The sequence below is a fragment of the Dryocola mayonis genome (assembly GCF_051307045.1).
GTDB lineage: Bacteria > Pseudomonadota > Gammaproteobacteria > Enterobacterales > Enterobacteriaceae > Dryocola.
This window is the reverse complement of the sequence record NZ_CP150452.1, coordinates 1151590-1209260: the sequence shown is the minus strand read 5'-3', so window position 1 is coordinate 1209260 and position 57671 is coordinate 1151590. Positions and strand designations below refer to the sequence as shown.

General features: G+C 56.8%; 40 protein-coding genes, 1 tRNA gene, 7 pseudogenes and 2 CRISPR repeat arrays (2 of these 50 only partly in view). Of the genes and pseudogenes, 22 read left to right on the top strand and 26 right to left on the bottom strand.

From position 1 onward, the window contains the following. The 7 genes from WLO32_RS05790 to WLO32_RS05760 all read right to left on the bottom strand — a co-directional run. On the bottom strand, positions 1-141 hold the 5' portion of the coding sequence (locus tag WLO32_RS05790) for a hypothetical protein (protein WP_435948253.1). 114 nt of this gene lie to the left of the window's left edge; 141 of the gene's 255 nt are visible here — the first part of the coding sequence; its start codon is at positions 139-141; its stop codon lies off the left edge, out of view. A gap of 219 nt (positions 142-360) precedes the next feature. Further along, positions 361-2007, bottom strand: coding sequence for a glycoside hydrolase family 13 protein (locus WLO32_RS05785; protein ID WP_435947548.1), 1647 nt, complete (start codon positions 2005-2007; stop codon positions 361-363). Between the two features lie 2 nt (positions 2008-2009). After that, on the bottom strand, positions 2010-3650 hold the full coding sequence (locus WLO32_RS05780; protein ID WP_435947547.1) for a glycoside hydrolase family 13 protein: 1641 nt from the start codon (positions 3648-3650) through the stop codon (positions 2010-2012). A gap of 90 nt (positions 3651-3740) precedes the next feature. Continuing rightward, the gene (locus WLO32_RS05775) at positions 3741-4829 is read right to left on the bottom strand and encodes an ABC transporter ATP-binding protein (protein ID WP_435947546.1); all 1089 of its coding nucleotides are present in this window, start codon (positions 4827-4829) and stop codon (positions 3741-3743) included. 2 nt (positions 4830-4831) lie between these two features. Next, complete coding sequence (locus WLO32_RS05770; RefSeq protein WP_435947545.1) at positions 4832-5677, bottom strand: carbohydrate ABC transporter permease; 846 nt, start codon at positions 5675-5677, stop codon at positions 4832-4834. Continuing rightward, the gene (locus WLO32_RS05765; protein ID WP_435947544.1) at positions 5677-6594 is read right to left on the bottom strand and encodes a carbohydrate ABC transporter permease; all 918 of its coding nucleotides are present in this window, start codon (positions 6592-6594) and stop codon (positions 5677-5679) included. Before WLO32_RS05765 ends, WLO32_RS05770 begins: the two co-directional genes overlap by 1 nt. Then, positions 6595-7860, bottom strand: a complete 1266-nt coding sequence (locus WLO32_RS05760) for an ABC transporter substrate-binding protein (RefSeq protein ID WP_435947543.1) — start codon at positions 7858-7860, stop codon at positions 6595-6597. Positions 7861-8128: 268 nt separating this feature from the next. Here WLO32_RS05760 and WLO32_RS05755 point away from each other — a divergent pair, with 268 nt between their 5' ends. Further along, positions 8129-8299 (top strand): hypothetical protein, encoded by a 171-nt coding sequence (locus tag WLO32_RS05755; protein WP_435947542.1) that lies wholly within the window; start codon positions 8129-8131, stop codon positions 8297-8299. A gap of 21 nt (positions 8300-8320) precedes the next feature. Here the strand turns inward: WLO32_RS05755 and WLO32_RS05750 are convergent, their stop codons facing one another. Beyond that, positions 8321-9151 (bottom strand): alpha/beta fold hydrolase, encoded by an 831-nt coding sequence (locus WLO32_RS05750; RefSeq protein ID WP_435947541.1) that lies wholly within the window; start codon positions 9149-9151, stop codon positions 8321-8323. Between the two features lie 288 nt (positions 9152-9439). Between WLO32_RS05750 and WLO32_RS05745 the strand changes: the two are divergent. The 4 genes and pseudogenes from WLO32_RS05745 (at position 9440) to WLO32_RS05730 (ending at position 13604) form a co-directional block, all read left to right on the top strand. Continuing rightward, a pseudogene (locus WLO32_RS05745) lies at positions 9440-10817 on the top strand (GntP family permease). A gap of 161 nt (positions 10818-10978) precedes the next feature. Next, a complete protein-coding gene (gene rnk, locus WLO32_RS05740) occupies positions 10979-11389 on the top strand; it encodes a nucleoside diphosphate kinase regulator (protein WP_435947540.1) in 411 nt (136 codons plus the stop codon). Positions 11390-12181: 792 nt separating this feature from the next. Further along, entirely contained in the window at positions 12182-13165 is a 984-nt protein-coding gene (locus WLO32_RS05735) for a winged helix-turn-helix domain-containing protein (RefSeq protein ID WP_435947539.1), read from the top strand. Further along, on the top strand, positions 13137-13604 hold the full coding sequence (locus WLO32_RS05730) for a hypothetical protein (protein WP_435947538.1): 468 nt from the start codon (positions 13137-13139) through the stop codon (positions 13602-13604). Before WLO32_RS05735 ends, WLO32_RS05730 begins: the two co-directional genes overlap by 29 nt. Before the next feature lie 61 nt (positions 13605-13665). Here the strand turns inward: WLO32_RS05730 and WLO32_RS05725 are convergent. The 6 genes and pseudogenes from WLO32_RS05725 to folD all read right to left on the bottom strand — a co-directional run bounded on the left by WLO32_RS05725 (position 13666) and on the right by folD (position 20467). Continuing rightward, a pseudogene (locus WLO32_RS05725) lies at positions 13666-14713 on the bottom strand (sigma-54 interaction domain-containing protein). Between the two features lie 520 nt (positions 14714-15233). Continuing rightward, positions 15234-16226: a lysozyme inhibitor LprI family protein gene (locus WLO32_RS05720; protein WP_435947537.1), complete on the bottom strand. Its 993-nt coding sequence runs from the start codon at positions 16224-16226 to the stop codon at positions 15234-15236. A 185-nt stretch (positions 16227-16411) separates the two neighbouring features. After that, complete coding sequence (gene malI / locus WLO32_RS05715; protein ID WP_435947536.1) at positions 16412-17428, bottom strand: Mal regulon transcriptional regulator MalI; 1017 nt, start codon at positions 17426-17428, stop codon at positions 16412-16414. A 199-nt stretch (positions 17429-17627) separates the two neighbouring features. Further along, the gene (locus tag WLO32_RS05710; protein WP_435947535.1) at positions 17628-19127 is read right to left on the bottom strand and encodes a PTS transporter subunit EIIC; all 1500 of its coding nucleotides are present in this window, start codon (positions 19125-19127) and stop codon (positions 17628-17630) included. 259 nt (positions 19128-19386) lie between these two features. Further along, a complete protein-coding gene (gene ybcJ / locus WLO32_RS05705; RefSeq protein ID WP_435947534.1) occupies positions 19387-19599 on the bottom strand; it encodes a ribosome-associated protein YbcJ in 213 nt (70 codons plus the stop codon). 1 nt (position 19600) lies between these two features. Then, positions 19601-20467: a bifunctional methylenetetrahydrofolate dehydrogenase/methenyltetrahydrofolate cyclohydrolase FolD gene (gene folD / locus WLO32_RS05700; RefSeq protein WP_121265613.1), complete on the bottom strand. Its 867-nt coding sequence runs from the start codon at positions 20465-20467 to the stop codon at positions 19601-19603. Positions 20468-20637: 170 nt separating this feature from the next. Between folD and WLO32_RS05695 the strand changes: the two genes are divergently transcribed. After that, positions 20638-20714: transfer RNA gene (locus WLO32_RS05695), tRNA-Arg, on the top strand. 362 nt (positions 20715-21076) lie between these two features. Further along, positions 21077-21585: a CRISPR direct-repeat array (repeat unit 28 nt; unit sequence TTTCTAAGCTGCCTGTACGGCAGTGAAC). A gap of 81 nt (positions 21586-21666) precedes the next feature. Here WLO32_RS05695 and WLO32_RS05690 read toward each other — a convergent pair. After that, positions 21667-23278 (bottom strand): annotated as a pseudogene (locus WLO32_RS05690) (FAD-NAD(P)-binding protein). 468 nt (positions 23279-23746) lie between these two features. Between WLO32_RS05690 and WLO32_RS05685 the strand changes: the two are divergent. From WLO32_RS05685 to fdnI, 6 genes and pseudogenes are all read left to right on the top strand, one after another. Next, positions 23747-32324: pseudogene (locus WLO32_RS05685) on the top strand (GH36-type glycosyl hydrolase domain-containing protein). Between the two features lie 180 nt (positions 32325-32504). Next, entirely contained in the window at positions 32505-32756 is a 252-nt protein-coding gene (locus WLO32_RS05680; RefSeq protein ID WP_435947533.1) for a DUF1158 domain-containing protein, read from the top strand. A 103-nt stretch (positions 32757-32859) separates the two neighbouring features. Beyond that, entirely contained in the window at positions 32860-33978 is a 1119-nt protein-coding gene (locus tag WLO32_RS05675; protein ID WP_435947532.1) for a YbdK family carboxylate-amine ligase, read from the top strand. Between the two features lie 176 nt (positions 33979-34154). Next, complete coding sequence (gene fdnG, locus WLO32_RS05670) at positions 34155-37205, top strand: formate dehydrogenase-N subunit alpha (RefSeq protein WP_435947531.1); 3051 nt, start codon at positions 34155-34157, stop codon at positions 37203-37205. 12 nt (positions 37206-37217) lie between these two features. Then, a pseudogene (gene fdxH, locus WLO32_RS05665) lies at positions 37218-38103 on the top strand (formate dehydrogenase subunit beta). Beyond that, positions 38096-38752 (top strand): formate dehydrogenase-N subunit gamma, encoded by a 657-nt coding sequence (gene fdnI / locus WLO32_RS05660; protein ID WP_435947530.1) that lies wholly within the window; start codon positions 38096-38098, stop codon positions 38750-38752. Before fdxH ends, fdnI begins: the two are co-directional and overlap by 8 nt. Positions 38753-38918: 166 nt before the next feature. Next, positions 38919-39187: a CRISPR direct-repeat array (repeat unit 28 nt; unit sequence TTTCTAAGCTGCCTGTACGGCAGTGAAC). 294 nt (positions 39188-39481) lie between these two features. Here the strand turns inward: fdnI and WLO32_RS05655 are convergent. After that, the gene (locus WLO32_RS05655) at positions 39482-40729 is read right to left on the bottom strand and encodes a mechanosensitive ion channel family protein (protein WP_435947529.1); all 1248 of its coding nucleotides are present in this window, start codon (positions 40727-40729) and stop codon (positions 39482-39484) included. Between the two features lie 329 nt (positions 40730-41058). Between WLO32_RS05655 and WLO32_RS05650 the strand changes: the two genes are divergently transcribed. The 7 genes and pseudogenes from WLO32_RS05650 to lldD all read left to right on the top strand — a co-directional run bounded on the left by WLO32_RS05650 (position 41059) and on the right by lldD (position 48345). After that, positions 41059-41478, top strand: a complete 420-nt coding sequence (locus WLO32_RS05650) for a (R)-mandelonitrile lyase (RefSeq protein WP_121265721.1) — start codon at positions 41059-41061, stop codon at positions 41476-41478. Continuing rightward, positions 41475-42530 (top strand): NAD(P)-dependent alcohol dehydrogenase, encoded by a 1056-nt coding sequence (locus tag WLO32_RS05645; RefSeq protein ID WP_435947528.1) that lies wholly within the window; start codon positions 41475-41477, stop codon positions 42528-42530. Before WLO32_RS05650 ends, WLO32_RS05645 begins: the two co-directional genes overlap by 4 nt. Before the next feature lie 193 nt (positions 42531-42723). Beyond that, a complete protein-coding gene (locus WLO32_RS05640) occupies positions 42724-43089 on the top strand; it encodes a DUF2946 domain-containing protein (protein ID WP_435947527.1) in 366 nt (121 codons plus the stop codon). Positions 43090-43132: 43 nt separating this feature from the next. After that, positions 43133-44482: pseudogene (locus tag WLO32_RS05635) on the top strand (PepSY-associated TM helix domain-containing protein); the annotation flags it as partial. Positions 44483-44726: 244 nt separating this feature from the next. Beyond that, positions 44727-46382: an L-lactate permease gene (lldP, locus tag WLO32_RS05630; protein ID WP_435947526.1), complete on the top strand. Its 1656-nt coding sequence runs from the start codon at positions 44727-44729 to the stop codon at positions 46380-46382. Beyond that, positions 46379-47167, top strand: a complete 789-nt coding sequence (gene lldR, locus WLO32_RS05625; protein ID WP_435947525.1) for a transcriptional regulator LldR — start codon at positions 46379-46381, stop codon at positions 47165-47167. Before lldP ends, lldR begins: the two co-directional genes overlap by 4 nt. Next, positions 47164-48345: an FMN-dependent L-lactate dehydrogenase LldD gene (gene lldD, locus WLO32_RS05620; protein WP_435947523.1), complete on the top strand. Its 1182-nt coding sequence runs from the start codon at positions 47164-47166 to the stop codon at positions 48343-48345. Before lldR ends, lldD begins: the two co-directional genes overlap by 4 nt. A gap of 46 nt (positions 48346-48391) precedes the next feature. Here the strand turns inward: lldD and WLO32_RS05615 are convergent, their stop codons facing one another. Beyond that, complete coding sequence (locus tag WLO32_RS05615; protein WP_121265562.1) at positions 48392-48820, bottom strand: OsmC family protein; 429 nt, start codon at positions 48818-48820, stop codon at positions 48392-48394. A 156-nt stretch (positions 48821-48976) separates the two neighbouring features. Here WLO32_RS05615 and WLO32_RS05610 point away from each other — a divergent pair, with 156 nt between their 5' ends. The 3 genes and pseudogenes from WLO32_RS05610 (at position 48977) to WLO32_RS05600 (ending at position 50807) form a co-directional block, all read left to right on the top strand. Then, the gene (locus WLO32_RS05610; protein WP_435947521.1) at positions 48977-49510 is read left to right on the top strand and encodes a tetratricopeptide repeat protein; all 534 of its coding nucleotides are present in this window, start codon (positions 48977-48979) and stop codon (positions 49508-49510) included. 88 nt (positions 49511-49598) lie between these two features. Beyond that, positions 49599-50049 (top strand): annotated as a pseudogene (locus tag WLO32_RS05605) (sigma-70 family RNA polymerase sigma factor). Then, positions 50046-50807: an anti-sigma factor family protein gene (locus WLO32_RS05600; RefSeq protein WP_435947519.1), complete on the top strand. Its 762-nt coding sequence runs from the start codon at positions 50046-50048 to the stop codon at positions 50805-50807. Before WLO32_RS05605 ends, WLO32_RS05600 begins: the two are co-directional and overlap by 4 nt. A gap of 30 nt (positions 50808-50837) precedes the next feature. On the opposite strand, the gene ilvN is transcribed toward WLO32_RS05600, so the two are convergent. From ilvN to dhbA, 9 genes are all read right to left on the bottom strand, one after another. Beyond that, a complete protein-coding gene (ilvN, locus tag WLO32_RS05595; protein ID WP_435947518.1) occupies positions 50838-51119 on the bottom strand; it encodes an acetolactate synthase small subunit in 282 nt (93 codons plus the stop codon). A 3-nt stretch (positions 51120-51122) separates the two neighbouring features. Next, positions 51123-52811 carry an acetolactate synthase large subunit gene (gene ilvB, locus WLO32_RS05590; RefSeq protein WP_435947517.1) on the bottom strand — a complete coding sequence of 563 codons (1689 nt, stop codon included), beginning with the start codon at positions 52809-52811 and terminating at the stop codon, positions 51123-51125. Between the two features lie 110 nt (positions 52812-52921). Further along, on the bottom strand, positions 52922-53020 hold the full coding sequence (gene ivbL, locus WLO32_RS05585; protein WP_435947515.1) for an ilvB operon leader peptide IvbL: 99 nt from the start codon (positions 53018-53020) through the stop codon (positions 52922-52924). 118 nt (positions 53021-53138) lie between these two features. Next, positions 53139-53369 (bottom strand): GTP-binding protein, encoded by a 231-nt coding sequence (locus tag WLO32_RS05580; RefSeq protein ID WP_435947514.1) that lies wholly within the window; start codon positions 53367-53369, stop codon positions 53139-53141. Continuing rightward, positions 53323-54162 carry a CobW family GTP-binding protein gene (locus WLO32_RS05575; RefSeq protein WP_435947512.1) on the bottom strand — a complete coding sequence of 280 codons (840 nt, stop codon included), beginning with the start codon at positions 54160-54162 and terminating at the stop codon, positions 53323-53325. Before WLO32_RS05575 ends, WLO32_RS05580 begins: the two co-directional genes overlap by 47 nt. A gap of 14 nt (positions 54163-54176) precedes the next feature. Beyond that, positions 54177-54374: a YbdD/YjiX family protein gene (locus WLO32_RS05570; RefSeq protein ID WP_121265546.1), complete on the bottom strand. Its 198-nt coding sequence runs from the start codon at positions 54372-54374 to the stop codon at positions 54177-54179. Between the two features lie 89 nt (positions 54375-54463). Then, the gene (gene cstA, locus WLO32_RS05565) at positions 54464-56569 is read right to left on the bottom strand and encodes a pyruvate/proton symporter CstA (protein WP_435947511.1); all 2106 of its coding nucleotides are present in this window, start codon (positions 56567-56569) and stop codon (positions 54464-54466) included. A 255-nt stretch (positions 56570-56824) separates the two neighbouring features. Next, the gene (entH, locus tag WLO32_RS05560) at positions 56825-57241 is read right to left on the bottom strand and encodes a proofreading thioesterase EntH (protein ID WP_435947510.1); all 417 of its coding nucleotides are present in this window, start codon (positions 57239-57241) and stop codon (positions 56825-56827) included. A gap of 8 nt (positions 57242-57249) precedes the next feature. Next, a protein-coding gene (dhbA, locus tag WLO32_RS05555) for a 2,3-dihydro-2,3-dihydroxybenzoate dehydrogenase (RefSeq protein WP_435947509.1) crosses the window boundary here: on the bottom strand, positions 57250-57671 show its 3' portion. The gene runs 331 nt beyond the window's last position; the window shows 422 of its 753 coding nt (coding positions 332-753); the start codon falls outside the window, past its right edge; the stop codon is at positions 57250-57252.

Genomic DNA, 57671 nt, shown 5'->3' with positions numbered 1-57671 from the left:
GCCATTACGCATGCTGTTATAGGGGCATGGACAGTTGCCGGGATAAGACTCAATCGAAGCATCAATAATTTGCTGCTTAATTTCGTCTTTGCTTTGCGCGGCATACGAAGGACTTATAGCAGCCATACAGGCATAAGCCATTAATGTCATTGCAAGTAAAGAGTTTAATTTCATAGCATTACTTCCTTGCTCGTAAGATTCAAAATTAAATTACAGGCAGAATCCTACGCTTCTCTTTATCCTTTCAATTAGTGCAACAACCCCCGATTAGTCGCTTATATTAAATTTCAATGCGGTCAAATTCCCGTGGTTATTAACGAGAAAAGAGGGTGGATAAGCTAAATGTTATCCACCCGTTCCTCAAAATCTGTAAACCCGCGTCTCCCAGGCGTGCAGCCGATAATCCTCATCTACCTGCGGATAATTACCCAGTACGCAATGCCCTCCCTGCAGCGACAGCTCCTCTTGCGCCCAGCGGGCGGCTTTAGAGGACATATTGCACAGCACTAAAAACGCGTCCCCCTCCCGCTCGCGACGGTAGGCGTAGATCTGCTCATGCTGCGGCAGCGCCAGCGCGTAGCGGCCGTAAATCAGCGTTTGCTCCTGCCTGCGCAGCTGGATCAGCGCGCGATAGAAGTTCAGCACCGAATTCGGATCCTGCTGCTGGCTGGCGACGTTTATCATCTCGTAGTTGGCGTTGACCTTAAGCCACGGCTCGGCGTCGCTAAACCCGGCGTTGGGCCAGTTATTCCACTGCATCGGCGTGCGGGAGTTATCGCGTCCGGTATTGGTGAGAAAGGCGATAATCTCCTCCTCGCTTTTGCCCTGCGCGGCCAGTTCGCGCCACATATTTTTCGCTGACACGTCATCAAAATCTTCTATTCCGCCGAAGCGGGTATTGGTCATGCCGATTTCCTGGCCCTGGTAGATAAACGGCGTGCCCTGCATCAGGAAATAGAGCGCGGCGATGCAGGTGGCGCTTTCCCGCCAGTGGTGTTCGGTATCGCCCCAGCGCGAGGTAATGCGGGTGACGTCATGGTTTTCCACATACAGCGCGTTCCAGCCCTGGCCTTCCAGCGCTTGCTGCCAGGAGGTGAAAATTTTCTTCAGCACTTTGGGCTCGGGCCGCAGGCCCTCTTCTGGCTCCCACAGGCGCACGTGTTCAAACTGAAATACCATGTTCAGCCGGCCGTGATGTTCGCCCACCCACTCCACCGCGTGTTCGGCGTTCAGGCCGTTCATCTCGCCGACCGTGACGATATCGTAGTGCTGAAACACGTTGCGGCTCATATCGTCGACGTAGTCCAGCAGGCCGTCATAGTTAAGATGGCTTTTCATCGACGGCACGTAGCGCAGCCCGTCCGGGTTTGGCACATCGGCAAGCGTGGGTTCCTTTTTCATATGGCAGATGGCGTCGATACGGAAACCGTCGATACCCTTAGCGAGCCACCAGCGCATCATGTCGTACACCGCGCTGCGTACTTCCTGGTTTTCCCAGTTCAAATCGGGCTGGCGGCGGGTAAACAGATGCAGGAAATATTGCCCGGTGAGCGGATCGAACTCCCAGGCCGAACCTTTAAAAATCCCTTCCCAGTTGTTGGGCTCCATGCCGTTTTTGCCGTCGCGCCAGATGTACCAGTCGCGCTTTGGGTTATCCCTTGAGGAGCGGGATTCAAGAAACCACGGATGTTCGTCGGAGGTGTGGTTCACCACCAAATCGATAATCAGCCGCATACCGCGCTCATGCACGCCAGCCAGCAAACGGTCAAAATCCTCCATGGTGCCGAACTCGGCCATAATCTCCTGATAGTCGCTGATATCGTAGCCGTTATCATCGTTAGGCGATTTGTACATCGGGCAGATCCAGATCAGATCGATGCCGAGGTCTTTGAGGTAGTCGAGCTTTTCGGTAATGCCGTTCAGATCGCCGATACCGTCGCCGTTGCTGTCTTTAAAGCTGCGCGGATAAATCTGGTAGGCCACCGCCTCCTTCCACCAGTTCGCCATCGTTACCTCCCGATTAATAAAGCAAAGGATTCATAAGGCTGTAGCTCAAGGCTTACCGCCAGCTGATCGCGCGGCGCGTAATTGCTGATAAGGCATTCGCCGTGCCAGGCCTGCATCTCCTGCGGAATATCGAGCGTGAGATGCTCAGCGGAGAAATTATTCACCACCAGCAGCCGCTCTTCGCCAAGCGTTCTTAGCCAGGCGAACACCTGCGGATGCTCTTTTAACACCGGCCTGAAATCGCCGTAGACCAGAATCGGATACTGCTTACGCAGCGCCACCAGCTTCTGGTAATGCCAGAGAATGGAATCCGGCTCTGCCAGCGCCGCGGCGACGTTGATTTCGCGGTAGTTAGGATTGACCGCAATCCAGGGCGTCCCGCTGGTGAAACCGGCGTTCGGGCTGTCGTCCCACTGCATTGGCGTGCGCGCATTGTCCCGCCCGTTGGCGTGTATCCCGGTCATCATCTCATCATGGCTCACTCCGCCTGCCAGCCGCTCCCGGTAGAGATTCAGGCTCTCGATATCGCGATACTCTTCGATGGTGGAGTAGCGCACGTTGGTCATGCCGATCTCTTCGCCCTGATAGATATAAGGCGTGCCCTTCAGGCAGTGCAGCGCGGTGCCCAGCATTTTGGCGGAGGCTTCGCGGAATTCGCCTTCATCGCCGAATTTCGACACGGCGCGCGGCAGATCGTGGTTGCTCCAGAACAGCGAGTTCCAGCCGCGATCGGCAAGGGCCGTCTGCCATTTTTCGATAACCGCCTTGAAGTTGGCCAGCACAAACGGCTTGCTGCGCCATTTGCCGGCGTGTTCATCCCAGAACTGTTTGATGTGGTCAAACTGAAAGACCATCGACAGCTCTTCGCGGTCGTTGGCGCTGTAGAGCAGCGCATCCTGCGGCGAGGCGCTCCAGGCTTCGCCCACCGTCACGTAATCGCCTTTGCCGAACGTAGCGCGGTTCATCTGGCGAATCAGCACGTGCAGGTTTTTACCGTTCGCCATGATCTGCTTATCCACCTCTTTACCGATCAGGTCGATAACGTCCATGCGAAAGCCGCCGATCCCTTTATCCAGCCAGCGGTTCATCATCGCGTGCACCTCTTCGTGTACGCGGGGATTTTCCCAGTTGAGATCCGGCTGCCGTCTGGAGAACTGGTGCAGATAATATTCGCCGCTGGCCTCGTCATACGCCCAGCCGCTGCCGCCGAAATAGGAACGGAAACCGTTTGGCGGGCCGCCGTCGGCTGCCGGTTTGCGCCAGATGTAGAAGTCGCGCCAGGGGTTATCCGGGGATTTCAGCGCTTCGATAAACCAGGGATGTTCGTCGGAGGTATGGTTGACGACCAGATCCATCAGAATGTGGATATCGCGCCGTTTGGCCTGGCGGATCAGCTCTTCCATCTGCGCCATGGTGCCGAACTCGGCGGCAATGTCTTCGTAGTCGGAGATGTCGTAACCGTTGTCGTCCATCGGCGAGCGGTAAACCGGCGACAGCCAGATGAGGTTAATGCCGAGCTGCTGCAGATAATCAAGTTTGCTGATGATGCCGGCCAGGTCGCCGATGCCGTCGCCGTTGCTGTCCATAAAGCTGCGCGGATAGATCTGGTACACCACCGCGTTGTGCCACCATTTTTTTTCCACCTCTTCCCCCCTTTTTTTCGGGCAGCGCAGTACTTACCCGGCTACTTATGAGTGCATTCGTAGAGCGATAAGCACAGCGCCATCCACCTTTTAAAAGCGCATAAAAGCCCGCCCTTCGCTGTCGAACAGGTAACAGTTCTCCGGCGGTAAACGCAGGCCGATGCGCTGGTCGGGTTTGATTTCGAGTCTTTCAGTATGGCGCATCACTAGCGGTTCGCTACCGTAGCCGCTGTTTACGTAAAGCAGGGTTTCGTTACCCATGTGCTCCACGAACAGCACCTCGCCTTCGACATCCGCATGGGCAAGCTCCGTCAGCTGAAGATGCTCCGGACGAATCCCCAACCGCACGGGCTGGCCGTCGCCGTGGCTGGCTATCGGCAGGCTGATTTGCTGGCGGTTTTCCAGCATCACCTCGCTGCGTTGCTCGCTCGCGTGGGCCAGCACGCCCGGTATTAAGTTCATTTTTGGCGAGCCGATAAACTGCGCGACAAAGACGTTCGCCGGGCGGTCGTAAAGGTCGAGCGGAGTGCCCACCTGTTCGATTTGTCCCTGGTTGAGCACCACGATTCTGTCGGCGAGCGTCATCGCTTCGACCTGATCGTGGGTGACGTAGAGAATGGTGGCGTTAATGCGTTTGTGCAGCGCGGCGATCTCCATGCGCATCTGCACGCGTAAAGAGGCGTCCAGGTTCGACAGCGGCTCGTCGAATAAAAACAGGCTCGGCTCCCGCACGATCGCCCGTCCGATGGCCACGCGCTGCCGCTGGCCGCCGGAAAGATCTTTAGGACGCCGGTCGAGCAGATGTTCGAGCTGCAAAATACGCGCGCTTTCACGCACCTTTTCGTCGATTTCCTTTTCCGGCAGCTTCGCCATTTCCAGCGCGAACGCCATGTTCTGATACACCGTCATGTGCGGATACAGCGCATAGGACTGGAAGACCATGCCGATGCCGCGCTCGGACGGGGAATCGTCGTTAACGCACACGCCGTCAATGCGCATCTCACCGCCGCTGATCTCCTCAAGCCCCGCCACCATGCGCAGAAGCGTGGATTTGCCGCAGCCGGAAGGCCCCACCACCACCACAAACTCGCCGTTGTTAACCACTAAATCCAGCGGCTTAATCACCTCGGACGAGGTGCCGTAGCGTTTATGAATTTTATCGAGTACCAGTTGCCCCATAGTTATCCCTTAATCGCTCCGCTGGTAAGCCCGCTGACGATACGTTTCTGGAAGATAAGCACCAGCACGATTATCGGCAGCGTCACCACCACCGAGGCCGCCATAATGCTGCCCCAGGGCAGCTCAAAGGTGGACGCGCCGCTAAACATGCTGATCGCCACCGGCACGGTGCGTTTATCGCCGGAAATAATGAACGTCAGCGCGAACATGAATTCATTCCACGCGCCGATAAACGCCAGCAGGCCGGTGGTGACCAGCGCTGGCGCAAGAATCGGGGCGAAGACGCGCCGGATGATGGTCCAGGTTTTCGCCCCGTCGACAATCGCCGCCTCCTCAAGCTCCACCGGGATCGACTTCATAAAGGTGGTCAATACCCAGACGGTAAACGGCAGCGAAAACGTGGTGTAGGAAAGCACGAGCGCGCCCAGAGAATCGTAAAGCCCCAGAAAACGCACCAGCTCGAACATGCCGGTCAGCACCGCGACCTGAGGGAACATCGACACGCACAAAATGGTGAACAACAGGAATTTCCGCCCGCGAAACTGCACGCGCGCCAGGGAGAAAGAGGCGGTGATGGACACCAGCAGACAGATGCCTACCGTGATCGTCGCCACCATCACGGAGTTCAGCAGGCTGCGGGCGATGCCGTTATCCACCAGCGCCACCACGTAGTTGTGCCAGTGATAGCCGCTGGGCAAATAGGCCGGTAAAAACAGCTCCTGCCCGGTGCGCAGCGAAGTGATAATCGCGTAATAAAACGGGAAGACGCAGAACAGCACGGCGAAAGTCGCCCCGGCATAAATCACCAGGTTTTGGGCAAACCTGCGCTGTCGACGAGTGGTTTTCATCACCGCCTCTCCTTTTCGTTTAAACGCGAGACGCGGATAAAGCAGGCGGCAATGCCCGCCACCATCATAAACACCAGCACCGAGGCCGCGGACCCCACGCCCATATCCTGATAGGAGACGATCTGCTCACGCGCGTAGCCGGAAACGGACATCGTGGCCTCGCTGTTAGAGGTGAGCACAAAGATCAGATCGAAAATGCGCATGGCGTCCATCACGCGGAAAATCAGCGCCACGATCATCGCCGGCATAATCAGCGGCAGGGTGATGCGTTTAAACCTCTGCCACGCGCTTGCGCCGTCCACCCGCGCCGCCTCGTAGAGATCGTCAGGAATCAGCTGCAGCGCCGCCAGCAGCATCAGCGCCATAAAGGGCGTGGTTTTCCAGACGTCGGCGATCACCACCGCCCACATGGAAAGCGACGGCTCGGCAATCCACGCCAGGTGCGCCTGATAGCCAAAAATCTTCGCCAGCAGATCGTTTACCACGCCGTACTGGTCGTGGAACATCCAGCCCCACATTTTGGCGCTCACGATGGTCGGGATGGCCCAGGGCACCAGAATAGCGGTGCGCACCAGCCCCTGGCCGCGAAACTTCTGGTTCATCAGCAGCGCCAGCAGCATGCCGAACAGCAGCTCAAGGCCGACCGACATAACGGTAAACCACAGCGTATTGCCTACCGCCTGCCACCAGAGCGGGTCGACCAGCACGCCGCTGCTGTCGCCGCCGTTGCTGGCGTAATAGTTTGCCAGCCCCACCATTTCATACTCGGACGGGTTATCGAGCATCGCATTGGTGAAGCTGAAAAAGAAGGTGCGCACCAGCGGCCAGCCCGCCGCCAGTGCAAGTAAGACAAGCGCGGGCGCCACCAGTATCCACGCGATACGACGGCGCCGCTGTTGATAGCCGAGATGTGCCAATTAATGCCAGTCCTTACCTTTCACGCGTTCCAGGCGTTTTTGCAGATCCGCAACGGCGGCTTTCCCGTCGCTGCCCCCGTTAAGCACTTTGAAGGTCACGTTAAAGATGGCGTTAGACACGCGCGGGTACTGGCTTTTGGTTGCCGTAGCCGGGCGCGGCACCGCGTTGGCGAAGATATCTTTAAACATCGTCAGGTGCGGCGCGGTTTCCAGCACGGCCTTGTCTTCATACAGCGCGGAACGCGTCGGGGCGAAGCCCAGGTACTTCAGCTGCATTTTTTGCGAATCGGCATCGGTGAGGATTTTCAGCAAGGCGATTGCCGCCTCTTTGTTTTTGGTATTGGCGTTAACCGACCACTGCCAGCCGCCCAGCGCGTTGGCGGATTTGCCATCCGGCCCGGCCGGCAACGGCGCTACGCCGACTTTGCCTTTCAGCGGGCTGTCGGCGCCCTGCGAGAGCAGATAGGCGTAAGGCCAGTTGCGCATAAACAGCGCGTCGCCGTTCTGGAACACGGCGCGGGACTCTTCTTCTTTATAGCCAAGCGCCCCTTTCGGCGTGATTTTGCCAATCCAGCCCGCGACCATATCCAGCGCCGCCGCGGCCTTAGGATTGTTTACGGTCACGTTCCCTTTTTCGTCGATAAAGGTGCCGCCGCCGTAGGAATCAATCCACTCCAGCGCGTTACAGGTCAGCCCCTCATAGGATTTGCCCTGGAAGATCATCCCCCAGAAGTTTTTATGCCCGGCCTTACGCTCTTCTTCCTGAATTTTGGTGGCGATGCGCGTCAGGTCTTGCCAGGTTTTCGGCGGCTGTTCGTTATATTTTTCCAGCAGATCTTTACGGTAATAAAGCACGCCGGTATCCAGATAGGCCGGGATCGCTTTCACCTTGCCGTTCACCGTGTCGTTCGCCCACGGGCCGGGGAAGAAGTCGCCTTTCATATCGGCGACCGCGTCGGTTAAATCGAGGGTTTGTTTATCAAGCAGCCCCACCCAGATGGTGTCTGACTGGAACAGATCCACCGCTTTCTCATCTTTGGCGGCGAACAGCTGCTGCAGCAGCGCCAGCTTTTCATCCGACGCCGCCGGGAATTCGATAAATTCCAGCTTGTTGTCAGTCTGCTTTTCAAAACGGTCTTTGACGTAGTTGCAGTATTCCTTACCGCCGGGTGAAATCGGGCATTCCATACGCAGGGTATCGGCTAGCGCGGCGTTGGAAACACCCGCAAGCGCTAAGGTAATAAGACTTAACGTCAGCTTTTTCATTTTGTCCTCTTCTGTTCAGACGTAACCGGAGTTGGCGTAAAAATAGCCATGGCATCCAAAACGTTAGTTAACGATCTGACCCAGCGGCAAGCTTGCAGCCTAATCTTTGTGCAAAATCCGGAGCTACTGCACGGATATCTCTTTTTTATTCTCTTTTTGAACGGAACGCGCTATACGCCGGATAAATACGGAAGTGTAAAAATCATCACTTCACTATTAGTTCAGGGTTTGTGGGATTAGGCTTGCCTTAACCAATACGGAGGTGATGATGAACGCAACCCGAGGCTATCTATCAGCGTTAAAAACCCAGTTTGAGCAGGAAGGGAAAAAGCACAAGCTGCTGGGGCTGGTCTGGCTTTCGCCGCAGCAGCGCTATGAAATTTTGCGGGAGATTATGCTGCCGGTGGCCGGTGAGGACAGCAGAGGAAATGGCGGGTAAGCCTGCGCTACCCGCCCGCTATCAGCTTTTCAAAAACGCCAGCAAGTCGGCATTTATACGATCTTTTTCGGTGGTGCAAATGCCGTGGGAGCCACCTTCATAGACCTTCAGCTGCGCGTCGGGCAGCAGGCTGGCCGTCGCTTTACCGCAGGTTTCGAACGGAACGATTTGGTCGTCGTCGCCGTGGATAACGAGCGTGGGGAGGGTCATTTTCTTCAGGTCCTCACGAAAATCGGTTTCTGAGAAGGCCTTAATACAATCGTAAAGCGCTTTGATGCCGCCCTGCATGCCCTGCGCAACGAAGCTTTCTCTTACGCCTTCGGAGATGTTTGCGCCGGGCCGGTTGTAGCCGTAAAACGCCATCGTCAGCTCTTTGAAAAAGTCTGCGCGATTGGCGCGCACGCCTTCGCGGATGCCGTCAAAAACGTCCGGCGGTACGCCGTTCGGATTAAAGTCCGTTTTGATCATAATCGGCGGCACGGCGCCGATCAGCACCGCTTTCGCCACCCGGCCGGTGCCGTGACGGCCTATGTAGCGGGCCACTTCTCCCCCGCCGGTCGAATGCCCAACGTGTACCGCATCTTGCAGATTCAGGTGCGCCGTCAGCTCCGCTAAATCGTCAGCGTACCTGTCCATATGGTTTCCCTCCCACGTCTGGGATGAGCGGCCGTGTCCGCGCCTGTCGTGGGCGATAACCCGAAAGCCGTTGCGCCCGAGGAAAAACATCTGATCTTCAAAAGCATCTGCCGTTAACGGCCAGCCGTGGCTGAAAACGACCGGCTGCCCTTCGCCCCAGTCTTTAAAATAGAGCGAGCTGCCGTCTTTTAACGTGAGTGTGTCGTAATGGCTCATGATATCTCCTGGAGAAGTGAGAAATACGGTTAACACGTAAGCAAGAGGTGCTCATAAAGGTTAATGCAAATCCGTCGCCTGGCAGGTTTATTTACGCCGGGCAATTCGCTGGATCTCATTCCGGCGGCTTTATTTCGATAGTTTGACGCTGCTCGCAAAATGTTAACAAATATGACAAGTCCCGTTCCCGAATGCGCAATGTTACCGATATCATGTTACCGGTATCAGAAACGCAGTGATTATGCTTAACAGCTTTTCACCTGAAAATTCGGCCCGAGGATAATCATTATGACCGAAATGACAGCTAGCTACGGCGCAGGCACCCTGCTTGGGATCGCGGCCTGTTCAGTTCTACTTCTGCTCTTACTTATCATGCGCTTTAAGGTGCATGCATTTTTAGCCTTAACTCTGGTAAGCGTTGCCGTGGCCCCTGGTCACCGGCGTGCCTTTCGATAAAATTGTCCCGACCATTTTAAGCGGTTTCGGCAGCACCCTTGCAGGCGTAGCCCTGCTGGTAGGCCTTGGCGCGATGATTGGTCGCCTGCTGGAGATCTCCGGCGGAGCAAAAGTGCTGGCGGATACGCTCATCGGCACCTTCGGCTCGCACCGTGCGCCGTTCGCGCTGGGCGTGGCCTCGTTACTGTTCGGTTTCCCCATCTTCTTTGACGCCGGCCTGGTGGTGATGCTGCCGATAATCTTCAGCGTGGCCAAACAGTTTGGCGGCTCTACGCTGAAATATGCGTTGCCTGCAGCCGGCGCGTTCGCCGTAATGCACGCCCTGCTGCCGCCGCATCCGGGTCCGGTCGCCGCCAGCGAGCTGCTGGGCGCGAACATCGGCCTGCTGGTGGTCGTCGGCCTGATTATCGCGCTGCCGACCTGGTATTTAGGGGCCTATCTGTTCGGCCTGTACGCGGGTAAAAAATTCGAAGTTCCGCTGCCCACCTCTTTTTTGGGCTCGGTAGAGGTCGATGAAAACCACCAGCCGCCTTCCTTTGGCATGGTGCTTTCCATTCTGCTGATGCCGCTGGTGTTAATTTTCCTTGATACCGGCCTGAATACCGCCACCGTGCTGGGCTGGGTGAGCGCGGACAGTACGCTGGTGAACTTCCTGCGCATGCTGGGCAAAACCCCAATCGCGCTGCTGATCACCGTGTTCTTCGCGCTGATAGTCTTTAGCGGCAGGCACAGCCGCCAGCATCTGGAAAAGGTGTGCGACGGCGCGCTCGGCCCGATCTGCGGCATTATTCTGGTCACCGGCGCGGGCGGCATGTTCGGCGGCGTGCTGCGTGCGAGCGGCATTGGCGATGCGCTGGCGGGCGTTCTGTCTGATACGGGTATGCCGGTTATCGTCGCCGCCTTCGTTATCTCAACCGCCCTGCGCGTGGCGCAAGGTTCCGCGACCGTTGCGCTGACAACGACCGCGGCGCTGGTTTCGCCGATGGTCGCCGCGACGGCGGGCCTGAGCCAGTTCGACCTGTGCTTTATCGTCGTCGCGATTGCCGGCGGTGCCACCGTGCTGTCCCACGTTAACGACTCCGGTTTCTGGCTGGTGGGCCGCTTCCTTGAAATGGACGAGAAGACCACGCTGAAGACCTGGACCGTCATGGAAACCCTGATCGGGACTATTGCCTTCCTGTTTGCGCTGGCAGGCAGTATCATCCTGTAATCAGCTGCTGGTACCTGTTTGTGACTCAGGTCACTTTTAACCGGGCGCCAGGCTCAGTATCATCGCTAAAGACCAGACCCTCATCGTTTACGGTGAGGGTTTTTCTTTGTACGGTTTCTATACTACGCACATGAGTGCCTGTTTTTTACACGGAGAGAATTATGTCCAGACCTGCCATCATCATTAACGACCTCGATGCCGAGCGTCTCGACCGCCTGCTGGAGCAGCCGCAGTACGCTACCCTTCCGGTGGCCCAGGCGCTGAACGCAGAGCTGGACCGTGCCGAGATGCGCAGCCCGGAAGCTATCCCTGCGGATGTGGTTACCATGAACAGCCGCGTAAAGTTCCGCGACCTGACGTCCGGAGAAGAGCATGTTCGCACGCTGGTTTATCCGGCCAACCTGACGGACAGCGATAGCCAGCTTTCCGTTATGGCGCCGGTCGGCGCCGCGCTGCTGGGCGTGCGCGTGGGGGATACCATTGACTGGACGTTGCCAAACGGTAATCAGACCCACCTTGAGGTGCTGGCGTTAGAGTTTCAGCCGGAAGCGGCCGGCGAGTTCCATCGCTAAGGCCTTTATCCTTGCTGGCGGATGTATCTTAGACGCCTGCTGATAAGCACTGCACAGGGGGAACGGTGAGTTTCCGTTCGCCCTGAACGCTATGCAGAAATTATATTATCCCTTCCGTCTTCACCCTTTACGCCAGGATAAAAAGAAAGGCCGCACAAAAAATTAATCATACGGGAAGTAAGGTTTTAGACGGTTATTTTGCGTAAGTTAAACAAGAGCCCATAAAGTTCCGCAATAAAATCATCCTGCACTCTTATTTTTAGCCTGACAAAGGGCGATATCTTTAAATATATTAATGTTCACAGCCCATCCAGCCAAAGATAAAACCGCTAAAAACAGTTTAAAATCCCTGATAATTCATGCGGCGTGATTATTACCATAAGCAAGGGTAAGACAAACGCAAATCGATCAACTTTTCAACATCCGCAATGCTTTACATTATTTTTATTACAAAAAACGATATCCATTAACCTGCGATCGTTTTTCTTAAAATATCCTCCTCTTTTTCTTGAGTTAATGTGTTGCGCGTCACTTTTTAATAGCGTAAAAATGACGCCGGGAAGCCAGGCCTCCCGCCTGCGCTTCGGCAAGCGGTGCATTTGCCGCTTTGCTGGCCAGCAAGAAACCCGCCGGGGCAAGCACGTCAGGCGCTTTAACCCCGTAATCGTGAGCCGTCGAACAACAATGAATGTTAAATGAATTTAATCATTAATTTGTGTGATGAGTTGTGCATTGCTTATGGCATAGCTAAAATAAATTATGCTTACAGGAGGGGTTTAGCGCCTTATTAAAATGAATAAATCCTATTTTTCTGTAAATAACTGGCTGATCGACTTTCCCTCCGGTTCTCTCCTTCACCTGACGACCGGTGAAAAAAAGAGGCTGGGTGAATATCAATTAAAGCTCCTCGAAGTGTTTATCCAGAATATGGGGGTAATACTCACTCGCGAAGAGCTGACCAACCTTGTCTGGGAAGGCAGGGTTATCGGCAGTAATAGCTTACCGAACGCTATCCATGCCCTACGTACGGCGCTTGAGGACGACGGCAAGCAGCAAAGGATCATCAAGACCATACCAAAAAAAGGGTATTTATTAGAGGCGATATATTGCTGCTCGATAATAAAGGATGAGGATGAAATAAAGGATAAGGATGACGCTTTCGGGCAGGAAGGCTCGCCCGTCTTCTTATCGGAACCGCAGATGGCCGGGCCCGTACTGTCAGAACAAGAAGAGCGAGCGGCGCAAATCCCCTCGCCGCGTCCGGAAATTATCGAAGGCCAGGTAATGAATGCCGTGCCGGCGTCGCCCCAGGTGTCGGTTCAGCAATATCGCCGCCTGTTTATCACGCTCGTTACGGTGATCCTGGTCGCGCTGATCGCCTGCGCGGGCATGTGGTATTACCTTGCGGGCAAACAAAATCGTCTGCTGATTGAAGAGCAGGAAACCAACGTCTACAGCAATATCCGCCTCTACGAAATTTTTCCTGCCGACACTCCGAACCGCAATCGCAATAAGGATAAGCTGTACGGCAAGCTCAAAGATACGCTCTATCAGCTTAACCAGATGCTTAAAGCGCAGTCCACCAGCATGGACGTTTACTACCAGAGCGTCGATCAAACCCTGAATTACACTTTTTCGATGCAAAGCCGCTGCGACAGCAAACAGCTGGCCATGGCTATCTACCACTGGCGTATCGACGCCCTGCAATTAAACAACCTGATCCTGCGGGAAACGAAGAGGAAGCTCAATGAAATGGCTATTTGTTCCAGTGAATAAGTGGTTAGCCGGCGGAGCGCTATTGCTGGCGATATTGATAGCGGCCGGCTTCTTTATGTGGCCGGCAAAACCACCTCTTCCGCAAAAAATTCAGGCCGTTGTGCAGATGGGATTTTACGATCTGATGTCCCAGCGTAAAGAGATATACAACTCCAGCATGAAGACCGTCGGCAATACCATCCTGACGACCATTACCAGCCCGGACGACAGCCGCTTCGTGCTGAAAGGAAAGTTCACCCGGCTTGAGCTTGAAGAGGGGAAGATGTTCTTTTCCTATACGCCTATCTACTCAAGCACCCTTCGTTCGGGCCTGATGATTGACGGCCTGGTGGATTTACTGCTGCATATGGACGTCTGGATGGAGCCGCTGCGGCTGGGGGATCAGCCTATCGTGGTCGGCCAGAGCGGGATGATCTTTCTCTACCCGCTGCATCGATAATAAAAGCGTGCCTTGCTGCCGGGGCACGCTGAAGCGGCTTTGGCTCCTCTTTCAGGTCGCGTTATGCGTAACGCTCCATATCAATACCTTCGTCGCGCATTGACGCCAGGCGATAGCGCAGTGCCCGCGGAGTGATACCTAAGAATTCCGCGGTTTTCGATTTATTGCCCTTATGGCGCTTTAGCAAATCAAGAATATACCGGTACTCCGCCATGCGGCCGTGCAGTTTGACGTTGCGGGCAGCAGAAGAGACATCGCGCAGGCCGCCGCTTTGCGTTTCCTTATAGGCGGGCATCACCTCAGCGGCAGAGACTTTGGGTAAAGGAGCGCTCCGCGTCAGACCAAAATCACGTGGGGTCATCTGCGCGCCGTTACATAAAATCAGCCCGCGCTGGATGACGTTTTCAAGTTCGCGCACGTTACCCGGCCAGTCGTAGCTCATTAAGGCATTACGCGCCTCGTCGCTAAGGCGGGTTTTTCCCTGGTGGAAAGCCTGGTATTTGTTAATAAAGCGCAAAGCCAGAGGAATGATATCCTGTTTGCGCTCACGTAACGGCAGAAGATGAATCGGCACTACGGAAATGCGATAAAAAAGATCCTGGCGGAAGCGGCCCTTCGGCAATTTCAACCTGCAAATCTTTATTTGTCGAAGCCAGCAGACGAATATCCAGCGGAATGCTGGTGTGGCTTCCGAGGCGTTCGACCTCCTGCTCCTGCAGCACGCGTAATAATTTGGCCTGCAGCGCAAGTGGCATATCACCGATTTCATCCAGCAATAATGTACCGCCGTTCGCCTGCTCAAACTTACCCGGCACGCTGGTGACGGCCCCCTCAAATGCGCCTTTCTCATAGCCGAATAAAATAGCCTCCAGCATATTCTCCGGAATAGCGGCGCAGTTCACGCCAACGTAGGGGGCATTTTTATCAGCGGCGCTTTCATGAATATATTTTGCAACGCACTCTTTACCGGTTCCCGTTTCTCCGGTAATCAACACCGGCACATTAAAACTTGCTACACGGTGGGCTAAGGCAAATACGTTTACGCTTGCAGGATCGCTGGCAATAAAACTACTTTCATTACGTGCTTTACAGTCAACAACAATATTCATAAGGCGTCACCAACTCACATTTAAAACCTGACTAACGAAGTCAACAAAGAAGCGCCGGGCGCTTTATAAGTTGAGATAGAAAAGTTAGCGTGCTGGCCGGACGGTATTTATTACCGGCTTTATAAGCCATTCGCCAGGATATTTCAGATATTCAACCGCTCTTGTCAGGTATCACGGCATTCAGTGAGGACGAGTATACCCAGCCGCTAAGAATTGTCTTGTTTTTAATGGGTATTAAAAAATTAATCTTTTAAAATCAATGTATTACAAAAAATATTAATGGTGATTAATCATACAGAAATAAGTCATAGGGCGCCTGATAACCCAGAGATCGCTGAGCAAGAAAGAGGCTGAGCGTTGTGCTTGGAAATTTTATTGCCCAACGCGCATTAAAAATATGAAAATTGCGAGCAGATAACAATATAAAACCATGCTCACCGCATGGCTTTATACAATCGCAAAAGGAAGTAAATAAAATAACCGCGCTTGCGTTGCAAGGAAAATGGCAGGCTTAGAATTCCTACTGATCTAAATAACGCAGCTTCCAGCTTACCAGGGTACGCGGCATAAACTTAGGGTCTTTGTTCTCTGAGGTGTAATAATGCAGCTCAAGCTCGCCGTTTGCCGCAGGAGAGATACGCGCCGCCCATATTTTGCCTGCCGGGGTATACATGATAATCGCCGTTCGACGGTTCGCCGCGCCGTGCACCCACATCGACAGCACCCGGGCGCCTATATTGTCTATATCTTCCTGATAGATATAGACGTTGGCGGTTTCGACAAATTTCTGATAGTCATCGCCGGTCAGCGCCCGGAACTGCAGATCTCGCGCTTCGTTGTCAAAAATCCCCATGGATAACAAGGTTGGCTTCGGGCGGGGATCGTGTTCCGCTTTTTCGTAGCGCCCGTCCAGAAAGACTCCGGAAGGCATCGACAGCCGGCAGCCCCAGTCGGCGTTGCTGTGCACCTGAAGAGAGCCATCTTTGCCGGGAATAATCAGCAGCTTGCAGTTAGTGGTGTCTTTTACTTTTTCGACTACCGCCAGGCCGTAAAATTTGCGTGCCTCCGCCGTAAAATCATCGTTATTCAGCCCGGCCCAGGCCCGTATATCGACAGTGACGCTCCATTCAGCGCTGCGGCTGAACTGGATGGTTCCGCCGCTCATATTAGGCGCGCGCATATTCCACCACTGCCCCTGCCAGTTAAAACTGCCGTCCGCATCAGAAATTTTACTGATGCCTTCGTAATAGGCGCGCTCAATACAGCTTTCCGTGGTGCAGCTTTCCAGCGACGCCTCCCAATCGAGGTAATCTTTATGCACCCTGGCGGAGTCGTTTTTGACAAGCATAGCGCGATAAATCACCGTCATGGTGCTGTCCAGCCAGTGGAGGTTATCGTCGTTGCAGATGGTATTTTCAAGCGGTGAGCTGGCTCGCTGGCAGTTTACCGCCAGCACGCTGCCGCTAAAAAAACTCAGGCAAATAAGCAGGCCAGGGACGAAGGGTTTTAACATAGCTTAAGGAAACTCTGAAGGCATATGCAAACATTCTGGTCCAAAAGTCCTGTCCTTTGCAAATGAAATGCTGCCGGCGGATAAATTAAAAATAATGAAAACGCCACGTTAAAAAATTTAACGCTGGCGTTTTATGCGCCGGTTATATATTTGATGGCAAATAATTGATAAGGAATAAAGGAATTTTATGCCGACTCGCGCAGCACCAGTTCGCCGGAAATAATGATTTTTTGCGCGGGCAGCGCGGGCGCTTTTATTTTATTGACTATAAGGGTCGCCGCCTGGCGGCCCGTCTCCTCGCTTGAGGCCGAGACGTAGCTGAACAACGGCGACGTCAGGTTGATATGCATCATATCCTCAAAGCCTATCAGCGAAACCTGCTGGGTCAGAAACACGTCTTTACCCACGGTGCGCCCTACCTGCTGAATGCCGCTCAGACAGCCGATGATAACGGGCGGGGAGTGGCAAAGAATGGCGGTGATTTTGTTACTTTGCTCAAGCAGCAGGCGGGTTGCCGTAGCCGCCGCCAGCGTATCATTATCGCAGGCCGGCGCCCACTCTTCACGAAACGGCAAATCGTACTGCGCGAGGGCGCCGCGATAGCCCAACAGCCGCTCCTGGCGTATCAGGCAGCCATGGGTACCGCCGAGATAAGCGATATTACGGTGTCCGCGTTCAATCAGATAACGTGTTGCCTGGTTCCCGGCCTGGCGGTTATCCCGCCCGATAATATCTCTGCTGCTGGTGACGGAAGATTCAGAGATAACCACCGTCGGCAACGGGCATTGCGTAATGAGATCGGGTACGGAAGAGGAGCGATGATCGGCATGCAGATAGATGACCCCCGCTACGCCCTGCTGGGTAAAAGAGGTTAAGCACTGACGCAGCTGCTGCCCCTCGTCCTGCGGCTGGCCGAGAAACACCATGAAGCCCTGTTTCTCAAGCTGTTGTACGACGCTTGCCGTCACGCTCACGGAAAACGAGTCGGAAAAGTCGCGGATAATCAGGCCTATCAGGTTCGAGGTATTGGAGCGCAGGTTGGCCGCCGCCGTGTTATGGACGTAGCCAAGCTGCCTGATGGCGGCGTTGACCTTGTCGATAGTGGCTTCGGAGATCTTACCCTTGTTACGCAGCACCAGCGACACCGTAGAGACGGAAACGCCCGCCAGCTGGGCTACATCAATGATATTGACCTTTTTCATCCTGTCTCGGTTACCACTCATCCATTTATTTCAATCCCCTGCAAACATACAGGAGGCCGAGTCCTTTGCCTATATCCCGTCAAGCATTCGAGCCGCAGGTAGGCGGCAAGGGAGCTTATCCCCAGTCACTTACTTAAGTAAGTGACTGGGGTAAGGGAGTGCAGCCAACACCCCTGCGGCTCGAAGGATTACGGGAGATTTACTTGCCAATCATCGTCGACATGGTCTGCGCGATAAACTGCGCCCGGGCGCCGAATATCACCTGAATGCCCGAGTCGCCGACAAACACCACGCCGCGCGCGCCGAGGCTGTTCAGGCCGTCTTTATCCACCTTATCGCTCTTGTCCACTTCCAGACGCAGACGCGTAATGCACGAACCGACAGAGCTGATGTTATCCGCGCCGCCCAGCAGGCCGATGATATCGCCGGCCAGTTCGGTATCGGTTTTGTCATTGGCGTTCGCCGTAACATCCGCGCGGCCCGGCGTTTTGACATCGAAGCGACGAATCACGAAGCGGAAGGTGAAGTAGTAAATCAGCGCCATCGGCACGCCGACGACCACCGCCATCAGGAAGTTCGTCTGATAGCCGTTAAACGACGGCAGGATGCCGAAGGAGATATAGTCGATCATCCCCGCCGAGAAGGACTTGGCGATATGCGCGTGCAGCAGATACATACACATATAGGACAGCCCGGCCATAATTGCATTAAACACATACAAGATTGGCGCGACGAAGATAAAGGTGAACTCAACCGGCTCGGTGATGCCCGTCAGGAAACAGGTCAGCGCCGCGGAGAACAGAATGCCGGAGGCGATTTTCTTATTTTTGGTGTTCGCTTCGTGGTACATCGCAAGACAGGCGGCGGGCAGCGCAAACAGCATCAGCGGGAATTCGCCCTGCATAAATTTGCCGGCGTTCTGGTAGCTGTCGCTGCTGAAGGATTTCGCGCCCTCTTCGAGCATCTTGAACCAGATCGTCTGGTCGCCGTGAATCACCTGGCCTGCGTGGGTGGTGTATTCACCAAACGAATACCAGAACGACGGATACCAGATATGGTGCAGGCCAAGCGGGATAAGCGCACGCTCGGTGAGGCCGAAGATAAAGGTGGATAACGCCTGGTTGTCGCCGTTCACAATCACCGACAGCGAATCAATTCCCGACTGGATGTACTGCCAGATCCACGGCAACGCCATGCCGAGCAGGAAGGAGAGGAACGCCGTAGCGATAGCAACAAAACGCTTGCCGGAGAAAAAGCCCAGGAACTCGGGAAGCTGCATGGTGTGGAACTTGTTATAGCACCACGCGGCGAGAATGCCGGAAATCAGCCCGCCGAAGACGCCCATCTGCAGCGTCGGAATGCCCACAACCATGGCATATTTTCCGCCCGCCGCCGCCATTTCCGGCGTGATGTGCAGCACGGTGCCGATGGTGACGTTAATAATAAAGACCGAGACCGCCGCCGACAGCGCGGCAATGCCCGACTCCGCCGCCAGGCCTACCGCAGAACCAATGGCGAACAGCATCGGCAGGTTATCGAAGATAACCCCGCCGGCGTTCATCATCAAAGGCAGATGGAACTTATCGCCGAAGGCCAGCAGCAGGCCCGCCGCAGGAAGCAGCGAAATAGGCAGCATTAATGCACGGCCTATCATCGACAGTTTGGACAACGATTTTGTCATGCTTGATAACACACTCATAGAAAATCCCCCGGTGTTGACGCTGCCATCGCGTTTTGTTTACGCGTTTTTATGGTAAGTAGAACGTTCTAGTAGAACGTTCTACTTATAGTGGCGAAAGGTTTTTTACGCGGCAACTAAAATCTGAGTTGTAGCCATACTGTTATCGAATATTTGAAGTTGCGCAGGTTTTGACCTGCTATTTATGTGGGAATCGGGCGGGGAATGACGCAAAACAATCCCTCTCCGCAAGGGAGAGGGATAAAGCGAAGGTAAAAACCTATTCCTGAACCGTGATGCTCAGGCTTTCGAAACTTACCGTCTGGCCGGCCACAATTTTGCAGCGCTTGCGGGTTTCCACTTCGCCGTCCACCTTCACCAGGCCTTCGGCAATCACCGCTTTCGCCTGCGCGCCGCTTTCGCACCAGCCTTCGAGCTTCAGCAGATCGCACAGTTCAACGTGGGGGTGTTTTCCTAATGAGAAGGTCGCCATTTTACTCTCCATCGACATCATGATATTCCTCGCAGGCCTGCAAGGTATTCTGGATAAGAGTGGCGACGGTCATTGGGCCAACGCCACCCGGAACCGGCGTAATATACGAGGCTTTGGCGGCGGCTTCATCATAATTAACGTCGCCGACAACCTTGCCGTTCTCCAGACGGTTGATGCCGACGTCCACGACGATGGCCCCTTCTTTGATCCACTCGCCCGGAATAAAGCCCGGTTTGCCGACGGCAACGATGACTAAATCCGCGTTCTCGACGTGGTGACGCAGGTTTTTAGTAAAGCGGTGCGTGACGGTGGTGGTGCAGCCCGCCAGCAGCAGCTCCATGCTCATTGGGCGGCCAACGATGTTCGACGCGCCGATCACCACGGCGTTCAGGCCATAGGTATCGATGTTGTAACGCTCAAGCAGCGTCACGATACCGCGCGGCGTGCAGGGGCGCAGACGCGGCGCGCGCTGGCACAGGCGGCCGACGTTATACGGGTGGAAACCGTCAACGTCTTTATCCGGATCGATACGCTCGAGCACTTTGACGTTATCAATACCGGCCGGCAGCGGAAGCTGAACCAGAATGCCGTCGATCTCTTTGTCCGCGTTGAGCGTATCAATCAGCTCCAGCAGCTCGGCTTCGGTGGTGGTGTCAGGCAGATCGTAAGAGCGGGAAATAAAGCCCACCTCTTCACAAGCTTTGCGTTTGCTGCCGACATAAATCTGCGATGCGGGGTTGTCGCCGACCAGCACAACGGCCAGGCCCGGAGCGCGTTTTCCTGCGGCAACCCGGGCTTTTACAATTTCTGCCACTTCAAGCCGTACCTGCTGCGCAATCGTTTTACCGTCAATAATCTTTGCTGCCATCAGTCAGAGAATTCCGTCTGTAATCAAAAAGGGAGGGGGTTGTTGGTATTTTGTCAGAAGCTACGCCCGCTGTCAGGCAAAGTTCAGCGTTTATGCTCAATTGTCGCGCAGGTGGTTGAAAAGCCATTGACTAGAAAGGCGCTGACCGTATAATCCCGCCTAACCACAGGGCGCCCTTAGCTCAGTTGGATAGAGCAACGGCCTTCTAAGCCGTAGGTCGCAGGTTCGAGCCCTGCAGGGCGTACCATTAAATTTTGCTGTTTGCCAACTTCCTCAGATTCTCCCAAAATTTCAATTACCCTGGCGCGCATGCTGGCAATAAAACGTGCAGACCTGCGCGTTGACCTTTGCATAATCAGATAACCCTCTTTAAATGCATTTCCTGTATTTACTGGCTCCCATAATTGAATATGGCCCGTTCAAGTTGCTGCGTGGTGAATAACAGACAATAAAAAAACCGCTCGCTGCAGGATTATTTGAAGTATTTTCCTGCGGGCGGTTTTCTCCACTCTTAAAAAACTTAGACGCCAGGATGATGCAAAGTCAACCTCTCTGGCCAGCAGCGGTATAAACATCAGGGGCGCTGCAGCTGGTGGTGGATTACAGCCATTTCTAAGCTGCCTGTACGGCAGTGAACAACCAAAAGCCGAGCGTAACGATATCGCCATCTTTCTAAGCTGCCTGTACGGCAGTGAACCCGTCTCGGTAACAAGCATTACACGATTGAGGTTTCTAAGCTGCCTGTACGGCAGTGAACGATGCTATCAGGAATATTATTGGTACATTAACTTTCTAAGCTGCCTGTACGGCAGAGCACATCAGAGAAGATGTAAACGCGGCAACCCGTCTTTTCTAAGCTGCCTGTACGGCAGTGCACCGAAGCAAATTCAGATTTGGCTCATCGAGATAGTTTCTAAGCTGCCTGTACGGCAGTGCACTTTGGTGTGGTTGCCATGTTCTGCATCTTATTTTTCTAAGCTGCCTGTACGGCAGTGCACATCCGTTACGCCGACACGTTCGAGCGCATTGCTTTCTAAGCTGCCTGTACGGCAGTGAACTTACTTTTTCGACTTCTACGTCCATGTCCATTTTTCTAAGCTGCCTGTACGGCAGTGAACACCAATTCGGGAAGTGATATAGCCGGTTTGCTTTTCTAAGCCTGTACGGCAGTGAAGCTGCTCTCACGCCCCTTGTTTGCTTTAGATATCAATAAATGGCAATTTTCTGCGCGGCCGCGGTGATGACTGTATTATTGCTTTCGCCATCGCCTCGCCTATTTCCGCACAAACGACCAGCCCCTGAACAAAAGGCTTATCGTGCATAAGGTAGGGTAAGGCGCCAAAGGCAATGCGCCCACGCACGCACGCAGGTTCCAGCAGCGTGTAATCGTCGCCGACATCCGGAATATCCTCCCCGGTCGCCTGCAGCTGTTTTCTTAACGTCGGAAACGGCAGATCTTTTGTTTTCAGCGCCTTTTGGCCACGCGCATCAATAAAAACGTCAAACTCATACCTGTTTTCATGGGCAAAAATCACGGTCTGGTTCTCTTTCACTTCCATCTCGTAATTCGTGCCCAGCTCAAGAATGCTGATAATCCCGGCTTCACGCAGCGCCAGCAGCCTGCGGATGGACTGGGAAGGAATAGCCGCATAGTTATCGATAAAGACCCGGGCGAGGCCCGAGTCGAACCTTTTCCCATCCTGCTCGTTAAGATGAGGAACGATTTCCTGCACGGCCTCATGTAAGCGCAGAATGGTGTAACGCCACGGCACGGTATGCCGGTCGCGTTTGTTACGCTCGACTTCATAAAGGTTTGCTTCCGCCCAGTGGAAGGGATCGTTTTTTTTGCGATCGGCAAACCAGGCTTGCGCAAAACTGTCGGCGTCCAGCGTATTAAGAGAGATGTATTCGCTCCATGCCGGATCCGCCAATTCAATCTCCTTCACCATGAGGCTGAACACCCGGTCGAGCAGGCCGTCTGCCCCGGCCGCAATCTCATTCTCGATAGCTTTTTCCGTCACGATGCTTAAAGGTTCATAGGGAATGGGACAGTAGAAGTCCGCTTCCGGCAGGATGCCTGAGCGGGACATGAGCACGATGCTAAGCCGCTCGCTGCCCTCATCGCGGTTAAACTGAATTCGTTCATCATCCGTCTCGACAAACTCACCATGCTGCACAACCACCGCCATCGCTGCGTCAATAGCGCTCAAAGAGGTGCCTAATATGCCAATCCTGCACGCCGCGATTTTTGCATCCATCAGCCCTGACCAGGGGCTTGGGAAGTAATTGCGGGAAGTGGCCTGCTCTTCAGGCCAGACGTGGCCCGGTGGCGATAACGGCGAGGTCAAAAAGCTTCGACGCCGCTCCGGCCTGCGTCCACAGCTTTATGCCATCGGGGGTGGCTTCCAGATCGGTCACCTGGCAGGACTCATGTATATTCACTTCAAAACCCTGCTTTTTCGCCTGTTCGACCAGCGTCAGAAACTGGTCGCGGAAATACTCGCCGAGAAGAATGCGCGGCAGAAACTGTCGCACGTGCAGCGAAGAAGACTGCACGCCATAGCGCGCCAGATGGCTTTCGCTCTGGCCGCGCAGCCAGTCGATATAGGTAGAAAAAACAGGAGGAATTTCAATGCTGGCGATGTTCGCCAGCATCATTCTGGAATTTTCTTCATTGCTGTAAGGCATGCCGACGCCGGCCTCGCTGGCCTGCTCGTAGACGGAAACTGAAAGCGGCACTTTATTTTTTAAAAGGGAATAAAAAGTATAAATGCCCGTAGGCCCCGCGCCGATAATAGCAATCTTCTTCATTACTGTTCTCCCGTCGTTATTGTTATGCCCCCCTTCCATATGCAGGGGATTTGGTTCATCCCATGCGGCCCTGTTGCGGGCTGCACAGGAAAATACCTCACTGAATAAGTGTGGATGAAAACGCTTATTGCGCCACATCGAGACATTTTAAGAGCACGGGTTGTAAACGAGGATAAGGCACGGCAATGGCCGCTTCTTTTACCTTCGCCGCGGCCCTGCGAGCGCTAAAAATAAAAGCGCTCCGGGACTTTGCGGACGGCTTGCTGACGTGCATCAAAATAAATATTTAAAAAAACAAAAAGTTATCTTATTTAAACCCACCGCCGGCTAAAAAATAATCTATACTGTTGTGGCTCCACACCAGCAGCTGTTAAATCCCTGATGTCCTTGCACACCATCCTGAGAGAACGTTTCTAATCTGATTCAACAACTGCTCCTGCGCGTCAACTTCGCACGATGAGCAAAAACATGAAAATAAATGTTAAACAATGGCTTACTACTAAATCACAGAAACCGCAGCCCGAGCGCCCCCTCTGGCAAGGCGGTGAGCCGGCCAATGACAATACGATAAGGGCCGAGCTGTTTTCGACGATTCAGATGGAGCGCTACGGGCAAAAGCTCGCCCGCTCGCACAAGCTCTCGCCCGAAAAGATGCCTTATTACTTATTAAAGCGGCTGGAAGAAAACGAAGTCATCATCACCCGCAACTGTTACCTGCTTAATGCCGGCGACAAAGCCAGCATCACGCCGGCGGGCGAGTGGCTGCTCGACAATTATTACCTTATCGAAGAGCAAATCCGCGTGGTACGCCACCATTTACCGAAGGATTTCGGTAAAGGTCTGCCCCCGCTCGCGCCTCCCCATAACTGCCCGCGCATCTACGATATCGCCTCCGAGGCTATCGCTCACGGCGACGGGCGCTGGGATGCGGCCAGCCTGACCAGCTATATCGCAGCTTATCAGCAGGTGACTCCGCTTACGCTGGGCGAGCTGTGGGCGCTGCCCGGCATGCTGCGCCTGGCGCTGATCGAAAACTTACGCCGCGTGAGTATCGAAGTGGCTGACGCGCAAAGAGAGCGCAACCTGGCGGACGTCTGGGTAACGCGCATCTTTGAATGCGCCGAAAACGCCCCGGCGGATCTGATTATGGTGATCGCCGATATGGCCCGCTCCCGTCCGCCGCTGAGCAGCGCCTTCGTGGCCGAACTGGTGCGCCGCCTGCAGGGGCGCGGCAATATGCTCTCTTTGCCGCTCACCTGGGTTGAACAGCGCCTGGCGGAGTCGGGCGTGAGCACCGATTTCCTCATCCACCGTTTTAACCAGCAGCTTGCCGCAAGCCAGCTTTCCGTCAGCAACAGCATCGCCGGGCTGCGCCTGCTCAGCGAAACCAACTGGGCGGATTTTGCCGAAGAGATGAGCCTGGTGGAACGGACCCTGCGCGAGGACCCGTCCGGCATTTATCCGGCCATGCACTTTGATACCCGCGACAACTACCGCCACGTTATCGAAAGGCTGGCCCGCCACAGCAGCTACAGCGAACCTGCGGTCGCCCGGCATATTCTGGCGCTGGCGCAGCAGGCGCGAAGCGGCACGCCCGAAAGCCACGTCGGCTATTACCTGATTGACGAAGGACGGCCGAAGCTCGAAAACGAGCTGGCGGCCAACACCTCATGGACCATCCGTCTGCGCCACAGTTTTAACCAGGTGCCTTTGCTTTCCTGGCTCGGCAGCCTGAGCCTGCTGACCACCGCTTTCACCGCCAGCATCCTGTTTCACACCTGGCGACAGGGCATGACCTGGCCGCTCTGGCTGATGGCGCTGCCGCTTGTTCTGCTCGTCAGCCAGCTCGCCAGCAATTTGCTTAGCGAGGCGACCACGCGTTTTCGCTCCCCCATGCCGCTGCCGCGCATGGATTTTTCATCCGGCATTCCCGCGCAGTTCACCACCATGGTGGTCATCCCCTGCCTGCTCGGCAGCCGCGAAGGGATAAACAAGCTGCTCAACAGCCTTGAGGTTTGCTATCTCGGCAACACCACGCCTAACCTCTATTTTGCCCTGCTGACCGACTTTAAAGATTCGCCGACGCAGTCGTCGCCGGAGAACGACGCCTTACTGCACTGGGGCCCGGGCGCAAACGCAAAATCTCAATCGTCGCTACGCGTCGGTTGAGCGCCCGCTGTTCTTCCTCCTGCACCGCGAGCCGCAGTGGAACGAGCAGCAGGGCGTCTGGATGGGCTATGAGCGTAAGCGCGGCAAGCTGTCGATGCTCAACAGCTGGCTGCGTAAGCCGGCTAAGCAGTTTTCCGAACTCCACAGCAATACCGTCACCCCGCCTGCCGGGGTGAAATATGTCATCACGCTGGACAGCGACACCGTGCTGCCGCGCGACACGGCCCACAAGCTGGTGGCGACGATGGCGCACCCGCTCAATCATCCCGTCTACGATCCGGCAAAGCAAAGAGTGGTAAAAGGCTACGGCATCCTGCAGCCGGGGCTTGCCGAAGAGATGCCCCGCAACGGACAGGGGCGCTATGCCGCCATGTGCAGCAGCATACCGGGCAACGACCCCTACTCGATGATGTCATCGGATATTTATCAGGATCTTTTCGGCGAAGGCTCGTTTGTCGGCAAGGGGATCTACGACGTTGATACCTTTACCCTCGCCAACCACAACACCTGCCCTGAGAACCTGGTGCTGAGCCACGATCTGCTTGAGGGCTGCTATGCGCGTTCGGGTCTGCTGAGCGAGGTGCTGCTTTATGAGCAGTACCCGAATAACTACCTGACCGACGTGGCGAGGCATAGCCGCTGGATACGCGGCGACTGGCAGCTGCTCAACTGGCTAAAACCGCGCGTGAGAAAAGCCGATGGTTCGCGGGATAAAAACCCGCTCAGCACGCTTTCCCGCTGGAAGTTGCTGGACAACCTGCGCCGCAGCCTGGTCGCGCCTTCATTGCTGATACTGCTGTTCTGCGCGCTGCTGCTGGTGCCTAACCCTTTATACTGGCTGGCGATGCTGGCCATCACTATCCTGCTGCCCACGGCGCTGGTCGTGGCCCAGGACGTAATCAAAAAGCCGGCCAGACGGCCTTTCCTGCAGCATCTTCGCCTGGTGTCGTCGGGGGCCATCAAACGCCTGCTGCGCATTGGGCTCGGCTTTGCCACCCTGCCCCATGAAGCGGGCTATTCCCTTTACGCCATAGCGTTAACCCTGTGGCGGCTCGGCGTCAGCCATCGCAACCTGAGCCAGTGGGCCAGCTTTGAGCAAAGCCCGGCGCGGGGGAAAATATCTCCTGTGCAGTTTTATCTGGCGATGTGGCTGAACGTCGTCGCCGGCGTAGCGCTGATCTCCCTGACGGCCAGGCAGTCGCCGATGCTGTTGATTTTTGCCCTGCCGATCGGCGTGGTGTGGTGTCTGGCGCCGCTTTTGCTCAGCTGGCTGAGCCGCGAGCCGGTGCGCCATGCTCCTTCTCTTAACGCGGCGCAAAAACGCCTGCTGCGCCAGTCAAGCCGTGAGATCTGGGCCTTCTTTGAAACCTTCGCCACCGCCAAAGAGAACTGGCTGCCGCCGGATAACTTCCAGGAAATACCCCAGCCGGTGATTGCCCATCGAACCTCGCCGACCAATATCGGGCTGTCCTTGATGGCCAACCTCACCGCCTGGGATTTCGGCTACCTGCCGCAGGGGGAAATGCTGCAGCGCATCACGCTCACCCTGGATACGCTGGATAAAATGGAGCATTACCGCGGCCATTTATATAACTGGTACGACACGCGCACCCTGCAACCGCTCAATCCTCGCTATATCTCAAGCGTCGACAGCGGCAACATGGCCGGTCACCTGCTCACGCTCTGCGAAGGCTTAACGCAAATACGTTCTCTGCCGGTGCTCGACTGCGCAAGGGTGCTGGCGGGCCTCGACGATACGCTGCAAATTCTGGAGACGGCCTGGGGCCAGCATGCGCCCACCTCATTGCGCCAGTTCCGTAAACACTGCAGCGCCGCCGCCACGCTTCATCCGGCGCAGCTCTTCCCGGAGCTGAAAAACATGCGCGCGCAGAGCAATCGCCTGCACGCGCTTTGCAGCCACGAAGATGGACGCATTCGCCGCTGGGTCGATCATCTTCAGCATCAGCTGGTGATTATCTGTCACGAATGGTCGCAGCTGCTGGGCTGGATACCGCATGACTGGAGCGATAAAGCGCTTCCCTCGCTGACCTGGATTGCGCAGGCGAAATACACCGGCGAAGGCACGCCGTCCGAGTCCGCAATCCGCCACGCCCGCACGCGGCTGGATATTATTACCGAACTCGAACAGCGCCTGGCGGAACACGCGCGCATGGACTTCACTTTCCTTTATAACGAGGTCACCAGCCTGCTTAGCGTGGGCTATAACTGCGATAACAACCGGCTTGATAACAGCCATTACGATTTGCTACCTTCGGAGATTCGTCTCACCAGCTTCCTTGCTATCGCCACCAACCAGCTGCCGCTTAAGAGCTGGTTCGCGCTGGGCCGCCTGTTTACCACCATTGATAACGAAACCGCGCTGATGTCCTGGAGCGGCTCGATGTTTGAATATCTGATGCCGAACCTGGTGATGCCGACCTATCCGGGCAGCCTGCTTGCGGAGATGAGCCAGTCGGCGGTCAACCGTCAGATTGACTGGGGCAAAGAGCGCGGCGTGCCCTGGGGCATCTCGGAGTCGGGCTACTACTCGTTTGACGCGCTGCAAAATTACCAGTACCACGCGTTCGGCGTGCCCGGCCTCGGCCTGCGCCGCGGCCTGGCGGATGACATGGTTATCGCTCCCTACGCCACGCTTATGGCCTTAACTATCGCGCCGCAAAAAGCCTGCGAGAACCTCGCGACCCTTGAAAAAAGCGGCGCCCGGGGCGAGTACGGCTTTTATGAAGCGCTGGACTACACGCCTTCTCGTCTGGCCAGCGGCCAAATGTACGCGGTAGTGCGTTCGTGGATGGCCCACCATCAGGGAATGGCTTTCCAGGCGCTCTCCCACGTGCTGCTTGACGCGCCGATGGTCGACCGATTTATGTCCAGCCCCGCCTTCCAGTCCGCGCATCTGTTATTGCAGGAGCGCGTCCCGGATGCGGTCGAGCTGTACAGCCCGCGCCGCCACTTTGAATCCCATGAAGGCGTTCTGCAGCCGGTTCAGTATGAAACACGTCAGTTCAACGACGTGGACAGCCTGATTCCCGAAATCCAGCTTCTTTCCAATACCGATTACCACCTGATGCTCACCCAGTCCGGCGGCGGATACAGCCGCTGGAAAGACCTGGCGCTTACCCGCTGGCGCAGCGACGCCACCTGCGACAACTGGGGCGCGTTTTGCTTTATCAGCGATCCTAAGAGCGGCGAAGTCTGGAGCAACACCTGGCAGCCAACGGGCGATCCGGTAAACCAGTACGACGTTATCTTCACCGACGCCGGAGCAGAGTTTAAGCTCACCGCCGGCTCGATCGGCGTAAAAACGCAGATTGTCGTTTCGCCGGAAGATGACATTGAGCTGCGCCGCGTCACGCTGCTGCACCGCGGACGCCAGCCGCGCACCATCGAACTGACCACCTACGCGGAAGTCGTGCTGGCTCCCGCCACCAGCGACCAGGCGCACCCGGCGTTCAGCAATCTGTTTGTGCAAACGGAGCTGGTGCCCGAGCAGGAGGCGATACTCTGCCATCGCCGTCCGCGCGCGCCGGACGAACGCTCTCCGTGGATGTTCCATATGGCGGTGGTTCACGGCGAAACGCAGAAAAACGCCTCCTTCGAAACCGACCGCGCTAAATTCCTTGGCCGGGGCAGAACGCCGGCCAACGCGCTTGCCGTTGAGCAAAGCGGGCCGCTGAGCAACACGGCCGGGCCGGTGCTGGACCCGATAATAGCCATCCGTCACGCCATCGTTTTGCACCCCGGCTTGCCGGTCATCGTCGATATTATTTACGGCGTCACGGAAAGCCGTCAGCAAAGCCAGGCGCTGATTGAGAAGTATCGCGACCACCCGATAGCCGACCGCGTGTTTGAGCTTGCCTGGTCGCACAGCCAGATCGTATTACGGCAGATTAACGCCAACGAAGACGACGCCACGCTGTTTAACCGGCTGGCAAGCGCGGTGCTTTTCCCCAGCCCCGAGCTGCGAGCGGCTTCCAAAACGATCTGCCGAAACAGGCGCGGGCAGTCCGGCCTGTGGGGCTGGGCGATTTCCGGCGACCTGCCGATTGTGGTGCTCAACGTCACCAGCGATGAAAGCATTCTGCTGATGACCACCATGATTCAGGCGCACCACTACTGGCGCCTGAAAGGGCTGGCGGTCGATCTGGTTATCCTTAACGACACCCAGGGCGGCTACCAGCAGGAGCTGCAAAATCAGATTACGGATTTAATCGTCGCCAGCTCCGAGGCCAGCCAGATAGATAAGCCCGGCGGTATTTTTGTGCGCAACGGCGAGCATATGTCCGCCGAGGATCGTCTGCTGCTGCTGAGCGTGGCGCAGATTGTGCTTGATGACCGCTCGGGCGGTCTGAAAGAGCAGTTGAACCAGCGCATTCAGACAACGCTTACCGCGCCGCAGGCTTTTGTTCCCCGCAGCGGGCTGCCTGAAAACCAGCACGATCCCTGGCAGCCCGACGCCAGCGCGCTGGTCTTTTTCAACGGCCGCGGAGGATTCTCCCAGGACGGCCGCGAATACCAGATCACGCTTGGCGAAAACGACCAGACGCCGGCCCCGTGGTCAAACGTGCTGGCAAACGCCGGCTTCGGCAGCGTTATCTCCGAGGCGGGCCAGGCCTATACCTGGTATGAAAACGCCCATGAGTATCGCCTCACGCCGTGGGAAAACGATCCCGTCAGCGATCGCTCCGGAGAAGCTTTCTACCTGCGCGACGAAGAGAGCGGCGCCGTCTGGTCGCCGACGACGCTGCCGGTGCGCGGCGAGGGTGCCTATCTCTCGCGCCACGGCTTTGGCTATAGCGTATTCGCCCACCGGGAGACGGGCATCGACAGCGAGCTCACTATCCTGGTGGCCGAGCACGCGCCGGTAAAAATTGCGATTCTGACGCTAAGCAACACCTCGGGGCGCACGCGCACCATTTCCGCCACCGGCTATGTGGAGTGGACGCTTGGCGAATCGCGCACCAAATCAGCGATGCATATCGTCAGCCGCGCTTCCGGTACGGGCCGCGGCTGCGGGTTGCTGGCGAATAACTACTACAGCAGCAACGGTTCGGAAAGGACGGCCTTCTTCGCCGTCACCGGCGTGCACTGCTCCGTCACGGGCGACCGCCGCGAATTCCTCGGCCGCAACGGTTCACAGCGCGATCCGGCAGCGATGAGGCAGCGGCATCTTTCGGGCAAAACCGGCGCCGGGTATGACCCGTGCGGCGCGGTGCAGTCGGCCACTACCCTTATCGACGGCGATCAGCGAACCTTCGTCTTTGTGCTGGGAATAGGTCAGAACCAGCAGGATGCGGAGTCGATGATCAACCAGTACCTCAGCGAAGAGGCCGCCCACGGCGAGCTTGCCAACGTGCATCGTTACTGGCACAGCATGCTGGATAAAATTGTCGTCACCACGCCGGACCCGGCGGTCAACCTGCTGACGAACGGCTGGCTGCTCTACCAGACGATCGCCTGCCGCATTATGGCCCGCAGCGGCTATTACCAGTCCGGCGGCGCCTTTGGCTTCCGCGACCAGCTGCAGGATACGCTGGCACTAAGCCACGCCGCGCCGGAGCGCCTGCGCGAGCAGATCCTGCTGTGCGCCACCCGTCAGTTTGTCGAAGGCGACGTTCAGCACTGGTGGCATCCGCCGTCAGGCAACGGCGTGCGTACGCGCTGCTCGGATGACTACCTCTGGCTGCCGCTCGCCATTTGCCATTATGTGGAAACGACCGGCGACAGCGGCCTGCTTGAACAGCGCCTGCCCTACCTTGAAGGCAGGCAGCTGCTGCCGGGCGAAGAGTCCGCCTACGAGCAGCCCGTCGTCAGCGCGCTTGAAGAGTCGCTGTGGCTTCACGGCGTGAAGGCCATTCGCAACGGCCTGCGGTTTGGCCAGCACGGCCTGCCGCTGATGGGGGCCGGGGACTGGAACGACGGCATGAATCTGGTCGGGCTTGAGGGCAAGGGCGAAAGCGTCTGGCTGGGCTTCTTCCTCTACGATATTTTGCAGCGTTTTGCGGCGCTGGCCGAACAGCGTCAGGATCGCGACATCGCGACGCTGTGCCATGTCGAGGCGGAAAAATTACAGAAAAACCTTGAAGCCCATGCCTGGGACGGCGCCTGGTATCGACGGGGCTATTTCGACAGCGGAGAACCGCTTGGCTCACGCGCCTCGAAGGAGTGCCGGATAGACGCCATCGCCCAGAGCTGGTCCGTCTTGTCCGGCGCGGCCAGCGCCGAACGTAGCGCCCAGGCGATGCAGGCTCTGGATGAGCGCCTCGTGGATCGGGACGCGGGGTTAATCAAACTCCTGACGCCGCCGTTTAACGGCAACGGCCCGAACCCGGGCTATATCCAGGGCTACCTGCCGGGCGTGCGTGAAAACGGCGGCCAGTACACCCACGGCGCCATCTGGGCGGTAATGGCCTTTGCCCGCAGCGGCAATACCGAACGCGCATGGCAGCTGTGGTCGATGATAAATCCGATCAACCATGGTCTCGACGAGCAGGCGGTGGATCGCTATAAAGTCGAGCCGTACGTGATGACCGCGGACGTCTACAGCGTGGAGCCGCACACCGGACGCGGCGGCTGGAGCTGGTATACCGGCTCTGCGGGCTGGGCTTATCGGCTGCTGGTTGAATCGCTGCTGGGCATTCAGCGGCACGGCGCCGCAATTTCTGTCCATCCTCAGCTTCCCCGCGACTGGCCGTCGGTGAACCTTGTCTACCAGCACGGAAACAGCCATTACAAGATAAACGTCACCCGCGCAGAAGGAGACTATCGCGTCACGCTGGACGGCAGCGCGCTGCCTGACGACAAGATTTATCTTGCCGATGACGGACAGTGGCATGAAGTGGAAATCTTGCAGCAATAATTTCCAGGACGGATAGGCGCTTAGCGCGACGGGCTTGCGGACGCAAAGAAAGCAGGCCCGTTCACCGCTTAGCCAAAAACACCTCTACACCGCCAGCGCGCAGGTTTGCGCTACCGTCTGATTTCACCGACAATGCCCGCGTTTAACTTTACCTTAACGATAAAACCGGGTTATCTCGCTATGAAACATCCTCTTGAAGCCCTGATGAGCGCGGGCAGCATTTTACTGCTGGCGTTTCTGTCCTGCCTGCTGCTCCCTGCTCCGCAGCTTACTTTGCAGCTTGCCCATAAGCTGATGGCGATGTTCCATCTGCTCGATTTGAACCAGCTCTACACGATTATCTTCTGCATATGGTTCCTGCTGCTGGGCACGATTGAGTACTTTGTGATTCGCTTCGTCTGGCGCCGGTGGTTTTCGCTCGAACGAGGGTAACCGACTGTTTTCAGATAAATACTGACGGCCAACGCTGCGTTAAAATCTGCCATCGCTGTCTATACTTATGTCAGGAAATCAACTGACACAATGGGATAGCGCTATGCCTTTGACCGCTTTTGAGCACTCTGACCCTTATACGCTCGGCATCGAGCTGGAAATGCAGATTGTTAATCCGCCCACCTATGATTTGAGCCAGGACTCCTCGCTGCTGATTAAGGAACTTAAAGGCCGCATCAGCGCGGGCGACGTGAAGCACGACATTACCGAAAGCATGCTGGAAATCGCCACCGACGTGTGTAAAGACGTGGAGGCCGCCAGAACGCAGCTCACGGATTTGCGTCACCGGGTGCTGCAGGCCGCCGGCAACCATCATCTGGCGATTTGCGGCGGCGGCACGCATCCCTGGCAAAAATGGCAGCGCCAGGAAGTGTGCCAGAACGAACGCTATAACCGCACCCTTGAGCTGTTCGGCTATCTGATGAAGCAGGCCACGGTATTCGGCCAGCACGTCCACGTGGGCTGCGAAAGCGAGGAAGACGCTATCTATTTGCTGCACGGCCTGTCGCGTTTCGTGCCGCACTTTATCGCGCTTTCCGCCTCCTCGCCCTATATCCAGGGCTCCGACACCGCCTACGCCTCTTCGCGCCTGAATATATTTTCAGCTTTCCCGGACAACGGCCACGCGCCCTTTGTCAGCAACTGGCAGGAATTCAGCTGGATGTATCAGCGCCTTGAGACCAGCGGCATTATCGAGTCGGTAAAAGACCTGCACTGGGACATTCGCCCCAGCCCAAAATTCGGCACCGTGGAAGTACGGGTGATGGACACGCCGCTGACCATTACGCGCGCGGTCAACATCGCCGGGTTTATCCAGGCCCTCTCACTCTGGCTTCTTAGCGAGCGCCCTTTCGTTCCGCGTTCCGAAGACTATTTGCTCTACCGTTTCAACCGTTTTCAGGCCTGCCGGTTCGGACTGGAAGGCATGCTGACGGATGTACGAACCGGCGAACAGCGCACTATCGCCGAGGACCTTTTGCCGCTGCTCGATACGCTCGCTCCTTACGCAGCGCAGCTTAAGGCAGAAAACTCGCTGGAAGCGATTTATCAAGACGTTCGCGACAACGTCAGCGATACCCTCGGGATACGTGAATTCATCGCCGGCGGAGGTTTGCTGACGGAGCTGGTGCGCAAACACTGCGAGATTTGGGCCGGGGAGTAACGCCTACCTCAATCCGGAAAAAACACGCATTATAAGTAGTTATTAAACATTTATTTTACCTACTCATTAAGAGGTGATTGCCCGCACAATCCTTAGCGATTTGATTTCACTCAATATTCCTCAGGCATGAGTTGCTATTTTCGCCGCCGTAAATACATCATGACAGTGAGGTTACGATGGACGTCAGTCGCAGAAAGTTTTTTAAAATCTGCGCCGGCGGAATGGCAGGAACAACGGTAGCGGCTCTTGGTTTCGCGCCCAAAATGGCGCTTGCGGAAACACGCAATTATAAATTACTGCGTGCCAAAGAGACTCGTAATACCTGTACCTACTGTGCCGTGGGTTGCGGTTTATTAATGTACAGCATGGCCGGAGACGGCTCCGGCAATGTCAAATCCAGTATTTTCCACGTTGAAGGCGATCCGGATCATCCGGTAAGCCGCGGCGCCCTTTGTCCGAAAGGCGCAGGTTCCCTTGATTATATCCACAGCGAAAGCCGCCTGACCTGGCCTGAATATCGCGCCCCCGGCTCTGACAAGTGGCAACGCATCAGCTGGGATGACGCCCTGCAACGCATCGCCCGCCTGATGAAAGACGACCGCGACGCTAACTTCGTTGAAAAAAACGAACATAACGTGACGGTGAACCGCTGGCTGACTACCGGGATGCTCTGCGCCTCGGCCGCCAGCAACGAAAACGGCGCCCTGACCAACAAATTTGTTCGGGCGCTGGGCATTCTCGGCGTAGATAACCAGGCGCGCGTCTGACACGGACCAACGGTAGCAAGTCTTGCTCCAACATTTGGTCGCGGTGCCATGACGAACCACTGGATCGACATGAAAAACGCCAACGTTATCGTGGTGATGGGCGGTAATGCGGCAGAAGCTCATCCCGTTGGTTTCCGCTGGGCGCTGGAAGCGCAAAAGAACAACGATGCAAAAATCGTCGTTGTCGATCCGCGTTTTACCCGTACCGCTTCAATTGCAGATATCTATGCGCCGATCCGTTCGGGGACCGATATTACGTTCCTGCTGGGCGTTATTCTGTATCTGATTAACAACCATAAAATTAACGCCGAATACGTTAAACACTACACCAACGCCAGCCTGCTGGTACGCGACGACTTCAGCTTTGACGACGGCCTGTTTAGCGGCTTCGACGCCGAGGCGCGCCAGTACGACAAAACAAGCTGGAACTATCAGTTTGACGACGAGGGCGTTCCGCTTCGCGATGACACCCTGACGCACCCGCGCTGCGTCTGGAACCTGCTCAAACAGCACGTTTCCCGCTATACGCCGGAAGTGGTGGAAAACATCTGCGGCACGCCGCGGGAAGATTTCCAGAAAGTCTGCGAGGTGCTGGCCTCCACCAGCGCCGTGGATCGCACCACCAGCTTCCTGTATGCGCTGGGCTGGACTCACCACACCGTAGGCGCGCAGAACATCCGCACCATGGCGATGATTCAGCTGCTGCTCGGCAATATGGGCATGCCAGGCGGCGGCGTTAACGCGCTGCGCGGCCACTCCAACGTGCAGGGGATGACCGATATCGGGCCTCTGGCCACCACGCTGCCGGGGTATCTGGCGTTGCCTAACGAGAAGCAGACCGACCTGCAAAGCTATCTCGAAGCCAATACGCCAAAAACGGTGGTGCCGGGGCAGATTAACTACTGGAGCAACTATCCCAAATTCTTCGTCAGCCTGATGAAGCACCTCTACGGCGACGCCGCGACCCGCGAAAATCAGTGGGGCTACGACTGGCTGCCGAAGTGGGATCGGCCTTACGACGTATTGCGCTATTTCGACATGATGCACCAGGGCAAGGTGAATGGTTATATCTGCCAGGGCTTTAACCCTATTGCCTCGACGCCCGACAAGAACAAGCTGGTGGCCTCGCTCAGCAAGCTGAAATACATGGTCGTTATCGATCCCCTGGTTACGGAAACCTCCAATTTCTGGCAGAACCACGGCGAGATGAACGACGTGGACTCCGCCAGCATTCAGACCGAGGTCTTCCGCCTGCCGTCCACCTGCTTTGCCGAAGAAGACGGCTGCATCGTCAACTCCGGCCGCTGGATGCAGTGGCACTGGAAAGGCGCCGATGCGCCGGGCGAAGCGCGCACCGACGGGCAGATACTGGCCGGCCTGCTCCATCATTTGCGCGAGCTTTACCGTAAAGAAGGCGGCAAAGGCATCGAACCGCTGATGAATATGAGCTGGCACTACGACCAGTTCTTCCATCCTTCTTCGGAAGAAGTGGCGAAAGAAAACAACGGCTATGCGTTAGCGGATTTGTACGACGACCAGGGCAACCTGCTGCGCAGAAAAGGCGAACTGCTGGACTCCTTCGCCCAGATGCGCGACGACGGCACCACCTCCTCCGGCTGCTGGATTTACGCCGGCAGCTGGACCGAGGATGGCAACCGCATGGCGAACCGCGACAACGCGGATCCGTCCGGGCTGGGCACCACCCTTGGCTGGGGCTGGGCATGGCCGATGAACCGCCGCGTGCTGTATAACCGCGCGTCTGCGGACCCTCAGGGCAAGCCGTGGGATCCCAAACGTCCGCTTATCCAGTGGAACGGGCAAAAGTGGATCGGCTACGACGTTCCGGACTATAACAACGCGCCGCCGGAAGCGAACGTTGGGCCGTTCATCATGCAGCAGGAAGGCCTGGGACGCCTGTTCGCGCTTAATAAGCTGGCGGAAGGGCCTTTCCCGGAACACTACGAGCCGTTTGAGACGCCGCTGGGCACCAACCCGCTGCATCCAAACGTGGTGTCGAACCCGGTCGTGCGTATTTTCGAAGCCGACGCGCAGCGCCGGGGTACGCATAAGGACTTCCCTTACGTCGGTACTACCTATCGTCTGACGGAGCATTTCCACACCTGGACCAAGCACGCACGGCTTAACGCCATCGCGCAGCCGGAACAGTTTGTGGAGATCAGCGAAGGGCTGGCAAAAGAGAAGGGCATCACCACCGGCGATACCGTGAAGGTCAGCAACAAGCGCGGCTTTATTCGCGCTAAAGCGGTGGTGACGCCGCGCATCAGGACGCTAAACGTAAACGGCCAGCAGGTGGAAACCATCGGTATTCCGCTGCACTGGGGCTTTGAAGGCAGGACGCAAAAGGGCTATCTGGCCAATACGCTGACCCCGGCCGTAGGCGATGCCAACTCCCAGACGCCGGAATTCAAGGCGTTTCTGGTTAACATCGAAAAGGCTTAAGGGAGCGAAATTATGTCATTGCAAACCCAGGACATTCTCAAACGTTCCGCCACCAACGGTCTGACGCCGCCTCCCAGGGCGCGCGACTACAAAGACGAGGTGGCCAAGCTCATCGATGTGTCCAGCTGTATCGGCTGTAAAGGGTGCCAGGTCGCCTGCTCGGAGTGGAACGACATCCGCGATGAGGTGGGACACTGCGTGGGCGTCTACGACAACCCCACCGACCTGAGCGCCAAATCCTGGACGGTTATGCGCTTTAGCGAAACCACCCGCAACGGCAAGCTGGAGTGGCTCATTCGTAAAGACGGCTGTATGCACTGCGAGGATCCGGGCTGCCTGAAGGCGTGCCCGTCCGCCGGGGCGATTATCCAGTACGCTAACGGCATCGTAGATTTTCAGTCAGAGCACTGCATCGGCTGCGGCTACTGCATCGCCGGCTGTCCGTTCAACGTTCCCCGGCTTAATAAAGAGGATAACAAGGTCTATAAATGCACCCTGTGCGTGGACCGCGTAAGCGTTGGTCAGGAGCCGGCCCTGCGTGAAAACCTGCCCTACCGGCGCCATCCACTTTGGCACCAAACAGGCGATGCTGGAGGTGGCAGAGCTGCGCGTAGAGAAGCTGAAAAAACGCGGCTATCAGAACGCGGGGCTCTACAACCCGCAAGGCGTTGGCGGCACCCACGTGATGTACGTTCTGCACCACGCCGACCAGCCGGAGCTGTATCACAACCTGCCGAAAGCGCCGCAGATTGATATGTCGGTCAGCCTGTGGAAAGGGATACTCAAACCGCTGTCGGCGGCGGGCTTTATCGCCACTTTCGCCGGGCTGATATTCCACTATATCGGCATTGGACCTAACGAAGAGGCGGATGAAGACGAGGAGGAACATCATGACTAAGAAGAGCAGGATGATTGTCAGGACGAAATTTATCGACCGCGCCTGTCACTGGACGATGGTTATCTGCTTCTTCCTGGTGGCGCTCTCCGGCATCGCGCTGTTCTTCCCGACGCTGCAATGGCTGACGGGAACCTTCGGTACGCCGCAGATGGGCCGCATTCTGCACCCGTTCTTCGGCGTGGCGATCTTCTTGATGCTGATGTTTATGTTCGTGCGTTTTGTGCACCACAATATTCCGGACAAACACGATATCCCGTGGGTGAAAGGCATTGTTGAGGTGCTTAAAGGCAACGAGCATAAGGTGGCGCAGGTCGGCAAATACAACGCCGGTCAGAAGATGATGTTCTGGACCATTATGAGCATGATCTCCGTGCTGCTGGTGAGCGGCATTATCATCTGGCGCCCGTACTTCGCCGGCTTCTTCCCGATTCAGATAGTGCGCTACGGCCTGCTTATCCACGCCACCTCGGCCATTATTTTACTCCTCGCCATTATGGTGCATATGTACATGGCGTTCTGGGTGAAAGGCTCGATTAAAGGCATGATTGACGGCAAGGTCAGCCGCCGCTGGGCGCAGAAACACCATCCGCGCTGGTATCGTGAAGTGGAAGCGCGGGAAGCGAAGAAAGAAAGCAGCGAGGGGATGTAGTTCTCAGGCTGATAAAAAAGATGGCGCGCAATTTTCGCCCTATAAAACAGCGGATGCCGTTGTGTGCAGGGCCGAAATAGCGCGTCATCTGCTTTTTAATCAGAAGGGCTGCGTCTGCCTGTACGGCAGTGAACGCAAACGAATGACCACAGGGAGGAGTGCGAACTTTCTAAGCTGCCTGTACGGCAGTGAACGTCGAACACGGCATCCAGTAACGCTTTTTCCATTTCTAAGCTGCCTGTACGGCAGTGAACCCAAGCCCACCCTGCGCCATCGAAAGCGGCGTTTTCTAAGCTGCCTGTACGGCAGTGAACTTAACGCACCAGCTTTCACCAGGGCTGCTCGCTTTCTAAGCTGCCTGTACGGCAGTGAACTAACGGTATTCCCAGGACATGGAGCCGGCCCCCTTTCTAAGCTGCCTGTACGGCAGTAAACAGAAGCTTTACACGCTTAACTCTTTGAGGCAATACATAAAACGGCCTTTCCTTCCGCAAATACCCTTTTTCTAACCTTTTAAATAAGAATATTATAATCAACAAGTTACAAGACCCTATAAAATTAGGGTTTGAACTGTTAACCGCGTTGGAACCTGTTCAGTGCGCTGATAATGGGCTTTTTAAGCCAGGCCAGAATCGTTAGTTATTTACTTCAATAACAAAGCCCGGTAATAAAAAACCCGTCCGGGTGATAAGCCACCCGGACGGGTTTTTTATTGAATATGCACAGGGCTTAGCGGCTAAGCTGTACCGCCACGGAGCGGATATCGTTTCCTGTTGGCGACTGGTGGATCCGCAGGCCAAACTCATCAATCACCGCAAAAATATGCTCAAAAATATCCGCCTGGATAGCCTCATATTCCAGCCACACGACGGTATTTGTAAAAGCGTAAATTTCCAGAGGAAGCCCTTCTGCGCCGGGGGCAAGCTGTCGCACCATTAGCGTCATATCTTTACGGATTCGCGGATGGTTTTGCAGATATTCCGTCAGATAAACCCTGAAGGTACCGACGTTTGTCATGCTGCGGCCGTTGAGTACCGATGCGGTATCGCTATTGTGGGTACGGTTATATTCTTCGATCTCTTTACTGCGGGAGTCCATATAGGGCTTTAACAGCCTGGCGTTAATCAGGCGCTGCTGTTCTTGCGGCGAGAGAAAATGAATGCTGGTGGTATCAATATTAATGCTGCGCTTAATTCGGCGCCCGCCGGATTGCGACATGCCGCTCCAGTTTTTAAACGCGTCAGATACCAGGGCATAGGTGGGAATAGTGGTGATGGTGTTATCCCAGTTGCGCACTTTCACCGTTGTCAGGCCAATATCCGTTACCGCTCCGTCGGCGCCGAACTTTGGCATTTCCAGCCAGTCTCCCAGCTTTAACATGCGGTTAGCCGAAAGCTGGATGCCGGCGACCAGGCCAAGAATCGGGTCTTTAAACACCAGCATCAGGACCGCCGCCATGGCGCCCAGGCCGCTAATCAGAATGGCCGGCGACTGCCCGATGACGCGGGAAATCATCATGATGCCGATGACCATTGCGCTGATTAATTTAACGCCCTGGAAAATGCCTTTTAGCGGAATATGGGAAGCGAAGGTGATTTTCTGCGAGAAGTTATAAATAACGTCCAGCAAAGAGAATAACGACAGCAGCGAGTAAAGCATAATCCACAGCTGCGCGCCGATGATTAAAACCGTACTGATGTCGCTGCCTTTCTGCAGCCACAGCACCGCCTGGATATTGACGATAATCCCCTGCAGCGTTAAGGCCAGCCTTTGAAAAAGTTTGTTTTCAGTAATTATTTGCAGCCACAGATGCGGGCTGGATTTCGCCCGCTTTTCGAAAGCGCGCAACACCATGCCGTGAAGCATAAAATGCACCGCCAGCGAAAATATAAAAATAATACTCAGAACCAGAATTAAAGAGGTTGTGTGGTTAAGTACAATCCCGAAATTACTTAAGAATGAAGCCAGTTCCTGCATGATATCTCCTTTTATCGAGGCTATATCTTGCCGTCTCATCGATTTTGCCGCAACTTTCCCGGTTTCTTTTACTCCTTAAAAGGCAATTTTCAGCTTTTTCTTTTGCGTGCGCCGGGCGTATTTATTTCCGCCGCTTTAGCTGAAGATCGGCGTCGCAGCCGCTCTGCTTCATCTTTTTGTCCCCCTTCACGGGCATAGAGTTCGGGCATCGCCAGCAGAAATGGCGGAGAAACTGAACCGATCTTGCTCAGTTTCCTATACTTCTGACGAGCGTTCTTTATGTAACCCCGGCAACGTATGCCGAAAGGGAGGAAAAAGTGGAAGATAAACTGAAAATTACGCCAGCGGGCTCTCAGCCTTCTCAGACCGGACCAGAAAATTACTTTACCGGCCGGGTACGCATTGACGCCCCTTTCCAGGCTACAGCACCAGCCCGTGTCGGCGGAGCGGCAATCACCTTTGAACCGGGCGCCCGCACGGCCTGGCATACCCATCCGCTCGGCCAGACGCTGATCGTTACTCACGGACGCGGCTGGCTACAGGAATGGGGCCACCCGATAAAAGAGATAAACCAGGGCGATATCGTCTGGATCCCGGAAGACGTTAAGCACTGGCACGGCGCTACGCCTGACAACGCGATGACCCATATCGCCATTGCGGAATCCCTGAACGGCAGCCCCGTCGAGTGGATGGAGCACGTCAGCGACGATCAATATAATAATGAACGAGTCATGCAGGAGAAACCATGACGATGAAAGTCCTCGGCTATGCGGCGCAAAGCGCGCAGGTCCCACTGGCCCCGTTCGAATTTATCCGCCGCGATCCGCGCCCGGACGATGTGGTGCTGGAGGTTATGTATTGCGGCGTATGCCACTCCGATCTTCACCAGGCGCGTAACGACTGGGGATTTAGCACCTATCCGCTGGTGCCGGGACACGAAGTGATCGGCCGGGTCGCCTCTGTCGGCAGCAGCGTCACCAAATTCAAACCGGGCGATTACGCCGGCATCGGCTGTATGGTGGATTCCTGCCGCGTGTGCCATCCCTGTAAAGAGGGTCTTGAGCAGTATTGCGAAGAAGGCAACGTGCAGACCTACAACGGCGTCGATCGCCATGACCATCAGCCAACCTACGGCGGCTATTCCCAGGCCATCGTCGCCTCGCAAGACTTCGTGTTAAAAATGCCGGACGGGCTGGATCTCAAAGGCGCCGCGCCGCTGCTTTGCGCCGGCATCACGACCTGGTCGCCCCTGCGCCACTGGAACGTCGGCAAGGGCAGTAAAGTTGCGGTTATCGGACTGGGCGGACTAGGCCATATGGCACTGAAGCTGGCGAACGCGCTGGGCGCGGAGGTGACGCTGTTCACCCGCTCGGCCAGCAAAGAAGCGGACGCCCGCCGCCTGGGCGCGCACAACATTGTGTTATCGACAGACGAGGCGCAGATGGAGAGCGTGAAGAATCAGTTTGACCTGATTATCGACACGGTGCCGTACGTCCACGATATCAATCCCTACATGCCAACCCTGACGCTGGACGGCACGCTGGTTTACGTCGGGCTGCTGGGGGAGATAGACCCGCCGGCCAGCACCTTGCCGATGATTATGGGCCGCCGTTCCGTCTCCGGCTCGGCGATTGGCGGCATCAGGGAAACCCAGGAGATGCTGGATTTCTGCGCCGAGCACGGCATCGTCTCCGATATCGAAATGATCGACATACAGCAGATTAACCAAGCCTACGAGCGCCTGTTGAAGAGCGACGTGAAGTACCGCTTCGTCATTGATATGGCAACGCTTAAGGCCTGACGGCGGCTGAATGCGCGCGCTTATTCCTTGCGTGAGAAGAGGAATAAGCCGTCGCGCATAATTTTTAACAATCCATTTCCACCAGGGTACAATCGCGCAACAGCTCATCAGTACGCGGGTAGCCCGGTTGTCATCACTCTTCTCTTTTTCTCGCCATAAATGGCCTTCAGCGATCGCGCTTCTGGCGATGCTGATGCTTTTTATCGCGCCGGTGATTTCTAAATCGCTGGAGCACAGGCGCGTGGCGATGAGTGAGGCAGGCGGCGAACATCAGATGACGCACTCCGGCGGCATGATGATGGAGATGGGGTCGATGAAGATGCCCGGCGCCTCTCACCTTATGCCCGATCCGGGCGCCTCGTTGATGGATGATATCGCCTGCGGATATTGTCAGCTGCTGCTGCATGTCCCTCTTATCGTCTGGCTGTTTATTCCCTTTATCTGGCTGGCGTGGCGTATTACCCGCGCCCCGCCTCCTGCGGTTATCGCCCCGCTGCTGGCTCAGCATGAAGATGCCGGGGCCCTGCCGCGCGCGCCTCCTGTCGCCCCGTTTCGTTAAAAAACCTCCACCTTTAACGTAATGGCTATGCCACAGGATAACTATGTCTTCCGGACACTCTCAGCTCGCCCGTCGGGGCGCGCTGCTGACGCTTTTGCGTCGCCTGCATTTTTATATCGGCCTGTTCGTTGGCCCGTTTATTTTCGTCGCGGCTCTTACGGGCACCCTGTACGTACTGACGCCTCAAATTGAAAACGCGCTTTACCATGAAGCGTTGTATACCGAAGCGGCCGGCCCGCAACACTCTCTTTCGCAGCAGATAGCCGCAGCACGACGCTATATTGGCGAAGATGCCCGTATCTACGCGGTGCGCCCGGCGCCCGCTCCGGGTGAGACGACCCGCGTGCAGTTTGTCGATTCTGCGCTCGCAGCCTCTGAGTCCCGCGCGATTTTTGTTTCGCCGTCCACGCTTGCGGTGAAAGGCGATATGACGGTCTACGGCACCAGCGGCGTGCTGCCGTTACGTACCTGGATTGATAATTTTCACCGTGGGCTACTGCTGGGCGATACGGGCCGGCTTTACAGCGAGCTGGCCGCTTCCTGGCTATGGGCGGCGGCGCTGGGCGGCGTGGCGATCTGGCTGACGTCACGTCCGAAAAGAAAGCTGAAGGTTCGGCATACTTCGCAAAGCAAAGCTCGCCACTGGCACATTACGCTGGGGGTATTTTTGCTCCTCGGGCTGATATTCTTCTCCGCCACGGGGCTTACCTGGTCGCAGTGGGCGGGCGGAAATATCGATAAGCTTCGCAGCGAGCTGGGCTGGATGACGCCGCAGATGAACACCGCCCTGAAGCCGCAAACGGGCCATCTGCATCAGGCTCCCCACGCTGAACATCATGGGATGACGCCCGGCATGGCCATGCCCGTCGTCGCGAATGAAACCTGGGATGGCGTGCTCCACGCGGCGCGCGCGGCGGGGATCTCGTCGAACAAGCTTGAAATTCGCCCGGCGCGGGCGGCGGATCAAGCCTGGACGGTAACCGAAATCGATCGCGCATGGCCAACGCAAGTTGATGCCGTAGCTGTCGATCCCCTCAGCCTGAACGTTGTCGATCGGGTGCGCTTCGCCGATTTCCCTCTGGTTGCCAGACTAACGCGCTGGGGCATCGACGCGCATATGGGCGTGCTGTTCGGGCTGCCTAACCAGCTGCTGCTGGCGGCGTTTGGTTTTGGCCTGTGTACGATGATTGTGCTCGGCTACCGGATGTGGTGGCTGCGTCGGCCCGCCGCCTCCGCGCATAACCCGGCACAAACGCTAAGCGAGGCGTGGTTCGCCCTGCCGGTTGCCTGGCGCGCAGGTTCGCTGCTCGCCGCCGTCCTGCTCGGCTTTTGCCTGCCGGTGATGGGCGTGAGCCTGCTGCTGTTTATGCTGGCGGACGTTGGCCGCTGGCGAGTGAGAGTTTTAAGAGCGCAGCCTCTGTAACCTGACATCCCCTCCCGCGGGAGGGGAAAAATTGGTCCTACCAATCTTACCAAAAACGTGACCGCTTTGCGCATTACCGCAAAAAAACCAACATAAATATTGCCATCAGTTAACACAAAGTTAACCATAAAACCTCAAACACCCTACATTGCACGATTGGTCCTACCAATCTGGCGAAAAATAATAAGCCCGTCACGTTCCGGAGATCTCCCGCATGCAAGCCTGGCAACAAGTTTACGACCCGGCAGGTAATATCTGGCTGTCCAGCCTGATTGCCGCCCTGCCCATTGTGTTCTTCTTCTACGCGTTGATTAAGCTGCGCATGAAGGGCTATCTGGCCGCAACGCTGACGGTCGGCCTTGCCCTGCTGGTCGCGCTGTTCTTCTACCGCATGCCGGTTGACCGGGCGCTGGCATCGGTGGTGTACGGCTTCTTCTACGGCCTGTGGCCGATAGCATGGATTATTATCGCCGCCGTATTCGTCTATAAAATCTCGGTGAAAACCGGGCAGTTCGACATTATCCGTTCGTCGATTCTCTCCATCACGCCGGATCAGCGCCTGCAAATGCTGATCGTCGGCTTTTCCTTTGGCGCGTTCCTGGAAGGGGCCGCGGGATTCGGCGCGCCGGTAGCCATCACCGCCGCCCTGCTGGTCGGCCTGGGCTTTAATCCTCTTTACGCCGCCGGCCTGTGCCTGATTGTCAACACCGCGCCGGTGGCTTTTGGCGCGATGGGCATTCCGATTATCGTGGCGGGACAGGTTACCGGGCTGGACAGCTTTGAAATTGGCCAGATGGTTGGCCGCCAGCTGCCGTTCCTGACGATTATCGTGCTGTTCTGGATAATGGCGATCATGGACGGCTGGCGCGGCATTAAAGAGACCTGGCCTGCGGTCATGGTCGCCGGCGGCTCGTTCGCTATCGCTCAGTTCCTGAGCTCCAACTTCCTTGGGCCGGAGCTGCCGGATATTATCTCCTCGCTGGTTTCGCTGGTCTGTTTGACCGCTTTCCTGCGCGTCTGGAAACCGGTGCGCATCTTCCGCTTCGGCGACGTTGGCGCGTCGGTGACCGATCAGACCCTCGCCCGTAAAAACTATACCGCCGGCCAGGTTATTCGCGCCTGGATGCCGTTTATCTTCCTGACCGCCACCGTGACTATCTGGAGCGTGCCGCCGTTTAAAGCGCTGTTCGCGCCGGGCGGCGCGCTGGCGGACTGGGTATTCAACGTTTCCGTGCCCTTCCTCGACAAGCTGGTGGCGAAGATGCCGCCGGTGGTGGCGGAAAGCGTGGCCTACGCGGCGGTGTACAAGTTCGACTGGTTCTCCGCGACCGGCACCGCCATTCTGGTCGCCGCCCTCATCTCCATCGTCTATCTGCGCATGAAGCCGAAGGCCGCGGTTGAAACCTTCGGCGAGACGCTCAGGGAGCTGGCGCTGCCGATTTACTCCATCGGCATGGTGCTTGCGTTCGCCTTTATCTCTAACTATTCCGGACTTTCGGCCACCCTTGCGCTGGCGCTGGCACACACCGGGCACGCGTTCACCTTCTTCTCGCCGTTCCTCGGCTGGCTGGGCGTGTTCCTGACCGGTTCAGATACCTCCTCAAACGCGCTGTTCGCGGCTTTGCAGGCCACTACCGCACAGCAGATCGGCGTTTCGGATTTGCTGCTGGTGGCGGCAAACACCACCGGCGGCGTCACCGGGAAGATGATTTCTCCGCAGTCCATCGCTATCGCCTGCGCGGCCGTAGGGCTGGTCGGTAAAGAGTCAGATCTGTTCCGCTTTACCGTCAAACACAGCCTGATTTTCACCTGCATGGTGGGCGCGATTACCACCCTGCAGGCTTATGTACTGACCTGGATGATTCCATGACCACCGCAAGACCGCGCCTGGCCGACCATCTGGTCGATCGCCTGAAGGCGCTGATTAACGAACGTAAACTGGAGGCGGGCATGCGGTTGCCCGCCGAACGCCAGCTGGCCTGCGAGATGGGCGTCTCCCGCTCGTCCATCCGCGAAGCGATACAAAAGCTGATTAGCGAAGGCGTGCTGATTAGCCGCCGCGGCGGCGGCACTTTTGTGCGCTATGAGGTGCAGGCGTGGTCCGAGCAGCGCATCGTACAGCCGCTCAAAACCCTTGTCGAAGACGATCCCAACTATCGCTACGACATTTTAGAAGCGCGCCACGCCATCGAAGCGAGCACCGCCTGGCATGCGGCAATGCGCGCCACGCCCGCCGACAAAGAAAAATTAATCGCCTGTTTTGACGCCACCCTAAAATTCAAGGAAAGCGACGATCCGGATCTGGCCGCCCAGGCCGACGTGCGTTTTCATCTGGCCATCGCTGAGGCCTCGCACAATATCGTGCTGCTTCAGACCATGCGCGGCTTTTTCGATCTTTTGCAGTCCTCGGTGATGCACAGCCGCCGGCGCATGTATACCGTTCCCAGCATTTTTGCCGGGCTTACCGAACAGCATAACGAACTGCTGCAGGCGATTCTGGCAGGCGACCCGGAGCGCGCGCGCCGTGCCGCGAAGACGCACCTCGGGTTTGTGCATACCACCCTCAAAACCCTGCACGAAGACGAAGCCCGGCAGGCACGCATTACCCGCCTGCCGGATGAAGATACCGACGTAACAAGGGAAGAAAATTCATGATTATTTCAGCTGCATCCGACTATCGCGCCGCCGCCCGGCGCATCCTGCCGCCCTTCTTATTTCACTATATCGACGGCGGCGCCTATGCCGAGCAAACCCTGCGCCGCAACGTGGAAGATCTGGCGCAGGTGGCGTTAAGACAGCGCGTGCTGAAGAATATGTCGGCGCTGAGCCTGGAAACCAAGCTGTTTAACGAAACGCTTTCGATGCCGGTGGCGCTTGCTCCGGTGGGGTTATGCGGCATGTACGCGCGTCGCGGCGAGGTTCAGGCGGCCAAAGCCGCCGCGGCAAAAGGCATTCCCTTTACCCTGTCCACCGTGTCCGTGTGCCCAATCGAAGAGGTCGCCCCGGCCATCGACCGTCCGATGTGGTTCCAGCTGTATGTGCTAAAAGATCGCGGCTTTATGCGCAACGCGCTGGAGCGCGCCAAAGCCGCCGGCTGCTCAACATTAGTCTTTACCGTCGATATGCCTACGCCCGGCGCGCGCTACCGCGATGCCCATTCCGGCATGAGCGGAGCGAACGCAGCGATGCGGCGCTACTGGCAGGCGGCGACGCATCCGCAGTGGGCCTGGGACGTGGGCCTTAACGGCCGTCCTCACGATTTGGGGAATATCTCAGCCTACTTAGGCAAGCCAACCGGGCTGGAAGACTACATCGGCTGGCTGGCGAACAACTTCGATCCGTCCATCTCCTGGAGCGATCTGGAGTGGATCCGTGAATTCTGGGACGGCCCGATGATCATCAAAGGCATTCTCGATCCGCAAGACGCCAAAGACGCGGTACGCTTCGGCGCCGACGGAATTGTGGTGTCGAACCACGGCGGCCGCCAGCTCGACGGCGTGCTGTCGTCCTGCCGCGCGCTGCCCGCCATTGCCGACGCGGTTAAAGGCGATATCGCTATTCTGGCCGACAGCGGCATCCGCAACGGGCTTGACGTGGTGCGCATGATTGCGCTGGGGGCCGATACCGTGCTGCTGGGCCGCGCTTATCTCTACGCGCTGGCCACCCACGGCCAGGCCGGCGTGGCTAACCTGCTGAACCTGATCGAAAAAGAGATGAAGGTGGCGATGACGCTAACCGGCGCGAAAAATATAGCGGAAATCAGCCCCGAGCTTCTGGTGCGCGAAGGCCTGAAAGATATTCTTTCCCCTGCGGATATGGCGGTTGGCTTTTAACGAAGAGGATGTCTCCAGAGGCTTCTGGAGACATCGGAACAACGGATTAGTTAAGCTTGTAGTCCAGTGAGATTTCAGCTTTCAGCAGCTGGGATACCGGGCAGCCCGCTTTGGCTTTCTGAATAATTTTGTCGAACTCTGAAACGTCGATATTCGGCACTTTTACGCTGCTGTTAAGCGCAATTTTGGTAATGGCGAAACCGCCGTCTTTTTTATCAAGAGAGACGTCCGCAGTGGTGTCGATGCTTTCCGCCGTAAAGCCTTCTTCGCCCAGCATCAGCGAAAGCGCCATGGAGAAGCAGGCCGCGTGGGCCGCGCCGATCAGCTCTTCCGGGTTGGTGCCGGCCGCGCCTTCGAAACGGGTATTAAAGCCGTAGGGTTGCTGTTTCAACGCGCCGCTTTCGGTAGATACCGTGCCTTTGCCGCTTTTAATATCGCCTTCCCAGTGGGCCTGCCCTTTCTTGTGAATAGTCATATCGTCGCTCCTTTTATTTACACAGACGATAAGTATAGAGGCTCAAAATAAGGCTGCCCGGGAACTCGGAGCAATCCTTAGCCCGTTTAAAAATAAATCGAATAAATCCTCCCCGCCGGGTGTTCACTCCGTACCTGATACGATGAGGGCACGACCATGAAGCGTTTTATCTCCACTTTATTACCCGCAGTAGCCACCGCTATTGTGCTCTTCTCCGGCTTCGCGCAGGCCATGGGCGGCAGCAGCGACGAGCCTGTTCCGCCCACGTGTGCGAAAGGGCAAATTTACGATTCAAAAACTAAAACCTGCATGGTGGATAAAGGCGGGATGACTGGCGACAAGGCGCGCACGGATTACGCCTATGCGCTGGCAAAAGCCGGGCGCTATCAGGAAGCGCTGGATATGCTCAACACGCTTAAAAATCCTGATACCGCCGAGGCGCTGAACTATCGCGGTTACGCCACCCGCAAGCTGGGCCGTACCGATGAAGGAATCGGCTATTATTTAAAATCAGTGGCGCTCGATCCTCAGTATCCGAAGGTTCGCGAATATCTCGGGGAAGCGTACATGATCAAAAACCGTCCTGATTTGGCCCGCGAACAGCTTGCGACGATTAAAACGCTGTGCGGCACCGGCTGCGAGGAGTATCGCGATCTGGCGGCGGCGATCGACGGCCATCCTGAATCCTGATCCCGGCCCGCGGAGGCAAAAAATTAACAGCGAAGCGATACGCCGTGAGATCGCGCAATATCTTCCCCGCCTGTGGCGCTACGGCCTGGTGCTGTCCCACCGGCGGGACGTTGCGGATGATTTAGTGCAGGGCCACCTGCGTGCGGGCGCTGGAGCGCGCTGCGCAATTTAAGCCCGGCACCCGCCTGGACCGCTGGCTGTTTTCCATTTTACATTCCGTGTGGCTTAACGAAGTTCGCTCGCAGCTTATCCGTCGGGGCCAGGGGTTTGTGGATGTCGCCGAGCTGAGCGGCGTGGAAAACCACGACGATTCCATCTGGTCAAACGAGATAATGCAGCGGGTGAACCGTTTGCCCGAGGCCCAGCGCGACACGGTATTTTTGGTTTACGTGGAGGAGCTTTCTTACCGCGAGGCCGCAGAAGTGCTGAACGTGCCGGTGGGAACGGTCATGAGCAGGCTTGCCGCCGCGCGGGTGACGCTGGCCCAGGATCGCGTGCTGCAGCCCACTCCGCCGCGGGTAAAAGGAGATAAATCATGACGCTTGCGAAAGGGACGGATGAACTGCTGGTGGCTTGGCTGGATAACGAACTGAGCCCTGCCGAGCGGGCCGAGGTTGAGCTACGCCTGACCCGCGAAAGCGATCTGATCGAGCGCCTGGCCTTTATCGAACGCAGCAATCTGCCTTTTAAAAAGGCATTTGAGCCGCTGCTCGATGCGGCTGCGCGGGAGGATTTGAAAAAACACCTTCGCGCTCCGGCCTCGCCTGGCGTTTCCCGCCGCGGCCTGCTTGCCGCCGCGGTCTGCTTCCTTGCGCTCGGCATCACCGGCGACCGGGTTTTTCTGCATTTCTCCAGGCCTGAGGAAAACTGGCGCAGCCTGGTCGCTCAGTATATGGCGCTCTACACGCCGGAAACCCTGGCCGAAACCCCAACGGCGCAGGCGCTGGCAACGCAGGTCAAAACGACTGGCGATCGGCTCGGCCTGCCGCTTGCGGTTGAGCGTCTGCGCCTGCCGAACGCAGCGTTAAAAAACGCGCGCGTGCTGGCTTATGACGAGCAGCGCATCGCGCAAATCACCTGGCTTGATGCGCGCCATGCCCCGCTGGCGCTGTGCATTACGGCTAACGCGCAGCCGCCTTCGGCTGCGAAAAGCGAGCAGAGGCTGGGAATGAACGTGGTGTACTGGGCGAATAAGACCCACAGCTTTATGGTGATAGGCCATGGTTCGCCGGAAGAGATGAGCAGGATTGCCGTGCAGTTAAAGCAGGAGCTGAGCGGCCAGGTTCAGGGTGGATAAGCGCAAAAACGTTATCCACCCGTAAATGATTTACTGCACCAGCGCCGTCAGCCTGCCGAATACGCCGGCGCCGTCGACGTCGCGTTTGATTTGCACCACGTCTTCAAGCTTATCAATCTCGCTAATCATCTGCTCCAGACGGCGGTCGTCGGCGACCTGCAGCCAGATGCGGCTCTGCTCGCCGCCTGGTAGCGGCAGACACAAAATGCCCTCCACGTTAAAGGCGCGGCGGGCAAACAGGCCGCAAATGTGGGACATCACGCCCGGGTGGTTGCGCACCGTAAGTTCCAGAATAACGGTCAGTTGTTGCATGGCTTACTCTCCAATCATCTCAACGTTGGCAGCGCCTGGCGGCACCATCGGGAATACTTTTTCGCTCGCGTCGATTCTGACGTGGATAAGGCAAGGCCCCGGACGGGAAATCGCCTCCTGGAGCGCCGCCTGCGGGTTTTCCGCCGCGTTCAGATCGCAGGTCGCAAGGCCGAAGCCTTCGGCAATTTTGAGGAAGTTAGTCTGTCCGGAATAGGTCGCGGCAAACACGTTTTGCTCGTAGAACAGCGTTTGCTGCTGATGCACCAGCCCCAGCGCCTGGTTGTTCATCAGGATGATTTTAACGTCCAGATTGTGCTCGGCGGCGGTGGCCATCTCCTGAATATTCATCATGATGCTGCCGTCGCCCGAGAAGCACAGCACTTTACGCTGCGGCTCCGCAAGCGCCGCGCCTACGGCGGCAGGCAGGCCGAAGCCCATGGTTCCCAGCCCGCCGGAGGTCAGCCACTGGCGCGGCCGGTTCAGCGGATAGGCCTGCGCCACCCACATCTGATGCTGGCCTACGTCGGTGGTGATAATGGCTTCGTCATCCACGCACGCGGCGGCGCCGTGAATCAGGCCATACGGCGTCAGCGGGTTATCCTGGCCCGGCATGCTGAAAGGAAATTCCTGCTGCAGGCCGGCCACCTGCTGCAACCATGACCGACGCGGCCGGGCGTCGATTTTTGGCAGCAGCTGTTCCAGCACCTCACCCACGTCGCCGCGAATGGCGACGTGCGCCTGCTTGATTTTCCCAAGCTCGGCCCGGTCGATATCCACGTGAATGATTTTCGCGTGCGGGCAGAACTGCTCGGTTTTACCGATGGCCCGGTCGTCAAAGCGCGCGCCCATAACGATCAGCAGGTCAGCTTCCTGCAGAATATAGTTGGTGCTGCGCGCGCCGTGCATGCCCAGCATGCCCAGCGACAGAGGATGCCGGGCGGGAAGGGTGCCAAGAGCCATCAGCGTCATGGTGGTCGGCAGGTGGGCTTTTTCGGCAAGCTCGCGCGCTTTTTCGTGGGCGTTGATAATGCCGCCGCCCAGATAGAGCACCGGGCGCTGCGCCTGGTTGATCATCTCTGCGGCGTCGGCGATTTGCCGCGCTTCAAATTCAGGCGCCGGTGTGGGTTGAGATACGGCCGGCAGCGCGCTGATTTCGATTTCGGCGGTCTGCACATCTTTCGGGATATCAATCCACACCGGGCCAGGACGGCCGGACTCAGCAATGCGGAACGCGTCGCAGATAACCTGCGGCAGCTCGGTAATATCGCGTACCAGATAGTTGTGTTTGGTGATCGGAATGGAGATGCCGTAGGTATCCACTTCCTGGAACGCATCGCTGCCGATCATCGAGGTCGGCACCTGGCCGGTGATGCACACCAGCGGGATAGAGTCGAGGCGCGCATCGGCAATGGCCGTCACCAGGTTGGTGGCTCCCGGGCCGCTGCAGGCGAGGCATACCGCCGCTTTGCCCTGGGTACGCGCCATGCCCTGCGCCATAAAGCCCGCGCCCTGCTCATGGCGGGCCAGGATATGACGGATGGTTTTACTCTGGCTTAGCGCATTGTACAGCGGCAGGACGGTGCCGCCGGGAATGCCGCTGACGGTGGTAATACCGTGATGCTCAAGCATTTTAACAATCAGCTGCGCGCCGGTAATGCGGCCAGCCTGCGGTGGGTTTTCCGAAATTGCCATGCTCCAGTCCTTCTTGTATGCCGTTTCGCTTTTCGGCCGGGGGACTAAAACAAGAAACCCCGCCCGGTTTGCGCCGGCGGGGTTTTGGAATCGATGCGTTGATTCAGACCCTACGGCGCAATGCCGACGACCACCACCACACGCACGACGACCACCGCGGCTGGTAGCGCGGTAAGTAGTAGGTTAGCGTTGCGGGTAAATGGAGTCATTTGGGTCTCGAATATTAAGTAACGTAAAGTTAACGTGAAAATCATACAAACACACTGCTTCGTTTCGCACAATAGCTTTATGCGTCGGAAATAAAAAACGTGCTTGAGATCACACCTCTTAAACAGCCGTTGCAGCAAACTCCCGCCGTAATTCGTCAACCGGCAGATAGCGGCCGATAATCACCAGCCTTGAAACGCGGGGCTGCTGGGGCTGCCAGGCCGAACCGTAGTCAAAGCCCACCACTTTATGCACGCCCTGCACGATCAGGCGCTGCGGGTTGTCGCTAATCGCCAGTACGCCCTTATAGCGCAGCATGTCGTTGCCAAAACGGGCGATGCAGCTTTCCATAAAAGCGCCGATTTTTTTCAAATCCAGCAGGGCCCGCGTCAAAAACGTGCGCCTGAATGGCATCGTCCCAGGACTGTTTTATCTCTGCTTTGCGGAACGGCTGAAAGCGCGAAGCTTGGCGGCTGTCCGCGCGGATAATATGAAACCCTCCCGCCAGCTCAACGTTATCCGTCAGCTCAAAAGCGTTCAGATCGAGCCAGAGATCCGCCGGGCATTCGCCGTTCACGATCTCGAAGATCTCCGCTTTGCTGTTGATGCGATGAATCCTTGCCAGCGCCAGGGCTTTTGTTTCCTCGTCGACGCGATCGGATTTCGTCAGCAAAATGCGATCGGCAAATCCCATCTGCGAAGCGGCTACGGCGTGTTCATCAAGCTGGCGGGAAATATGTTCGGCATCGGCAAGGGCGATTACCGCGTCCAGCCGCAGCGCCTCACGCAGGCGTTCATCCACAAAAAAGGTCTGAACGATCGGGGCGGGATCCGCAAGGCCCGTGGTCTCCACTATCAGGCGCTCAAACCGCAGCTCCCCTGCGGCGCGTTTATCCAGCATTTCGCTTAGCGCGGCCGTGAATTCCCCGCGCACGCTGCAGCAGACGCAGCCGTTGCTCAGCTCCACGACGCTGATATTTTCCCCGCCGCGCAGCAGCGCGCCATCGATATTCACCGCGCCGAATTCGTTTTCAAGAATGGCGACGGGCTGGCTGTCATTATGCGCGAGGAAATAATTGAGCAAAGTGGTTTTCCCGGAGCCGAGAAAACCGGTTAACAACGTGACGGATACCGCTTCATTCATGACAAAATCCTTATTTAACAGCAGCGAGCGCCGCCTTTACCGCCGTAGCGCGCGTCCTGACGCTCGCGGAAAAACTCTTCGTAGGTCATCGGCGTCTGCTCGGGGTGCGTGAGACGCATATGCTGCACGTAGTTATCATAATCCGGCACGCCGACCATCAGTTTGGCGGCCTGGCCGAGATACTTACCTGCTTTGGCGAGGGTGTCGAACATGGTTTCTCCTGCAAGAGGTGGATGGCGCGTTCATATCCACCCTGTAAAATCCAGGGCGGGTAAGCGCAAAGCGCCTCCCGCCCCTGATGCTAGTGCGCGCTCTTAGCCTGCGCCACGATATCCTCGTAGTTCTCAGGCATCTTCTCATACGGCGTTTCGTTGGCGGTCGGCCTGTCCGCTTTCAGCGCTTTTAGCGCCGTTTTAATCGAGAACAGACCCAGCACCACCACGACCACCATAAAGAAAATGGTCAGCCCGGCGTCCAGACGGTTGTTAAACACCAGCTGCGCAAGCTGCGACTGGGTGTACTGCGCCGGAATGTTGCCGCTGTCGATCATGGCCTGGAACCTGTTGGCGATGGCCAGGAAGCCTACCTTCACATCCGGGCTAAAGGCTTTCTGCCAGCCCGCTGCCAGGGTGCAGATCAGCAGCCAGGCCGTCGGCACCAGCGCCACCCAGGCGTATTTCTGCCGTTTCATTTTGAACAGCACCACCGCACAGAGCATCAGCGCCATGCCCGCCAGCATCTGGTTGGCGATGCCAAACAGCGGCCACAGGGTGTTGATGCCGCCGAGCGGGTCGACCACGCCCTGGTGCAGGAAGTAGCCCCACGCCAGCACGCACAGCGCCGTTGCCAGCAGGTTGGCCGGCAGCGAGTCGGTTCTCTTAAGCCCCGGAGAGATAACGCCCAGCAGATCCTGCAGCATAAAGCGCGCCGCGCGCGTGCCCGCATCCACCGCCGTCAGGATAAACAGCGCCTCGAACAGAATGGCGAAGTGATACCAGAACGAAACGTCCATCAGGCCGCCCAGCGCGCCGTGCAGAATGTAAGCCATGCCAACGGCCAGCGTCGGCGCGCCGCCCGCGCGTGAAATAATGCTCTGTTCGCCCACTTCGTTAGCGATATTGGTTAAGGTTTCCGGGGTGATCTGGAAGCCCCAGCTGCTCACCACGCTTGCAGCGCTCGCCACAACGTCCGTAGCGCCCGCCGGAGCCAGCACCGCCATCGGGCTGTTCATGGCGAAGTACACGCCCGGGTCGATAACGCAGGCCGCGACCAGCGCCATGATCGCCACGAACGATTCCATTAGCATGCCGCCGTAGCCGATAAAGCAGGCCTGGTTTTCGTTAGCCAGCATTTTTGGCGTGGTGCCGGAGGCGATCAGCGCGTGGAAGCCGGAAACCGCGCCGCAGGCGATGGTGATAAACAGGAACGGAAACAGATCGCCGCTCCACACCGGGCCGGTGCCGTCGATAAATTTGGTCAGCGACGGCATTTGCAGCGTGGGACGCATAATCAAAATACCGATGGCCAGCCCGATAATGGTGCCGATTTTCAGGAAGGTTGAGAGGTAGTCGCGCGGGGCAAGCAGCAGCCACACCGGCAATACCGCCGCCACAAAACCGTAGCCCACCAGAATCCAGGTTAGCTGTACGCCGGTATAGTCAAAGTACGGCGCCCAGGTTTCGCTTTGCGCCACCCAGCCGCCGGAAATAATGGCGAAAATCAGGCATACCAGGCCGATAATCGACACCTCGCCGATACGGCCGGGGCGCAGATAACGAATATAAACGCCCATAAACAGCGCCAGCGGAATGGTGAAGGCGACGGTCCAGGTACCCCACGGGCTGTGGGTCAGCGCTTTCACCACGATCATCGCCAGCACGGCGAGGATGATCACCATAATCATAAAACAGGCCACCAGCGCGATGACGCCGGCGGTATTGCCCATCTCTTCTTTCACCAGCTCGCCCAGCGAGCGCCCGTCACGGCGGGTTGAGACGAACAGCACCATAAAGTCCTGTACCGCGCCGGCAAGCACCACGCCCGCCAGCAGCCAGAGCATGCCCGGCAGGTAGCCCATCTGCGCGGCAAGCACCGGGCCGACCAGCGGCCCTGCCCCGGCGATGGCGGCAAAATGGTGACCGAACAGCACTTTTTTATCCGTAGGCACATAGTCCAGCCCGTCGTTATGGCGCACGGCGGGCGTCATACGGGTGGCGTCGACGGTCAGCACGCGTTTCGCGATAAACAGGCCGTAATAGCGATAAGCGATGAGATAGACGCAGACTGAGGCGACCACGATCCACAGGGCGTTGATTTGTTCACCCCGGTTAAGCGCGATATAGCCGAGAGCGAAAGCCCCGATAACCGCGAGCGCCGCCCATATGAGATGTTTCCCTGGGTTATTCATATTTGTTTTCCATTGTCAGGCCAGAAACGTGAAGGTGTTACATTTTGTTTCTAGAACAAAAGGTTGGATTTAACAATATGGAAGCAGCGGAATGCGGTGGTTTGACCAGGTCTTTACATCAGCTTGTTAAGGAGATCACTTTGTCATGTAAAAGTGTGGTAAACGCCGGGCGGCAAATGCAGTGTTTGCACAAAGGCGCCGGGTGGCTTTGAATCTTAGGGTGGATAAGCGCAGGCCGCCCTCCACCGCTAATGTTTAACCCAATACCGCCGTCGTCAAACGGCTGGTGCAGCAGCGTTTGCCGCGGCTATCGAAGATGGCGATTTCCCAGACCTGGGAAGATTTCCCCAGATGAAGCGGTTTGCACACGCCGCGCACCCTGCCGGACGCCACGGCGCGATGATGGCTGGCGTTGATTTCCGTACCCACCACGCACTGCCCCTCCGTGGTCGTCAGGAAGCCGGCCATCGACCCCAGGGTTTCCGCCAGCGCCGCAGACGCGCCGCCGTGCAGCAGCCCGAAGGGCTGATGGGTGCGCTCATCCACCGGCATTTCCGCCTCCAGGCTCTCTTCATCAATGCGCGTAAAGATGATGCCGAGCAGCGCCACCATAGACTTCTCGCCCATGCCGTTTAGCTCATCCAGCGTGAGGCTTCGTTTCCAGATACTCATCTCTTCCCCTAGGCGCCAAGCGTCGCGCCGCCGTCGATCACGATGTCCTGCAGGGTGATGTGGCTGGCGTGCCCGGATGCGAGGAACATAATGGTGCCGGCAATCTCCTGCGGACGGGCGATTTTGCCCAGCGGGATGCCCAGCTTGAACTGCTCCGGGAACCCCTTAATACGCTGCTGTTCCGCATCCGGCGTTTTCCACAGCGTACGCTGCATATCGGTATCGGTGGAGCCAGGGGAGACCAGGTTGCACCGCACGCCGAAAGGCGCAAGTTCCAGCCCAACGGTCAGCGCCAGGCTTTTCAGCGCGGCTTTCGACGCGCCGTAAGCGGACATGCCGGTGCGCGGCGTGTGGGCCGCGTCGGAAGCTACGGTGACCATCGCCCCGCGGCGCTGCGCGCGAAAATGCGGCATGGTGGCCCGGAACATGT

Bases quoted from the DNA above. Each gene is read 5' to 3' on its own strand.
- WLO32_RS05785 (WP_435947548.1), bottom strand. From the start codon at position 2,007: ATGGCGAACTGGTGGAAGGAGGCGGTGGCCTACCAGATTTATCCGCGC.
- WLO32_RS05775 (WP_435947546.1), bottom strand. From the start codon at position 4,829: ATGGGGCAACTGGTACTCGATAAAATTCATAAACGCTACGGCACCTCG.
- WLO32_RS05770 (WP_435947545.1), bottom strand. From the start codon at position 5,677: ATGAAAACCACTCGTCGACAGCGCAGGTTTGCCCAAAACCTGGTGATT.
- WLO32_RS05760 (WP_435947543.1), bottom strand. From the start codon at position 7,860: ATGAAAAAGCTGACGTTAAGTCTTATTACCTTAGCGCTTGCGGGTGTT.
- WLO32_RS05755 (WP_435947542.1), top strand. From the start codon at position 8,129: ATGAACGCAACCCGAGGCTATCTATCAGCGTTAAAAACCCAGTTTGAG.
- WLO32_RS05750 (WP_435947541.1), bottom strand. From the start codon at position 9,151: ATGAGCCATTACGACACACTCACGTTAAAAGACGGCAGCTCGCTCTAT.
- rnk (WP_435947540.1), top strand. From the start codon at position 10,979: ATGTCCAGACCTGCCATCATCATTAACGACCTCGATGCCGAGCGTCTC.
- WLO32_RS05735 (WP_435947539.1), top strand. From the start codon at position 12,182: ATGAATAAATCCTATTTTTCTGTAAATAACTGGCTGATCGACTTTCCC.
- WLO32_RS05730 (WP_435947538.1), top strand. From the start codon at position 13,137: ATGAAATGGCTATTTGTTCCAGTGAATAAGTGGTTAGCCGGCGGAGCG.
- WLO32_RS05720 (WP_435947537.1), bottom strand. From the start codon at position 16,226: ATGTTAAAACCCTTCGTCCCTGGCCTGCTTATTTGCCTGAGTTTTTTT.
- malI (WP_435947536.1), bottom strand. From the start codon at position 17,428: ATGAAAAAGGTCAATATCATTGATGTAGCCCAGCTGGCGGGCGTTTCC.
- WLO32_RS05710 (WP_435947535.1), bottom strand. From the start codon at position 19,127: ATGAGTGTGTTATCAAGCATGACAAAATCGTTGTCCAAACTGTCGATG.
- ybcJ (WP_435947534.1), bottom strand. From the start codon at position 19,599: ATGGCGACCTTCTCATTAGGAAAACACCCCCACGTTGAACTGTGCGAT.
- folD (WP_121265613.1), bottom strand. From the start codon at position 20,467: ATGGCAGCAAAGATTATTGACGGTAAAACGATTGCGCAGCAGGTACGG.
- WLO32_RS05680 (WP_435947533.1), top strand. From the start codon at position 32,505: ATGAAACATCCTCTTGAAGCCCTGATGAGCGCGGGCAGCATTTTACTG.
- WLO32_RS05675 (WP_435947532.1), top strand. From the start codon at position 32,860: ATGCCTTTGACCGCTTTTGAGCACTCTGACCCTTATACGCTCGGCATC.
- fdnI (WP_435947530.1), top strand. From the start codon at position 38,096: ATGACTAAGAAGAGCAGGATGATTGTCAGGACGAAATTTATCGACCGC.
- WLO32_RS05655 (WP_435947529.1), bottom strand. From the start codon at position 40,729: ATGCAGGAACTGGCTTCATTCTTAAGTAATTTCGGGATTGTACTTAAC.
- WLO32_RS05645 (WP_435947528.1), top strand. From the start codon at position 41,475: ATGACGATGAAAGTCCTCGGCTATGCGGCGCAAAGCGCGCAGGTCCCA.
- WLO32_RS05640 (WP_435947527.1), top strand. From the start codon at position 42,724: ATGCTTTTTATCGCGCCGGTGATTTCTAAATCGCTGGAGCACAGGCGC.
- lldP (WP_435947526.1), top strand. From the start codon at position 44,727: ATGCAAGCCTGGCAACAAGTTTACGACCCGGCAGGTAATATCTGGCTG.
- lldR (WP_435947525.1), top strand. From the start codon at position 46,379: ATGACCACCGCAAGACCGCGCCTGGCCGACCATCTGGTCGATCGCCTG.
- lldD (WP_435947523.1), top strand. From the start codon at position 47,164: ATGATTATTTCAGCTGCATCCGACTATCGCGCCGCCGCCCGGCGCATC.
- WLO32_RS05615 (WP_121265562.1), bottom strand. From the start codon at position 48,820: ATGACTATTCACAAGAAAGGGCAGGCCCACTGGGAAGGCGATATTAAA.
- WLO32_RS05610 (WP_435947521.1), top strand. From the start codon at position 48,977: ATGAAGCGTTTTATCTCCACTTTATTACCCGCAGTAGCCACCGCTATT.
- WLO32_RS05600 (WP_435947519.1), top strand. From the start codon at position 50,046: ATGACGCTTGCGAAAGGGACGGATGAACTGCTGGTGGCTTGGCTGGAT.
- ilvN (WP_435947518.1), bottom strand. From the start codon at position 51,119: ATGCAACAACTGACCGTTATTCTGGAACTTACGGTGCGCAACCACCCG.
- ilvB (WP_435947517.1), bottom strand. From the start codon at position 52,811: ATGGCAATTTCGGAAAACCCACCGCAGGCTGGCCGCATTACCGGCGCG.
- ivbL (WP_435947515.1), bottom strand. From the start codon at position 53,020: ATGACTCCATTTACCCGCAACGCTAACCTACTACTTACCGCGCTACCA.
- WLO32_RS05580 (WP_435947514.1), bottom strand. From the start codon at position 53,369: ATGGAAAGCTGCATCGCCCGTTTTGGCAACGACATGCTGCGCTATAAG.
- WLO32_RS05575 (WP_435947512.1), bottom strand. From the start codon at position 54,162: ATGAATGAAGCGGTATCCGTCACGTTGTTAACCGGTTTTCTCGGCTCC.
- WLO32_RS05570 (WP_121265546.1), bottom strand. From the start codon at position 54,374: ATGTTCGACACCCTCGCCAAAGCAGGTAAGTATCTCGGCCAGGCCGCC.
- cstA (WP_435947511.1), bottom strand. From the start codon at position 56,569: ATGAATAACCCAGGGAAACATCTCATATGGGCGGCGCTCGCGGTTATC.
- entH (WP_435947510.1), bottom strand. From the start codon at position 57,241: ATGAGTATCTGGAAACGAAGCCTCACGCTGGATGAGCTAAACGGCATG.